This window comes from Microbacterium sp. ET2, from assembly GCF_030347395.1.
GTDB classification, from domain to species: Bacteria; Actinomycetota; Actinomycetes; order Actinomycetales; family Microbacteriaceae; genus Microbacterium; species Microbacterium albipurpureum.
Map to the genome: position 1 here is coordinate 227,026 of NZ_CP128170.1, position 53,656 is coordinate 280,681.

Annotated in this window: 63 protein-coding genes, 4 tRNA genes and 2 pseudogenes (2 of these 69 running past the window's edge); 49 read left to right on the top strand and 20 right to left on the bottom strand. The window is 68.0% G+C overall.

Translation table 11 applies throughout. From position 1 onward, the window contains the following. From QSU92_RS01110 to QSU92_RS01170, 13 genes are all read left to right on the top strand, one after another. Positions 1 to 396, top strand: partial view of a recombinase family protein gene (locus QSU92_RS01110; protein WP_289264325.1) — the end only. It extends 942 nt beyond the left edge of the window; 396 of the gene's 1,338 nt are visible here — the last part of the coding sequence; its start codon lies beyond the left edge, outside the window; its stop codon occupies positions 394 to 396. Positions 397 to 558: 162 nt separating this feature from the next. Beyond that, complete coding sequence (locus tag QSU92_RS01115) at positions 559 to 1,020, top strand: hypothetical protein (protein WP_289264327.1); 462 nt, start codon at positions 559 to 561, stop codon at positions 1,018 to 1,020. After that, positions 1,017 to 1,334, top strand: a complete 318-nt coding sequence (locus QSU92_RS01120) for a DUF6907 domain-containing protein (protein WP_289264329.1) — start codon at positions 1,017 to 1,019, stop codon at positions 1,332 to 1,334. Before QSU92_RS01115 ends, QSU92_RS01120 begins: the two co-directional genes overlap by 4 nt. A gap of 94 nt (positions 1,335 to 1,428) precedes the next feature. Beyond that, positions 1,429 to 1,500, top strand: a tRNA-Arg gene (locus QSU92_RS01125). A gap of 34 nt (positions 1,501 to 1,534) precedes the next feature. Continuing rightward, complete coding sequence (locus tag QSU92_RS01130; RefSeq protein ID WP_289264332.1) at positions 1,535 to 2,017, top strand: hypothetical protein; 483 nt, start codon at positions 1,535 to 1,537, stop codon at positions 2,015 to 2,017. A gap of 145 nt (positions 2,018 to 2,162) precedes the next feature. Beyond that, a complete protein-coding gene (locus QSU92_RS01135; protein ID WP_289264334.1) occupies positions 2,163 to 2,447 on the top strand; it encodes a hypothetical protein in 285 nt (94 codons plus the stop codon). Between the two features lie 116 nt (positions 2,448 to 2,563). Further along, positions 2,564 to 2,731, top strand: a complete 168-nt coding sequence (locus QSU92_RS01140) for a hypothetical protein (RefSeq protein WP_289264337.1) — start codon at positions 2,564 to 2,566, stop codon at positions 2,729 to 2,731. Further along, positions 2,728 to 4,683 carry an AAA family ATPase gene (locus QSU92_RS01145; RefSeq protein ID WP_289264339.1) on the top strand — a complete coding sequence of 652 codons (1,956 nt, stop codon included), beginning with the start codon at positions 2,728 to 2,730 and terminating at the stop codon, positions 4,681 to 4,683. Before QSU92_RS01140 ends, QSU92_RS01145 begins: the two co-directional genes overlap by 4 nt. Then, complete coding sequence (locus QSU92_RS01150) at positions 4,680 to 4,952, top strand: WhiB family transcriptional regulator (protein WP_289264341.1); 273 nt, start codon at positions 4,680 to 4,682, stop codon at positions 4,950 to 4,952. The genes QSU92_RS01145 and QSU92_RS01150 overlap by 4 nt, the downstream gene beginning before the upstream one ends. Then, complete coding sequence (locus QSU92_RS01155) at positions 4,949 to 5,248, top strand: hypothetical protein (protein ID WP_289264343.1); 300 nt, start codon at positions 4,949 to 4,951, stop codon at positions 5,246 to 5,248. Before QSU92_RS01150 ends, QSU92_RS01155 begins: the two co-directional genes overlap by 4 nt. 14 nt (positions 5,249 to 5,262) lie before the next feature. Then, complete coding sequence (locus QSU92_RS01160) at positions 5,263 to 5,478, top strand: hypothetical protein (RefSeq protein ID WP_289264346.1); 216 nt, start codon at positions 5,263 to 5,265, stop codon at positions 5,476 to 5,478. Positions 5,479 to 5,487: 9 nt separating this feature from the next. Further along, a complete protein-coding gene (locus QSU92_RS01165) occupies positions 5,488 to 6,315 on the top strand; it encodes a hypothetical protein (protein WP_289264348.1) in 828 nt (275 codons plus the stop codon). Between the two features lie 77 nt (positions 6,316 to 6,392). Then, entirely contained in the window at positions 6,393 to 6,542 is a 150-nt protein-coding gene (locus QSU92_RS01170; RefSeq protein ID WP_289264350.1) for a hypothetical protein, read from the top strand. A gap of 316 nt (positions 6,543 to 6,858) precedes the next feature. Here QSU92_RS01170 and QSU92_RS01175 read toward each other — a convergent pair whose 3' ends face one another. Then, entirely contained in the window at positions 6,859 to 7,077 is a 219-nt protein-coding gene (locus tag QSU92_RS01175; protein ID WP_289264351.1) for a hypothetical protein, read from the bottom strand. Positions 7,078 to 7,157: 80 nt separating this feature from the next. Between QSU92_RS01175 and QSU92_RS01180 the strand changes: the two genes are divergently transcribed. Both QSU92_RS01180 and QSU92_RS01185 read left to right on the top strand, forming a co-directional pair. Further along, positions 7,158 to 7,613: a hypothetical protein gene (locus tag QSU92_RS01180; RefSeq protein WP_289264352.1), complete on the top strand. Its 456-nt coding sequence runs from the start codon at positions 7,158 to 7,160 to the stop codon at positions 7,611 to 7,613. 61 nt (positions 7,614 to 7,674) lie between these two features. Continuing rightward, positions 7,675 to 8,409, top strand: coding sequence for a DUF5677 domain-containing protein (locus QSU92_RS01185; RefSeq protein WP_289264353.1), 735 nt, complete (start codon positions 7,675 to 7,677; stop codon positions 8,407 to 8,409). A 7-nt stretch (positions 8,410 to 8,416) separates the two neighbouring features. Here QSU92_RS01185 and QSU92_RS01190 read toward each other — a convergent pair whose 3' ends face one another. After that, positions 8,417 to 8,551, bottom strand: coding sequence for a hypothetical protein (locus QSU92_RS01190; protein ID WP_289264354.1), 135 nt, complete (start codon positions 8,549 to 8,551; stop codon positions 8,417 to 8,419). Between the two features lie 172 nt (positions 8,552 to 8,723). On the opposite strand from QSU92_RS01190, the gene QSU92_RS01195 reads away from it, so the two are divergent. From QSU92_RS01195 to QSU92_RS01270, 16 genes are all read left to right on the top strand, one after another. Continuing rightward, a complete protein-coding gene (locus QSU92_RS01195; protein ID WP_289264356.1) occupies positions 8,724 to 10,160 on the top strand; it encodes a recombinase family protein in 1,437 nt (478 codons plus the stop codon). A gap of 158 nt (positions 10,161 to 10,318) precedes the next feature. Further along, entirely contained in the window at positions 10,319 to 10,678 is a 360-nt protein-coding gene (locus tag QSU92_RS01200) for a hypothetical protein (RefSeq protein ID WP_289264359.1), read from the top strand. Then, entirely contained in the window at positions 10,675 to 11,265 is a 591-nt protein-coding gene (locus QSU92_RS01205) for a hypothetical protein (RefSeq protein WP_289264361.1), read from the top strand. Before QSU92_RS01200 ends, QSU92_RS01205 begins: the two co-directional genes overlap by 4 nt. A 43-nt stretch (positions 11,266 to 11,308) precedes the next feature. Further along, positions 11,309 to 11,380: transfer RNA gene (locus QSU92_RS01210), tRNA-Arg, on the top strand. A gap of 90 nt (positions 11,381 to 11,470) precedes the next feature. Further along, a complete protein-coding gene (locus tag QSU92_RS01215) occupies positions 11,471 to 11,740 on the top strand; it encodes a hypothetical protein (protein WP_289264363.1) in 270 nt (89 codons plus the stop codon). 489 nt (positions 11,741 to 12,229) lie between these two features. Further along, the gene (locus QSU92_RS01220) at positions 12,230 to 12,508 is read left to right on the top strand and encodes a hypothetical protein (RefSeq protein WP_289264365.1); all 279 of its coding nucleotides are present in this window, start codon (positions 12,230 to 12,232) and stop codon (positions 12,506 to 12,508) included. Between the two features lie 244 nt (positions 12,509 to 12,752). Next, positions 12,753 to 12,992: a hypothetical protein gene (locus QSU92_RS01225; RefSeq protein WP_289264367.1), complete on the top strand. Its 240-nt coding sequence runs from the start codon at positions 12,753 to 12,755 to the stop codon at positions 12,990 to 12,992. After that, positions 12,989 to 14,974: an AAA family ATPase gene (locus tag QSU92_RS01230; protein WP_289264369.1), complete on the top strand. Its 1,986-nt coding sequence runs from the start codon at positions 12,989 to 12,991 to the stop codon at positions 14,972 to 14,974. Before QSU92_RS01225 ends, QSU92_RS01230 begins: the two co-directional genes overlap by 4 nt. After that, positions 14,971 to 15,243 (top strand): WhiB family transcriptional regulator, encoded by a 273-nt coding sequence (locus QSU92_RS01235; protein WP_289264371.1) that lies wholly within the window; start codon positions 14,971 to 14,973, stop codon positions 15,241 to 15,243. Before QSU92_RS01230 ends, QSU92_RS01235 begins: the two co-directional genes overlap by 4 nt. Beyond that, positions 15,240 to 15,623: a hypothetical protein gene (locus tag QSU92_RS01240; protein WP_289264373.1), complete on the top strand. Its 384-nt coding sequence runs from the start codon at positions 15,240 to 15,242 to the stop codon at positions 15,621 to 15,623. The genes QSU92_RS01235 and QSU92_RS01240 overlap by 4 nt, the downstream gene beginning before the upstream one ends. A 14-nt stretch (positions 15,624 to 15,637) precedes the next feature. Continuing rightward, positions 15,638 to 16,180 carry a hypothetical protein gene (locus QSU92_RS01245; RefSeq protein ID WP_289264375.1) on the top strand — a complete coding sequence of 181 codons (543 nt, stop codon included), beginning with the start codon at positions 15,638 to 15,640 and terminating at the stop codon, positions 16,178 to 16,180. Between the two features lie 6 nt (positions 16,181 to 16,186). Then, a complete protein-coding gene (locus tag QSU92_RS01250) occupies positions 16,187 to 16,549 on the top strand; it encodes a hypothetical protein (RefSeq protein ID WP_289264377.1) in 363 nt (120 codons plus the stop codon). A 118-nt stretch (positions 16,550 to 16,667) separates the two neighbouring features. Next, on the top strand, positions 16,668 to 17,123 hold the full coding sequence (locus QSU92_RS01255) for a transposase (RefSeq protein ID WP_289265776.1): 456 nt from the start codon (positions 16,668 to 16,670) through the stop codon (positions 17,121 to 17,123). After that, positions 17,120 to 17,413, top strand: coding sequence for a hypothetical protein (locus QSU92_RS01260; protein WP_289264378.1), 294 nt, complete (start codon positions 17,120 to 17,122; stop codon positions 17,411 to 17,413). Before QSU92_RS01255 ends, QSU92_RS01260 begins: the two co-directional genes overlap by 4 nt. Next, on the top strand, positions 17,406 to 18,590 hold the full coding sequence (locus QSU92_RS01265; protein ID WP_289264380.1) for a hypothetical protein: 1,185 nt from the start codon (positions 17,406 to 17,408) through the stop codon (positions 18,588 to 18,590). Before QSU92_RS01260 ends, QSU92_RS01265 begins: the two co-directional genes overlap by 8 nt. Positions 18,591 to 18,601: 11 nt before the next feature. Further along, positions 18,602 to 18,925 carry a hypothetical protein gene (locus QSU92_RS01270; protein ID WP_289264382.1) on the top strand — a complete coding sequence of 108 codons (324 nt, stop codon included), beginning with the start codon at positions 18,602 to 18,604 and terminating at the stop codon, positions 18,923 to 18,925. 135 nt (positions 18,926 to 19,060) lie between these two features. Here the strand turns inward: QSU92_RS01270 and QSU92_RS01275 are convergent, their stop codons facing one another. Beyond that, complete coding sequence (locus QSU92_RS01275) at positions 19,061 to 19,630, bottom strand: hypothetical protein (protein ID WP_289264385.1); 570 nt, start codon at positions 19,628 to 19,630, stop codon at positions 19,061 to 19,063. A gap of 72 nt (positions 19,631 to 19,702) precedes the next feature. Between QSU92_RS01275 and QSU92_RS01280 the strand changes: the two genes are divergently transcribed. The 3 genes from QSU92_RS01280 (at position 19,703) to QSU92_RS01290 (ending at position 21,667) form a co-directional block, all read left to right on the top strand. Then, a complete protein-coding gene (locus QSU92_RS01280; RefSeq protein ID WP_289264387.1) occupies positions 19,703 to 19,858 on the top strand; it encodes a hypothetical protein in 156 nt (51 codons plus the stop codon). A 138-nt stretch (positions 19,859 to 19,996) separates the two neighbouring features. Further along, positions 19,997 to 20,608 carry a hypothetical protein gene (locus QSU92_RS01285; RefSeq protein ID WP_289264390.1) on the top strand — a complete coding sequence of 204 codons (612 nt, stop codon included), beginning with the start codon at positions 19,997 to 19,999 and terminating at the stop codon, positions 20,606 to 20,608. A 102-nt stretch (positions 20,609 to 20,710) separates the two neighbouring features. Next, positions 20,711 to 21,667, top strand: coding sequence for a hypothetical protein (locus tag QSU92_RS01290; RefSeq protein ID WP_289264391.1), 957 nt, complete (start codon positions 20,711 to 20,713; stop codon positions 21,665 to 21,667). Here the strand turns inward: QSU92_RS01290 and QSU92_RS01295 are convergent. The 3 genes from QSU92_RS01295 to QSU92_RS01305 are packed head-to-tail and all read right to left on the bottom strand — an operon-like array spanning position 21,661 to position 24,541. Next, entirely contained in the window at positions 21,661 to 22,527 is an 867-nt protein-coding gene (locus QSU92_RS01295) for a type II secretion system F family protein (RefSeq protein ID WP_289264393.1), read from the bottom strand. The two genes, QSU92_RS01290 and QSU92_RS01295, sit on opposite strands and share 7 nt — an antisense overlap. Continuing rightward, on the bottom strand, positions 22,524 to 23,387 hold the full coding sequence (locus tag QSU92_RS01300) for a type II secretion system F family protein (protein ID WP_289264395.1): 864 nt from the start codon (positions 23,385 to 23,387) through the stop codon (positions 22,524 to 22,526). Before QSU92_RS01300 ends, QSU92_RS01295 begins: the two co-directional genes overlap by 4 nt. Continuing rightward, a complete protein-coding gene (locus QSU92_RS01305; RefSeq protein ID WP_289264396.1) occupies positions 23,384 to 24,541 on the bottom strand; it encodes a TadA family conjugal transfer-associated ATPase in 1,158 nt (385 codons plus the stop codon). The genes QSU92_RS01300 and QSU92_RS01305 overlap by 4 nt, the downstream gene beginning before the upstream one ends. A 186-nt stretch (positions 24,542 to 24,727) precedes the next feature. Between QSU92_RS01305 and QSU92_RS01310 the strand changes: the two genes are divergently transcribed. The 4 genes from QSU92_RS01310 to QSU92_RS01325 all read left to right on the top strand — a co-directional run bounded on the left by QSU92_RS01310 (position 24,728) and on the right by QSU92_RS01325 (position 26,604). Beyond that, a complete protein-coding gene (locus tag QSU92_RS01310; RefSeq protein WP_289264398.1) occupies positions 24,728 to 24,949 on the top strand; it encodes a PLDc N-terminal domain-containing protein in 222 nt (73 codons plus the stop codon). A gap of 81 nt (positions 24,950 to 25,030) precedes the next feature. Continuing rightward, positions 25,031 to 25,112: transfer RNA gene (locus QSU92_RS01315), tRNA-Leu, on the top strand. A 66-nt stretch (positions 25,113 to 25,178) separates the two neighbouring features. Then, the gene (locus tag QSU92_RS01320) at positions 25,179 to 25,964 is read left to right on the top strand and encodes a DedA family protein (protein ID WP_289264400.1); all 786 of its coding nucleotides are present in this window, start codon (positions 25,179 to 25,181) and stop codon (positions 25,962 to 25,964) included. Between the two features lie 55 nt (positions 25,965 to 26,019). Further along, positions 26,020 to 26,604, top strand: a complete 585-nt coding sequence (locus tag QSU92_RS01325) for a carboxymuconolactone decarboxylase family protein (protein WP_289264401.1) — start codon at positions 26,020 to 26,022, stop codon at positions 26,602 to 26,604. 10 nt (positions 26,605 to 26,614) lie between these two features. Here QSU92_RS01325 and ku read toward each other — a convergent pair whose 3' ends face one another. Continuing rightward, a complete protein-coding gene (gene ku / locus QSU92_RS01330) occupies positions 26,615 to 27,514 on the bottom strand; it encodes a non-homologous end joining protein Ku (protein ID WP_289264403.1) in 900 nt (299 codons plus the stop codon). 46 nt (positions 27,515 to 27,560) lie between these two features. On the opposite strand from ku, the gene QSU92_RS01335 reads away from it, so the two are divergent. Then, positions 27,561 to 30,089: an ATP-dependent DNA ligase gene (locus QSU92_RS01335; RefSeq protein WP_289264405.1), complete on the top strand. Its 2,529-nt coding sequence runs from the start codon at positions 27,561 to 27,563 to the stop codon at positions 30,087 to 30,089. Here the strand turns inward: QSU92_RS01335 and QSU92_RS01340 are convergent, their stop codons facing one another. From QSU92_RS01340 to murI, 4 genes are all read right to left on the bottom strand, one after another. After that, a complete protein-coding gene (locus tag QSU92_RS01340) occupies positions 30,090 to 31,007 on the bottom strand; it encodes a cation diffusion facilitator family transporter (RefSeq protein WP_289264406.1) in 918 nt (305 codons plus the stop codon). A 97-nt stretch (positions 31,008 to 31,104) separates the two neighbouring features. Continuing rightward, positions 31,105 to 31,704 (bottom strand): RdgB/HAM1 family non-canonical purine NTP pyrophosphatase, encoded by a 600-nt coding sequence (rdgB, locus tag QSU92_RS01345; RefSeq protein WP_289264408.1) that lies wholly within the window; start codon positions 31,702 to 31,704, stop codon positions 31,105 to 31,107. A 2-nt stretch (positions 31,705 to 31,706) separates the two neighbouring features. Then, on the bottom strand, positions 31,707 to 32,450 hold the full coding sequence (gene rph / locus QSU92_RS01350; protein WP_289264410.1) for a ribonuclease PH: 744 nt from the start codon (positions 32,448 to 32,450) through the stop codon (positions 31,707 to 31,709). A 9-nt stretch (positions 32,451 to 32,459) separates the two neighbouring features. Next, on the bottom strand, positions 32,460 to 33,287 hold the full coding sequence (gene murI, locus QSU92_RS01355) for a glutamate racemase (RefSeq protein ID WP_289264412.1): 828 nt from the start codon (positions 33,285 to 33,287) through the stop codon (positions 32,460 to 32,462). A gap of 58 nt (positions 33,288 to 33,345) precedes the next feature. On the opposite strand from murI, the gene QSU92_RS01360 reads away from it, so the two are divergent. Further along, positions 33,346 to 34,683 carry a nicotinate phosphoribosyltransferase gene (locus QSU92_RS01360; RefSeq protein ID WP_289264414.1) on the top strand — a complete coding sequence of 446 codons (1,338 nt, stop codon included), beginning with the start codon at positions 33,346 to 33,348 and terminating at the stop codon, positions 34,681 to 34,683. A gap of 4 nt (positions 34,684 to 34,687) precedes the next feature. On the opposite strand, the gene QSU92_RS01365 is transcribed toward QSU92_RS01360, so the two are convergent. Genes QSU92_RS01365 through QSU92_RS01375 form a run of 3 tightly spaced genes read right to left on the bottom strand, consistent with a single transcriptional unit; the run spans position 34,688 to position 37,392 of the window. Further along, positions 34,688 to 34,951, bottom strand: coding sequence for a DUF3039 domain-containing protein (locus QSU92_RS01365; protein ID WP_124293512.1), 264 nt, complete (start codon positions 34,949 to 34,951; stop codon positions 34,688 to 34,690). A 48-nt stretch (positions 34,952 to 34,999) separates the two neighbouring features. Next, entirely contained in the window at positions 35,000 to 36,568 is a 1,569-nt protein-coding gene (locus QSU92_RS01370) for a hypothetical protein (protein ID WP_289264418.1), read from the bottom strand. After that, complete coding sequence (locus QSU92_RS01375) at positions 36,544 to 37,392, bottom strand: ABC transporter ATP-binding protein (protein WP_289265777.1); 849 nt, start codon at positions 37,390 to 37,392, stop codon at positions 36,544 to 36,546. Before QSU92_RS01375 ends, QSU92_RS01370 begins: the two co-directional genes overlap by 25 nt. Positions 37,393 to 38,257: 865 nt before the next feature. Here QSU92_RS01375 and QSU92_RS01380 point away from each other — a divergent pair. The 3 genes from QSU92_RS01380 (at position 38,258) to QSU92_RS01390 (ending at position 41,418) form a co-directional block, all read left to right on the top strand. After that, the gene (locus QSU92_RS01380; RefSeq protein WP_289264421.1) at positions 38,258 to 38,950 is read left to right on the top strand and encodes a phosphocholine cytidylyltransferase family protein; all 693 of its coding nucleotides are present in this window, start codon (positions 38,258 to 38,260) and stop codon (positions 38,948 to 38,950) included. 75 nt (positions 38,951 to 39,025) lie between these two features. Continuing rightward, a complete protein-coding gene (locus tag QSU92_RS01385; protein ID WP_289264423.1) occupies positions 39,026 to 39,970 on the top strand; it encodes a hypothetical protein in 945 nt (314 codons plus the stop codon). 77 nt (positions 39,971 to 40,047) lie between these two features. Further along, positions 40,048 to 41,418, top strand: coding sequence for an HNH endonuclease (locus QSU92_RS01390; RefSeq protein ID WP_289264424.1), 1,371 nt, complete (start codon positions 40,048 to 40,050; stop codon positions 41,416 to 41,418). A gap of 29 nt (positions 41,419 to 41,447) precedes the next feature. Here QSU92_RS01390 and QSU92_RS01395 read toward each other — a convergent pair whose 3' ends face one another. Beyond that, a complete protein-coding gene (locus QSU92_RS01395) occupies positions 41,448 to 42,740 on the bottom strand; it encodes a hypothetical protein (RefSeq protein WP_289264425.1) in 1,293 nt (430 codons plus the stop codon). 109 nt (positions 42,741 to 42,849) lie between these two features. Here QSU92_RS01395 and QSU92_RS01400 point away from each other — a divergent pair, with 109 nt between their 5' ends. Then, positions 42,850 to 43,875 carry a glycosyltransferase family 2 protein gene (locus QSU92_RS01400; protein WP_289265778.1) on the top strand — a complete coding sequence of 342 codons (1,026 nt, stop codon included), beginning with the start codon at positions 42,850 to 42,852 and terminating at the stop codon, positions 43,873 to 43,875. A 21-nt stretch (positions 43,876 to 43,896) separates the two neighbouring features. On the opposite strand, the gene QSU92_RS01405 is transcribed toward QSU92_RS01400, so the two are convergent. From QSU92_RS01405 to QSU92_RS01415, 3 genes and pseudogenes are all read right to left on the bottom strand, one after another. Next, a complete protein-coding gene (locus QSU92_RS01405) occupies positions 43,897 to 45,345 on the bottom strand; it encodes a CDP-glycerol glycerophosphotransferase family protein (protein WP_289264426.1) in 1,449 nt (482 codons plus the stop codon). Next, a complete protein-coding gene (locus tag QSU92_RS01410; RefSeq protein ID WP_289264427.1) occupies positions 45,342 to 46,613 on the bottom strand; it encodes a CDP-glycerol glycerophosphotransferase family protein in 1,272 nt (423 codons plus the stop codon). Before QSU92_RS01410 ends, QSU92_RS01405 begins: the two co-directional genes overlap by 4 nt. A 42-nt stretch (positions 46,614 to 46,655) precedes the next feature. Next, positions 46,656 to 48,130, bottom strand: a pseudogene (locus tag QSU92_RS01415) (S1C family serine protease). Between the two features lie 157 nt (positions 48,131 to 48,287). Here QSU92_RS01415 and QSU92_RS01420 point away from each other — a divergent pair. Further along, positions 48,288 to 49,520, top strand: coding sequence for an aminotransferase class I/II-fold pyridoxal phosphate-dependent enzyme (locus QSU92_RS01420; protein WP_289264428.1), 1,233 nt, complete (start codon positions 48,288 to 48,290; stop codon positions 49,518 to 49,520). Here QSU92_RS01420 and QSU92_RS01425 read toward each other — a convergent pair. After that, a pseudogene (locus tag QSU92_RS01425) lies at positions 49,517 to 50,327 on the bottom strand (carbon-nitrogen hydrolase family protein). The gene QSU92_RS01420 and the pseudogene QSU92_RS01425 overlap by 4 nt on opposite strands. After that, positions 50,324 to 50,857: a DUF6328 family protein gene (locus QSU92_RS01430; RefSeq protein ID WP_289264429.1), complete on the bottom strand. Its 534-nt coding sequence runs from the start codon at positions 50,855 to 50,857 to the stop codon at positions 50,324 to 50,326. The pseudogene QSU92_RS01425 and the gene QSU92_RS01430 overlap by 4 nt, the downstream one beginning before the upstream one ends. 94 nt (positions 50,858 to 50,951) lie before the next feature. On the opposite strand from QSU92_RS01430, the gene QSU92_RS01435 reads away from it, so the two are divergent. The 4 genes from QSU92_RS01435 to QSU92_RS01450 form a co-directional block, all read left to right on the top strand. Beyond that, a tRNA-Met gene (locus tag QSU92_RS01435) sits at positions 50,952 to 51,025 on the top strand. A 154-nt stretch (positions 51,026 to 51,179) separates the two neighbouring features. Continuing rightward, complete coding sequence (idi, locus tag QSU92_RS01440) at positions 51,180 to 51,731, top strand: isopentenyl-diphosphate Delta-isomerase (RefSeq protein ID WP_289264430.1); 552 nt, start codon at positions 51,180 to 51,182, stop codon at positions 51,729 to 51,731. Beyond that, positions 51,728 to 52,783, top strand: a complete 1,056-nt coding sequence (locus QSU92_RS01445; protein ID WP_289264431.1) for a polyprenyl synthetase family protein — start codon at positions 51,728 to 51,730, stop codon at positions 52,781 to 52,783. Before idi ends, QSU92_RS01445 begins: the two co-directional genes overlap by 4 nt. Beyond that, on the top strand, positions 52,780 to 53,656 hold the 5' portion of the coding sequence (locus QSU92_RS01450) for a phytoene/squalene synthase family protein (RefSeq protein WP_289264432.1). It continues 5 nt past the right edge of the window; the window shows 877 of its 882 coding nt (coding positions 1-877); its start codon is at positions 52,780 to 52,782; its stop codon lies beyond the right edge, outside the window. Before QSU92_RS01445 ends, QSU92_RS01450 begins: the two co-directional genes overlap by 4 nt.

Genomic DNA, 53,656 nt, shown 5'->3' on the forward strand with positions numbered 1-53,656 from the left:
CTGCAGGACCCGGAGATCGTCAGCCGCATCCGGCAGGCCCCGGATCTGGCGCCGCTCGAGGACGAGCTGGTGACGCTCCGTTCCCGCCGAGACGATCTCGCTGCGATGCTCGCTGAGGGCCTTCTGAGCCGTGAGGCGGTCAAGGATCAGGCGCAGGCGCTCACGACGAAGATTGACGCGCTCACGCGCCGCCTGGACGCCGCCCGCTCCCAATCGCCTGTGACCGACCTCGCGCTTGCCGCGTCGGTCCCCGACAGGTGGGCGCAGCTGACGCTCCCGACGAAGCGTCTGGTGATCCAGAGCCTGCTCAAGGTGCGGGTGCAGAAGACGAGACCCGGCCGCGTGCCGTTCGACCCGACCTCGGTTGAGATCGAGTGGGTGTCGGAGGGGCCGTAGAGACTTGCGCTGTCGTCATTCGGAGATTCCGATTCAGGACAGCGCTTGAGGAGGAGACACCTGTCTCCCCCTGAGGTGGTGAAACTAGCCACCTGACAGAAGATGCCCCCGCCGCGCGGCACACGCGACGAGGGCGACGATCACACAACCATGGAGGAAGAAATGATCACCAACCAGAGTACCGTCGCGACGATCGACGAATGGGCTGCAGCGGCGATCGCGGTCATCGAGGTGGAGAAGGAACGGCTGCTTGCTGACCCTGACTTCGCCCGCCGTGTCGACGCGCTGGAGGAGCCCTGGACGGTCGACGATCTGTTGGCGAAGACCATCACGGCGGATATCCCTGAACTGCCGCCGCTACCGGCTGCTGGCTGGGTGGTTGAGTCGGCGATCGCGGCGGTGAGCTACTGCGAACTGACCGTCCAGCAGGACGGGGTCGAGGTGACGCTCGATGGAGCGCAGCTGCAGAAGCAGATGACCGGGACGCTGGACGTTATCACCGGCAAGTTCCAGAGCCTCACTTGCGTGCGTATCGCTCGACCCGGCGAGGGTGGCGTCGACATCCCCCTCGATTCGATCCCCGCGGTCATCGATGGGCTGCTCTCGACGGGGGCGCAGTCATGAGCGCCTGCCCTGTCTGGTGCACGATCGAAGCCGAGCACGAAGCCGACAACCACCACAGCATGACCTTCTACGCCCAAGCACCGAAGAATGAGGTGTCCGTCAGCGTCGGACGGTGGGAGAACCCCGGTGAGGATGAGCGGGTCCTCAGCGTTCACATGGAGTCCTGGGAGATCGAGGCCGACACCGCGAATTTGCACGCCGAGATCCGACGTGAGGTGAGCGAGCTCCGCGCGATCATCGACGACCTCGAACGCAAAGCGCTGGAGTTCGCCGACATGGTCGCACCGAAGACGGAGGTGGCGTTGACGGCGTGATCCTGGGTGCAGCTGTCCAATCTGGACAGGTGGAAAGTCTTTCCACCCGGTGCGATTCACCACCTGTGTCAGATGACACACCTGCACCCCCTCCCCGCGAGAAGCTCAATGGATGAGTAGCCGCCTTCTAAGCGGATGGGTGCCGGTTCGAATCCGGCCTCGCGGACTCTCGATGTGACGAATTGTGAAGAGGTGAGGCGATGACCGAGTACCGACGAGTGGTGAGCCCCGGGACCGGCGTCAGCTACGCCCGCCTCGACGGTGATGTGTGGGTCGACATCACGGAGGAAGATGCGCGCGCTGCGGGTGTGTGGCGCGACCCGCGCGGCGACACGTTCGGCGTGAAAGATCCTCTGGCGACGAGGGAGCAACTGGGCGCGCGAGACAAAGGCGCCTACGATCCGCGTCCCGCTTCCGGCGAATTCATCAGGAATCTGGTTGTCGTGCGGTGCGGCGACTGCGGCGAGCGTATCGCCACGATCGAGAAATATGAGGGCCGCATCCTGCTGCACAACGCCGCGACCGGCCGGCGGTACTGGAGCGACCTGTTCCGGTGGTCGCTCTACCGGTGCGCTTCATGCGAACCAGGACTTCGGGACATTGTCCCGCGCAACACCTCGAAGATCGAGTCCGCGATCGAGCGCGCCGAGAGCGACTCGCGAACAGTCACGGTCAAGATTTGAACGCTCGCGACGCGCCGAACAGGTCTACCGCGCAACCCGCAACATGTGTTCTATGATCTGACTAAGCCTGCGAACCCGATGCGTCGGGGGAAGCTGAACTCTCTGAGGGGGCGCTCAGAACAACCGCTTTCTGCGGAGGTTCCGAGTGTCCCTTTCTGTTTCCCCCGTCCAATCCGCCAAGGGTCGCAAAGCGCGCGCGACCTACCTGCACGGCGCCGACTCCCCCCAGGCCATTGAAGCCGGCCGCGATCTCGCCGCTTCGCTGATCGAGCAGTACATCGAGAAGGTCGTCGCGAGCGCGCCGCCGCTCAGCGAGGAACAGCGCGACCGCTTGGCGAGCCTCCTGCGCACTGCGGGGCCGACGCCGAAAGTGTTGCGCCGGCCTCGCAGTATCGACGAGCGCATCGCCGCTGGTGGTGATGCGACTTGAGCGCAAACGAAACCCGCCGCGAGGACGGCGGGCTCGAGACTCAGGTGGGTGCCGGGTCTACGACAAATTCTACCGCCGCTCGGGACTCCGCCGTTTTCTTCCGCGACTCCTATGCGGTGCTCGTCCGGGGCAAGGCTGTGCGCCGACACCTGTACTTCTCGCTCCCCGCCGCAACCCGCACCGTCCAACGAGCCCGCGCTCGCGGTGATCACGCTGAGATCGTGCTCGTCAAGCTCGTGCCGGTCGACGCGCGCCACCTCGACGAGAGCGAGGCCAGCCGATGACCACCGCCTACGACCGACTACTCGACAAGTTCCGCGATCACGGGCTATCGGTGAGGACGACGGGTCCGAACACCTCGTCGGCGCAAGCGCCGGGGCATTCGGGCGCCGACCTCAGTGTCAGCATCCGGCAGATCGATGGGCAAGTGCTCGTGCACTCCCACTCCGACCCCACCGAAGACGTGCTCGCCGCGCTAGGCGTGACCCACGCCGACCTGTTCGACTCCCCCCGCGGGACTCGCTACGACTACCCGGACGGGCGGCAGGTTCACCGCTCCCCGGACAAGCGATTCCGGCAATCGGGGAACACAAAGGGGACCGCGCTGTACCGCGCAGACCGCCTCGTTGACGCGACCGACATCTGCGTCGTCGAAGGAGAGAAGGACGTGCACGCTCTCGAATCCCTCGGGGTCGTCGCGACCTGCACCGCGATGGGGGCCGGCAAGGCGCACAAGGCAGACTTGACGCCGCTGTACGGCAAGACGGTACGGATCATCCAGGATCGGGACGAGCCGGGCAGCAAGCACGCCGAACACCTACGTCAGCTTCTCGACGGTCACGCGACAGTGCTCGTCTACGAGCCCGCGGTCGGTAAGGACGCTGCAGACCACGTTGCCGCCGGCAAAGGCATCGCGGACTTCGCGGCGGTGCCGCTCCCCGCGATCACCAAGCCGTCGCTCACTGAACCTCGACCCGCCGAGCAGCGTCGACACCTTGTCGCGCCGGCCAGTGGCATCCGCACCGAAGCGCAGAAATGGTTCTGGGCTGACAGGATCCCGACGAACACGGTTGCGATCTTCGCCGGGCGCGGCGGGGAGGGCAAGACGACCTTCGCGTTTCACCTTGCGTCGGAGGTCACGCGCGGTGCCCTCCCCGGCTCTTTCCAGCGGTCACCCGCACCCGTGCTGATTTGGTCAGGCGAGGACCGATGGGAGAGCGTCATCATCCCGCGCCTGAAAGCAGCCGACGCCGATCTCGACCTCGTGTTCAAGCTCGGCATCGAGTCGACGATCGACGAGGTATCGCTAGAAGTCACGCCGAACCTTCCTGACGACCTTCCTCTCGTCCGCGCTGCCATCAACAGCGTCGGTGCACGGCTGGTGATTGTCGACCCGATCTCGTCGACGATGCGCGGAGACCTGAACAAGGAAGCCGACACCCGCCGCACCCTGGACGGTCTCGCTCGGATCGCCGAGCAGACGGGCGCAGTCATCCTCGCGATCCGGCACTTCAACAAGGGAACCGGCAACGCCAGCGACAAGGTATCTGGTTCGCACGCCTTCCGGGACGCCGCGCGCGCCGTGTTCCTCTTCGCTACCGACGAGGACACCGGCAACCGCATCGTCTCGCAGGACAAGGGCAACTACTCTCAGCACGGCGCCGGATCGGTCGCATTCCAGCTCGAGCCCGTCGAAATTGCCACCGACGACGGCGAGATGGCATCGGTGGCGAGGGTCGTGATCGTCGGCGAGTCCGAGGTGAGCGTGTCAGACATCATCAACCGCACACCACCGACCGGAGACGACCGCGAGGCGCACAACGCGGCCACATCGTTTCTGCTCGACTACCTCCGTTCCTGTGACGCCGAAGAGGCGAAAGCGGCAAGCGTCATCAAAGCAGCGCGAGAGGCCGGCTTCTCCGAGCACGAGATCAAGAACGCGAGGGCTCGCAGCAAGACCCCAAAAGTCGTGTCCCGCAAGGCCGCGTTCGGCGGCGGATGGGTGTGGGCGATCGACCACGGACACCTGACTCCCACCGAGGCCGAGCAGTTCGACAGCTTGGCCGCATCTTTCCAAGGTGTCACCGAAGGTGCCGAAGAAATCAACTTCCTGAAACATGAGACCTTCGACACCTTGGTGACACCTTCGACCGAACCCGACTACTGCCTCCACGGCGTGACATTCGGTGCCAGGTGCAGCAAGTGCGGCGGCACAGCGACGGAACCGACAGCATGAGCCGCGCCGACGTCGCCTACCGCGTCTTGCACGACGCGCTCGCCGAGATCGAGGCGCCTGCGTGCACGGGTGACGATCGCTTCCTCCTGGAAAGCCACGAGCTGGCGCCAGAGGAGCTACAGCACCTCGGTGCGACTGTCTGCCGCCCGTGCCCGGTCCGTGGCCTCTGCCGCGACTACGGCAACGCCGCCAGACCTCCCGCCGGCGTCTGGGCGGGACGCGTCTACCCGACCCCGAAACGCCGAACGGCGAAGGAGGACCAGCTATGACCCGACACACAGCGCGCGCTCGCCACGTCGACATCTACGACGACGACGAGGTGCTCGTCGAACGGCGCCGCGCCCGCCGATGGGAACGCCGCGCGAAACGGCGCCGGCAAGTCCTGCTCCGCGCGCGCGACGAGCTCGACCAGATCGCCAACACCCTCGAGGCGCTCATCACCGCCCAGGCATCGACACCGAGATCACTGCGCCGACTCCTCGACCGCATCGACGCTCTCGCCGACTCGATCGACGCTCACGCCACCGACGACACCTCACCCGCCTCCACCGACAACCACCGATGAAAGGAACACCGACCATGACCGACCCCCGCACCGAGATCGCCGAGCAAACCGGCATCCCGGCCTCAGCGCTCCGCGGCACCACCCGAGACGAGCTACAGGCTCACGCCGACCAGCTCGTCGCGCTCGGCTACAGCACCCAGCGTGACCTCAGCCCGGCCGAGATCGTCGACCGCGCCCTCGGGAAGACCAGCGACGTCGACGACATCGTGAACACCGCCCTCAACCGATAGGAGAACCCCATGTACCTGCAGAACGAAGACAAGCACCTCGACCTCGCCGAATGGCTCGACACCCTCGAGCAGCTCGGTATCGACATCACCACGGCGTTCCCCGCCGTAGCCGACGCGAACCAACGGGTCGACCGCCTCGAGAAGATCCGGTCCGAGCACATCAGCACGCACCGTGACATCACGACCATCGCCCGCCAGCTCGGTACCGCCGACAACCTCGACGACACCACCGCGGTCCTGACCGTCGCGGATCACTTCGCGTACAGCCAGAGCGACGAGCACCGGCAGCGGGTCACCGAGATACTCGAACAGGCGGCGGACTTCGCCAAGGGCGACGCGATCCGCCGATTCCGTCACGCCAACATCCTCGCCGCGATCCGCCCCAGGTTCGACGCGCTCGCCGCACGGATCACCGAAGCTGAGCACGCCCTCCCGGGCGGTGTCCTCAATCTCGATGATGCCGCCCGCCTCGCTCACGCGGACACGTGGATGCAGCTCGAACGCGACATCGCCACCTGGAACACTCTCGCGGGTCTCCTCAACGACCTCGTGACCGCGCGTGTGCTGCAGCATCCCGCGACCGGGGACCAGCCCGCCAGCGGCATCGACTTCCTCATCGAGGACTACGACGCGTTCGACGACACGCTCGCCGGCCGCGGAAGCGTCCGCGCCATGGCGGCCGCGATCACCGCCGGACGGCCCCGCCTCCTCACCCCGGACGAGATCACGCCCAGAAGCGCCGTGCAGCCACTCACACACGATCAGCAGGCTCGACGCACCTGGGAAGCCAACGAACGCGACAGGGCCGCACGCGCCGCCCTGCCGATCCCGGCCTGACCCTCGACCGGTCTGAGCGGCCAGCCCCACGCTCAGCGCCTTGACACCTCCACCACGGGGCACGAAGGAGAACCAAGATGAATCCGCACCTCGACGAAGCGATCCAGCGCATCCAGCAGGCACAGGACAACGGCGGCCAGGGCAGCGAAGCGAGCGCAACACTCTTATTCGCACTCGCCGTCGTCGCCGTCGCCACCGAGCTGAAGCTGTCTCGCGAAGCAGCCTGAACCAAAGGGGGGTGAGAGCACCGGAGGTCAGCGCTTCACGGGCCGACACGGTCGCATCCTCACCCCCTGCCCCCACCCCTCCCCCCGCCCCTCACGACCGCGGGGAGGAGCTGTGATCAACAGTTCCTACGGGTCTGGGGATTCCGACCCGTACATCTGATTGGAGACCTGACCGTGTGGCCTCGCGTTCTGTACACGAAGTGCGTCGGTTGCGGCGCTGCTCTTTCGCATCATCCGCGGCAGAGGAACCCGAAGAAGTGGTGCTCGGAGCGGTGCCGGGTCGCGACGTGGCGGGCGCGCCGCGCCGCAGACCCAACTACCGGATGATGAGCGCGAGCACGGCCGCGACGGTGGCGACCGCTGAGAGGATCGTGCTCGATACCGCGAGCCAGAATGAGCGGTTCGCAAGCCGGTTCGCTGCGTCGGTGGCCCTTTCCCGCGAGCGGCGGTCTAACTCGTCGACGTAGTAGCTGGTGCCGACCATGGTGTTCTGCGCCTCGCGGTCGTGGGCGGCGATCAGGTCCGCGTCGGTCATCTTCCGCAGCTGCTCGATTGATCGCGCCATTCCCATGGGCAGACGATAGCGCGAACTCCCCTCCCCGCTACCGTGGGCGAATGACCATCAGTGATGTGATTCAGCTCGCCGCGGTGCTCGTCGCCGTCGCCGCGTCCGTGATCGCGCTCGTGATTGCCACCGTTGACCGGAAGACACAGCTGCGGATCGCGGAGAAGGACCGCGCGCAGGCGCGCCTCGCCGTCGAGCTCGAGTACGCGGTCAGGTTGAGTGCGAATCGCAACATGGGCGGTAGTGCCGACCCGGCCGAGAGCAAACGGCTCGGCGCTGAGGCTCTCGCGCTCGCCGTCGTCGTCGGCAAGCGATGGGTTCCACGACAGTACGACCACGTGATGGACGGGCGGACGCCTGAGGAGATCGCCGCGATGTTCGACAACGACGAGAGCCCCCAGTGGGTCAAGTGGCGGAACGAGGCCGCCGTGGCCGTGCAGGCCATCGTGGACGAGATGTACGAGACCTCGCCACGTCACCGTCCCGCCGGCAACGGCGACGCGTGAGCGGGGCCTCATGAGTCGCCGCTACGTCACCGATCCGGCCGACAACCTCGACCCGCAGTTCGTGCGGCGCGTTCTCTCCGACCTCTGCGACCTGTGGGAGAAGTCGGCGGACGATGAGCGGCGCTTTCGAGCCGAGGTAGATCTCGCTCAAGCGACATCGATCCACACTCACGCGCACCACGCAGTGAGGTTGGGGCGCGCGATCCTGGCCCTCGACGAAGGGAGGTTCGGCGCCGAGATGGTCCCGCTCGTAAGGTTCCTCCTGGAGTGCGGGGTCACGGCGGCGTGGCTCCTTCTCACGCCCGGGTCGGGGCAAACGTTGATCCGTGACGGCGCCGACTCGCGCCGAAAGGCGTTGGTCGAGCTTGCCGAGCTGGGCGAGGAGGTGAATCCCGGCTACGACCAGGCGCTCGAAGCGCTAGCCCATCTCGAAGACGCATCGAAGGCGTATCAGGTCAAGCATCGGTGCGAATCGCTGATCGAAGGGAAGCGGCTGTATGTGCTCTACAGGGTGCTGTCGGCAGAGTCTCACGCCGGGATGGGCGTGGCGGACCTCTACACCGTCAGCATGGACGACAGCCCTATTGGAATCGCGTTCGACGACGCGCCCCGATTTAGCACGCGCGCGTCCACGCTCGGCATCGCCGCGTGCATGCTGTTGCTCGCGATCAACGCCGACGAACTCGCGCGGATCAAGCCGCGCCGCACCACCCAGATCGCCAAACTCGCAAAACGCCTTGGTGTCGGGACTCGCATTGTCCGCGCGGACGGAAGCGAACTTCCCCCGCGCACGTAAACACTATTCAAGTTACCGCTTGCAGCCCTGCGGTCATCAAAGTGATGAGCACCCAGCCGGGCACGTCGCCTCGGTCATCGGCGACCACCTCGCCGAACGCGCTCCGCGCGCGGATCCAGTTTCGGCTCACGAGCTCGCGCATGCCGTTCTCCTTTCGTCGGGGCCGCCCGGCCCAGTCGTGGCGGGTGCTGAGGCGGTTACGGTCATCCGATCCCCAACCGCAGCAGGAAGATGCCGGGGAACACGGCGAAGAGCACGCTCAGCGGCAGGATCAGGAAGACCAGGGGCACGAGCATGTGCTATAGATTCTCCTCATGACCTCGACGCAACCCCCGAGGGCGGTGATCTACTGCCGCATAAGCGACGACCCCACCGGCCGCGCAGCTGGCGTTGACCGTCAGCGCGATGAATGTGCTGCGCTTGCCGATACCAAGGGCGTCGAGGTCATTGACACGCTGGTCGACAACGACCTCAGCGCCACCACCGGGAAGCGTCGCCCCGGGTTCGAGCGGGTCCTCGAGATGATCCGCGCCGGGCGCATCGACACCATCGTCGTGTGGCACACCGACCGCCTCTACCGGCTCCCCCGTGACCTTGAGCCGATCATCGCTCTCGCCGAAGGGCGCCGCCTCCGATTCCTCACTGTGACGGCGTCAGAGATCGACCTGAATACACCGAGCGGTCGGATGGTAGCGAGGATGCTCGCGGCCGCCTCCGCCCAGGAGGTCGAGCACAAGGCAGACCGGCAGCGTTCCGCCGCAGATCAGCGAGCGGCGAAAGGTCTGCCCACAGCCCGGCCGGGCTATGGGTACCGGCGTGTTGACGGTCACGACGTGATCAATAAGGACGAAGCCGCGGTCATTACCGAGGCGGCACGACGGGTGTTGAACGGTGAATCCCTCCGCTCGATCGTCGCCGACTACAAGCTGCGTGCGATCCCCTCGCCCGCCGGCGCGCCGTGGCAGCCGGTCACCCTCCGACAGCTCATCCAACGCCCGAGCCTCACAGGCCTGCGCACACACCGCGGGAAGGTCGTCGGAGACTTCGACCCCAGCCTGCACCCCGCGATCCTCGACCGTGACACCCACGACCGCCTCGTCGCGTTCCTCACCGACCCGACACGCAAGACAGCAAACGTTGGGCACCCGCCCAAGCACCTGCTCTCAGGTATCGCGATGTGTGGCCTCTGCGGAGACACTCTCGGCGGGAAGATGAAGCGACTGCCCCCGTGGACGCCGAAGCTGGGACAGAAGTCGAAGCCGGTGAAAGCGGCGTACGCGTGCGACACCTGTCACAAGGTGCGGCGCCTGCAGGAACCCGTCGATGAATTCGTGACCGAGGTGCTGCTTCGCAGGCTCGAGCGGGACGACGCCGCCGAACTGTTTACCACCGGCGACGCTGACGCGGCGAGGGAAGCACGCGACGCGATCGCCGCTGTCAACGCCCGTCTCGCATCGGCCGCGGACCTGTTCGCTGACGGTGCGATCGACGCGGCACAGCTGGAGCGGATCACTGCGCGCGGACGCGCTGACCGGAAACAGCTCGAGAGAGAGCTCGCCGCTGCACTCCCTCCAGCGCTCCCTACCGAGGCTGTTGGGGAGCGAGCTCGCGAGGTGTGGGCGACGTTGGATCCGGAACGGCGAAGAGCGATCGTGTCCGCGCTGATGCGGGTGACGATCATGCCGGCCGGATCCGGCACAAGCTTCAACCCCGAACTTGTCCGCATCGAGTGGGTGTCGGACACCGGGTGAAGACTCGCGAGACCGGGCTCGGATGCCGACGAAGGTCTCGCTTGAGGAGGAGACACCTGTCTCCCCCTGAGGTCGGAAGGAGTTTCCGACCTGACAGAAGATGCCCCCGCCGAGCTGGCACTCGACGAGGGCGAAGTGATCAATCGAAAGGACCGATCATGAAAGACGCTACCTTGGATGCCCTCGTGGCCGCGATTGCGGAGAACGAGCGGGAGAAGAATCAGTCGTTCCTCGCCGCTCACCCCGCGATCGAGGCGAACAAGCCGCACTGGGCTCGCAAGATCGAGTTGCCGTTCGAACCGAACGGTGACGTGACCTGTGGGGTCTACGCGCTCGAGCACGGCATCGTGGGCCTCACCCAGGACTTCTCACTCCGCGACGGCGTGGTGACGCTCGTCGGCCCGCCCACCGTGACGCTCTACGCCGACCACGTCGAGGCCACCGTGGAGACGCTGCAGGAATTCGCGACCGACGTGATCACCGCGCGCCAGCGCTTCGAGAACGCGACCATCCGATGAGCGAGACGATCACGCCTGCCGACGTCGCCGCTGTCGCGGCCGACAAGCTGGCAACCATTAAGGCCGAGATCGCCGACCTGGTTCAACGCCGCGAGGCTCTTCTCTCAACGACAATCGCCGAACTCACTGCGCACGGGATCGAGGCACGCGTCGCGCGAAACGCGCAGAGAGATCTCATGCCGTACAAAGCCGGCGACATGGTGCACGTGGTGGAGACGCACGGCCCCGTTGCCGGGTTCCACTGGTCCATCATCGGTCCCCACGCCACCGAGAAGGCGCTGAGGTGGGGCCCTCGCGTAGGAGCGACCTGGGGTAACCACTGCGACGTGATCGTGAACCGAGGGCAACACGAAGTGCTTCTCGTAGACAGTCGCGACGTTCTCCTCGTGCGCACACGTGCAGAGACCGACCAGGAGTACCGCCGCGCGGTCGGGCGTTTACGCACGCAGGCACGACACGACGGCATCCGCGTCCACGTCCGAGACCGCGAGGTGGCGCTCGAGGATGGGATGGGCAACGTGCTGCACACCGGCGACGTCGAGACCGCGTTCTTCTGGCTGTTCAACATCGACCCGAACGAGAGGTAAGCCACCAGGGAGGGTCCGCCGGCCCGCGACTCTCCCTGGTCCCCCGCGAGAAGCTCAATGGATGAGCAACCGCCTTCTAAGCGGTCGGGTGCCGGTTCGAATCCGGCCTCGCGGACTTCGCAACACGCCGTAAGTGGTGTGCTGTACCAAAAGACTCACCACAACACTTAGAACTAGTCAGGACCACAACACTTAGGAGGGTGACATGTCGAGAGGACCAGGCATCTGGCAGCGACAGATCCTCGATCGCATCGAAGCGGGCAAGGTCGTCATCCTGACCGGACCCGAGCACACGCATGCGGAGCAGAACGCCATCCGGCGAGCCGCGAACACGCTCGAGGCGAAGGGCGCCCTCAAGATCATCGCCTCGCGCGTTGACGGAAGGTCACGCCTCGTCGCCTGCCCTGTCGACATGAAGACGCCGCCGTTCCGGGTCCTGACCGGGCTCGACGGCAAGCAATACAGGACGAAGTAGATGGCCAGCGGCGAGCCCGAACGGCGGCCCCCGTATTCCCTCGAGGAGGCACGCGAGATTTCCCGTCGCCGAGCGCGGGAACCCATCCGCACGAAGGGCGCGAAACCGCTCCTGAACCTCCGATGCGGTCGATGCTCCCGCGTCCGACGTGAGGTGTCTCGCGCGGACGAGCCCACGCCTGACAATGACGGCGCGCAGCTGCTGTGGGTTCCGCGGTGCCCGTGCGACCTGAGGACCCAGACACCCACGCGAGCGGTGCTGATCATGGTCCCTTGGAGCGCGCTGACACCAGTGCTCGAGAGGGCGGAGAAGTCCGGTCGCACATACAACGCAGCGTTCACCATGCGCGACGACGGTGTGTCGGACATCGACGAGATCAACGACGACCTAACCTAAACGTGTCGCTTACGTTAAGGTAGGCCGCAAGCAGTCCGCCGTCGGGTACGGGAAGAATCGCGCTTTCGGACACGCGAACCGAAAGGTTCGACCGTGCCCACCAAAGGCTCACGCCTCGCATTCACAGCATCCCAAGTCGCAGTCACCGCTCGTCGGCGGGACCACGCCGCTCATCTCGACGCCCGCCGGGAACACGCCGCCGCCAAGCTCGAGCAGTACATCGAGCAGGTGGTCGCATCCGCTCCACCCCTCACTGTCGAGCAGCGCGATCGCCTCGCCGCCCTCCTGCGCACCGCGGAGCCCGCAGCGAAGGTGCTACGCCGCCCCACAACTGTCACTGAGCAGATCGCGTCGGGCGGTGATTTCGAGTGATCGTCTGGATTTGGCTGACTTTCGCCCTAGCATCCGCGGGCATCGATTTATTTCTCGGGCAGGACACGGCCACTTTCACGATGGGTGCGATCGTGATGTCCGCCATCTACAGCCAGGGCATTGAGACTCGCCAGGTAATCGGAGGCGGTGACGTCGAGTGAGCCCAAATGAAAATCGCCCCGCGGCCAACGAGGCGATCTCCGAAAACAACAACCACCCTCAGGATACCGCCGCTCATGGCGCCGTGAAGGAACCTTCCGCGTGGCTCCGCGGACGCATCCACGACGCCGTCAGGGCATGGCAAGACGCGGGATCCCCTGCCCGCATCGTCGCCACCCTCGGCGACTCCCCCGACGACTGCTGCAGGTGCGGTGACCCCTCCCGGCGTCCCCTCCTCGTCACAGCATCGACACCCACGGGGCAGCTGCTGGTGTGCGGGATGCTCTGCCAGGCCTGTCACGACCTCGAGGCGGTGACCCTGTGAGCACCACCACCACCATCGACGCAACCACGCGAGTCGTCGACGCGCTCGCCGCCCGAGTGAAGATCAAACCCTTCGGACAGGACAGGTGGCGAGCGCAATGCCCCGCACACAACGGCCACGACCTCAACCTCTCCGTCGCGAAGGGCGACCAGGGTGTCCTGCTGAAGTGCTGGTCGCACAACTGCAGCGAGACCGCGATCGCGCAAGCGCTCGGCATGCAGCTGCGGGACCTTTTCGACCGTGACGGACGCGCCATCTACGACTACGGCGGGGACTACAAGATCCAGCGCACCCGCCTCGCGTCGGAGTTCGGCAGCGCGAAAGAGGTTCGCCCCGTACGCGCAGGCATCACGCCGGACCTGCGCCCCCTGTGGCAACCAGAAGGGTCCGCGACGATCGCGCAATCATCCACGGTGATGCTCTGCGAGGGCGAGAAGACCGCCGACGCGCTCGTCCGCCTCGGCGTACCCTGCGTCGCCACGTGGGCAGGAGGCACCGGAGGAGTCGAGAAGGCCGACTACAGCCCGCTCGCAGGCCGCAAGGTCGTAGTGGTCCCAGACAACGACGAGCCAGGCGCCAAAGCCGCAGCAGCGCTCCTACGGCTCCTCACACCCATCGCAGAGGACGTCCGCGTATGGCGAGTGCCCGGACACCTCAACGACGCCGCCGACCTGTGGCTCGAGGGAGGCACGATCGAGGACCTCACCGTCGACAACACCCCACCTGGTGCAGACGCACCACCTGTGTCAGAAGACACACCTGACGCGGACGACGACAGCGACCACTCGGCGCACGCGACCACGTGGGAAGAGGTCAGCATCGCAGACATCGTCGCCGGCATCGTCAACGGCACCATCGAACCCGTCCGCCCCCAACGCCTCACCCGAGACGACGGCGCCGCCCTGTTCTACGACGGGAAAGTCAACGGCATCCACGGCGAAAGCGGGTCCGGGAAATCATGGACCGCGTTGTACGCCTGCGCGCAAGAGATCGCCAACAACCACCACGTCATCTACGTCGACTTCGAAGACAGCCCCCGCGACGTCGTCGGCCGCCTCATCAACCTCGGCGCCGACCCCGCAGACATCACCGCCAGGTTCCACTACGTCCAACCCGAAGCCCCCTTCGTCGTCGGCGCCGACACCCTCCTCGAGCTCATCCACCAGCACGACGTCACCCTCGTCATCATCGACTCCACCGGTGAAGCCATGTCGATGGACGGGGCGCAGCAGAACGCCGACGAGGACGTCACCCGCTGGTTCCAGCAGGTCACCCGACGCATCGCCCGACAAGGTCCCGCGGTCGTCGTCCTCGACCACCTCCCCAAAGCCGGCGGCAGCGACCTCATGCCCATCGGGTCGCAACGGAAACGATCGGCGATCAACGGCGCCCAGTACCTACAGGAGACCCTCACCAGCTTCTCGAAGCAGAAGGCCGGCGCCGCCCGCCTGAAGGTCGCGAAGGACCGGAACGGGGACAACTCCACCGGTGACACCGTCGCCACCCTGCACGTCACCCCCATCGGCGGTGGGAACGTCCGAATCGCGTTCACCGCGCCCGACCCGGGCGAGCGTACGGAGGCAGGTGAGTTCCGCCCCACCACCCTCATGAGCCGTGTCAGCCGGGTCGTGCAGAACGCACCCGAACCGATGAGCTACCGCCGCATCCTCGACAACGTCACCGGCAAGAAGGACCACGTCAGGCAAGCGGTCAACGTCCTCATCCAAGAGGGATACATCGCGACCGCCGCAGGACCACGCGGAGCGATCCTCCACATCCACGTCAAACCGTTCGAAGGCGGGGGAACACTCAACCCTCAAATCAGTGAGTTTTCGACCGTGGACCGTTCCCTGTTCCTAGGAAAGGGAACAGGGGAACAGTCACCACCGTTCCCCGGGGAACAGTGGGGAACAGTCGGGGAACAGTCGTCAGAAGGGCAAACACAACCCTCGATCTCGCTCGCAGATGAGGACGCCTCGTGAACCACGGCGACCGCGCATACCGTGCCCTGCACCTCGCGCTCGCGGACGCTGACGCACCCGAGTGCAGCGGCGATGACCGGTTCATTCTCGAGCACCACGAGCTCGCCGCTGACGAGGTCAAACACCTCAGGCTCACAGTGTGCGGACCCTGCCCACTCCGGACCCTCTGCCGCGCGTACGGTGACGCCGCACGCCCACAGGCAGGGATCTGGGGCGGGAAGGTCTACCCACCACCGAAACCCCGCAAGCGGGCGGAGGTTGACCAGTGACCCGCCGTCTCGTCACGGGCCCGAGCATCCTCCTCACCCAGGAAGACGCCCGCATCCTCTACCGCGCCGCGAACCTCGGCGACCTCCGCACCCGCTACCGCGTCGGGAACAAGACGATCTACGACCTTCTCACCGACATCACCGTCCTCGCCCTCAGCACCCCGGATGCCGCACGCGGCAACGAACAGCGGCAACCCGCGGCATCGGAGGAACGTGAGTACTGGACAACTCAACAAGTCGCCACTGCGGCAAGGCAGGCAGAACGCACCGTCCGCCTCGCCTGCCAACGCCAGGAGATCCCCGCCGAGAAACCCGCCGGCACCTGGCTCATCCGCAACAGCGACGCCCGCACCTACATCAACACCCATCGACCCCGATGATCAAGGAGAATCACATGAGCCTCGACGCTCTCGAGAAGCAGCTCGACGAAATCCGCGACAGAGCGGAACGCGAGAAGAACAGCCACTGGGGCAGAATCAAGCAGATCGACGCCGACGCCGAACTCTCCGACGAAGGGAAGAAGGCGCAGCGGGACAGGTTCGCTGAGTCAGCCCGCGAGCGGCTGCGCGCCTTGCGCGCCGAGGAGGAAGCGCGCGTCGACGCGAAGATTAGCGAACTTGAACGCCGACTCGACGGCGCCACCGGAACCTCCTCCACCGACGTCATCGCGTTTCGGGACGCGCAGGACCGCGCCGAACGACTCGACGACGCCGACGACGCCAAGCGGATGCTGGACCGTGCACTCCGCAGCAACGACAAGTCCCTCGCGTTCGCGATCTTCCGCCGCGCGCTCGACGCGAACTGGCGTGGCCTCGTCGCGGACTTCACCACCGCGCAGCCCCAGGTCGCCGGGGTCGCACAGGACCTCGAAGTCCTCTACCGCCACCGCGCCAACACCATGGCGCGCACCCTCGTCTACGGCCTTCTGGGAAGCTGACCGACCATGAGCGACTCTGACCTGAGCGTTCCGACACCGCTTGACGTGCAGTCCGCACTGAACCTTTCACCCGCGCACCCGCAGCCGTGGCTACAGGACACCACCTGGCAGGAACGCCGCAACGAGATCGCCCAACGCCTCAGCCTCACCGACGACGCTCGCGATGAACTCCTCACCGCGCAGGACGACGTACTCCTCAACCTGCAGGCAGAACGCCTCGCCCTCTACGGATTCACCCAGGACGGCCACCCGCCGCTCACCGCCGGCAACACCGCACCACGAGAAGGACAACACACCGGGGAACCAAAGGGACCCGACAGTGAAGTCCGCGACTTCGTCCGCGACTTACTCGGCAAGGACCCATGGTGACCGCGCGCGCTACGGGTAGGGGGAACTCCCCCAAGGGTCCAGGCCTGACTACCTCCGGGCTTTGCCGGGATCTCTCCCCCCTTTGAACCACGTGACCATCAAAGGAGCCGATGTGACCATGCAGGGCAGGTTGCTGCACGCGGTGGAACCCACAGAGTCGTCAGAAACTCGCGGGAAGCCGCACTACTCGGACGTGTTCAAGGCGAACGCGGTGAGCCGGGTGAAGGGTGGTCAGGCGATCGCGCAGGTCGCGCGGGATCTGGGGGTCGCGCGGAACACGTTGAAGGCTTGGATTGGGGACCCGAACACGATGCCGGCGGCGCCGTCGTCGACGTCGGACGCGGTGCTGGAAGCCGCTCGCACGGGTTCGCGGAAGGCGGTGCTGATCGCGTTGAGGGATGAGATCGCGGGAAAGATCGCCGCCGGTGTGACCCCTCGTGATCTGCCCGTGAACGCGCGTCTTCTGCACGAGGTGATGAGGGAGATAGAAGCGATCGAGCACGGAGAGCGGCAGGAGCACGACCTCTCCGCGATCCCTGATGCACCATTCGACCCGCGGGAGTTGGGACTGTGACGGACGACATGACGATGGTGGAGCGGATCACGCGCTCTTTCGACCGGCTCGAGGTGCCCGATTCCGATCTGCGGAGGGCCGGTATCGCCCTGGCGCAGGTGTTCGACGGCGACGACCGTCCCGGTCACATGGCTCCTGCTTCCGCCGCGCTGCGCGCGTTGATGGTCGAGACGGAAGCGATCTACACGAAGACGACACCGCTCGAGGACGAGCGCGACCTGCTGCGGGCACGCCGCGAGGCGCGCGAGCTCGGCATCGACCTGACCGATGAAGGAGACACCAATGGCTGAACTATCCGTCGATATCGACGTCAACACCCAGCAGGCGGTGTCGAACGTCGGGAAGCTGGGTGAGTCGTTCGAGGATGCCGCTCGGCAGCTGCTCGAGATCGTTGACTCTGGGAAGCGTGCGGGGAAGTCCACGGAGGACATCGCCCGCGACATCGCCCGCCGCTACGACGTCGCGTTCGACGACGCGAAGAAGTCCGTGGAGACTCTGGAGCGCGCGCTGAAGGAAGTGGATAGGGCGGGCGGGCGCGTAGGTGACGACACGGCCGACTCCCTTGAGGATGTAGAGCGAGCCGCCCAGCGAGCCGAACGTGCGGTCGACGACGTTGGCGACAACGGGTCTCGCGGGCTCCGCCGGGTCAGCGACACGTCCCGTGAGGTGGGGCAGGAGATCCGGCAGAACCTCGGTGAGGGCATCGCGAACGCCGCCCGTGGTGACTTCGAAGGTCTCGCGGACACGATCGGTGACACACTCGGCGGCGCGGTCGCTGGGATCGGTGGGCTCGGCACGGCAGCGATCGGCGCGGCCGGCGCTCTCGGCCTCGGTGCCATCGTCGCCGTGTTCCAGGCGATCCAAGCTGAAGCCGAGAAGTCGGAGGAGCGCGTGCGGGCCATGTTCGCGGACTTTGCGGAGTCCGGGCAGACGTTCGTGTCGGACGACTTCCTCAGTCAGGCAATCAAGGACCTCGTCGCCGATACCAATCAATGGAATGACGCGTTGAAGCGGTCCGAGCAGACCGGTGTCGACATCGACACGATCCTGCGCGCCATGGCTGGCGACCAGAATGCTCTCGCCGAGACGCACGCCGCGTACGTCGCAAAGCGCGACGAGGAAGTGCAGAAGATCCGCAACGGCAACGATGTTCTGGCGGACCAGGTCAATCAGATCGAGATCGCCAACGCCGCGTTCTCAACGCAGTCCGGATGGATCGGCCAGATCCAACGAGACACAGGCACCGCCGCTGACAAGGCCGCGGCGTATCGCGCTGCGATGGGCGGCGCGGCCGACAACGCCGGGAAGGTGCGGGACATCGTCGGTCAGATCCAGGACCGCAACATCACGATCGGGATCACCGCCCGCGACGCTGGGTTCGAGTCCTACTGGAGGACTATCCAGAATCGGGCAGCGCAAGGCATCGTTGTCAACGCTCGGCCCGGTCAGGGTCGCTTCTGGGAATGAGAGGAACACCCGTGACGAACGACCCCACCGACGTCCCACAGCTGCAACTCGCGTTCCTCGGGGTCGCATCCGTCTTTGCGCGGCGCGACCCGACTGCAACCCGGTGGGGCACGGACGTCGCTCTGCCGAGGCACCCTGACGGCACCCCCGACCTCAAGAACCTGTTCATCGCTGCGGGGACGCTGATCGGGTACCTCGCTGGCGAACTCGCCGAAGAACGCGGAACCACGGCCGAGGAGATCCTGTCCGACATCACCGCCAGGATTGGTCAGGAGGAGGACGTCGTGCGCGAATTCCGCCGCGAAATCGACGATCTCAGGGATGACTCCGCGTAGAAGCCAATTGAAAACGGCAGCTAGTCGAACCTCGCGCGAGTCGCTCAGTCTCGCGCATGGCTCGCAGGTAAACGGCTTCGGATACTCCGAGCCCGGTAGCCAACTGGGTCATTACGATGAAGTCGCGGCCGGTGCTCACCGCCCGAACATGGCCTGCAGGCGCGTGAAAGCGTCGGGATCGAGCGCGACCTGCATATACAGCTGTTCCCTCTGAAGCTCGGCGAGCTGAATTTCTTCGCTTCGACGAACCCTGGACGCGATCGCGCTCGAGGCAAGCTCTGTCAGCGGCTCGCCGATCGCGCGCCGGAAGTTGAACCCCAATAGCTGCAAGACCTGAACCATCTCGGCCGAGAGGATGGGCTTGACCGCGGAGATGCCCTTCTTGAAGGTCTCGCCCTGGTCACCACCCTGCGCGTCCGCGAGCTGCTCTAGGAGAGGGACGACGGTGTCCGCGATGTACCGCACATCGCCGGGAGTCAGGCGTTGTGAGACGAGCTCGCTTTGGTATGACTGCGCGATCCGAGTTATCTCTGCCTTGTCATCGATGAGTTCGCTGATGATCTCTTCGAGGCCCGCTATGGTGTCCTCAGCCTTCCTGCCCGCGCGGAGAGAGCGGACCTTATCGGTGATGGCCTGGGCGGAGTTGCGGGCGACAGCGGCGCCCAGATCTAAGGCTAGCTTCTGCACCTCGGGAGGAATGTCCATCGAACGAGCGTGCCATGGCGACTGTGGACAAGGCGAGAGGAAAGTGACTCCGGGTCAGCTACTGTGACCAACGTGCTTGATGATCTCTTGGTGTTCGCCACGCAGCCTGCCTGCCGCGGCTGCACGTCGGTGCTGCGGGATGACCCGCGCGGGTTCGAGTGCGTCACCTGCGGGATGGTCTACCAGCGCGACGGTAGGACCCTGCAGCGCGTCGTCGACGCCGGCTGATTCTGTTGGCCGATCAGACGGCCACGCTGTCCCCCGGTGAAATGTGATCGTTTCGTGCCCGAGGCTCGGGTCGTCGGCTCGGTACGCTGACGGGGCGCGGTGGGGACCGCGCTTTCCGTCACCTCCGGGGGAATCACGATGCGTAACACCACAATCAAGACCGTCACCCTTCTCTGTGCAGTCGCTCTGACTGGCGCCCTGAGCGCCTGCACATCCACGCCGCAGCCCGAGCCGATGGCAACCCAGACGGCTGAGCCGTCGCAGTCAGCATCAGCAGAACCGACACCGACCGAGACCGAAGCGGCGCCCCCGGCCGCAGCGGGAACGCGACAGAATCCCGTCCCAATCGGGCAGGTGCTGCCCTTCAGTGAGGATTCCGCCTTCAAGGTCGGCGCATCCGCACCTACTCAGGTGTTCCCCGACTACGCCGTGCTGCCCCTCGTGATTCAGATCGATTGGGCGAACTTCAACCAGCAGGCGACGGAACAAGGGGTCCCGACGGGCGGGCCCTATACGCCTGCTGCAGGCATCGGCATCTCGTTCGTCACTGCCGCCGGGGTGTCGTATGCCACGACGGACCGGTACATCGAGATTGAGAACGACTTCCTAATGGTCGGCGACGTCTATGAGCCGAACGGCGTCATTAACGCGAACTACGCCGTGAGCGTCCCCGAGGGCGAGATTCCGGGCGGCGTGTGGGCAATCGAAAATTACGGTTCGGGTGCACAGGTGTTCGTCGCCGCACAGTGAACCTCTCGAAGTCACCGCCGCTCCGTGCCGGATCGGGTGGCTACAAAGAATTCGGAGGTGCTTGGACAGGTGGTCCCGTTGGACTCGGCGTCACTTCCCTCAGTGAACAACGAGGGAGCGCAGATCGCCGTCAATTGGCTTGGCGACGTCGTCATGCCCGTCGGCGTGCTGCTGATCTCTCTGGCCGTGTCAATCGGAATAGCGGTTGCAAGCGCCACGGCAGCGCGTCGAGCGGTCATCTTTCAATATGACATCCGCTATTCCGACGAGTTCCTTGCCGTCCTTGAGGTCGAACAGGCCTATCGCATGTTCGATCCTGACCAGGGCGAGGCGTACAGCCGAGCCTCCCGAGTCAATCAAGCCCGGGTGCGATTCTCCTCTCGCGCCTCTGGCAACGCCGATCTCTTCTTGGCTGCATACCTAAGCAAACAGGAGCAAATCGTTTGGGCAGCACAAAGGCGTTACTTCGACGAGCTCAGGCTGCTCCGTTCTGGCGGGATGCCTCCAGTAAGCGCGGCCCTCGCCGCCCTAGACGAAGAAGATCGCGCTGAGACCGGACGCGCTCTCGCTCGCATGCAACGCATCGCTAGAGACTGGCCTTTCGAAGATCGAAGGCGGACGATCCTCGAGAGGATCGCGCGATCCCACATGCTGGATTGGCACAAACCTCCTGAGGATCCCCAGCTCGCGATCCGAAGGCAGATGTTGCACGCGCGACCGAGTCGGATTTTCCTCGTCCAGTGGGCCCGCGAATTCACTGTCTGGGTGCAGGGTTGGCGAGAGACGGTCCGCTTTGGGCGAACCCGCAGTCGAGTCCGCGACTGGCTCCGCGGACGTGTGGAGACGTCGCTGAGCAGGGCAGACATGCGGCGTCAGTATGTGGCGGCCAAGGCGGCGCGGCGCGAAACGATCGAACTTCGAAGATTGCAGGAACTCGCGGGCGAGTACTACTCGCAGATGCGACAGGAGGTGCCGTTCAGATTCGTCGAAGTACCACCGATGCCGAGGCGGAGTGCGCGTCCACGGCGCCGACCGCATTGGAATGAGGATCTCTATTGAGGGTTGCGTGGCACGAGCATGGCGATCTCATTTCGCCCCGCTCGTTCGATGAGAGAGCGCTTGGCGTCCTCTCGGGCGTCGAGCGCCTGCGCGTGCAGCACCTGCGCCAGCGGCGCACCGCGGTCGATGGCGGCCACGAGGTGATCGACAGCGCGTGAGACGGCGGGGGAATCCACGCGCGCCGCCATATCTGCGAGGGCGTCCGAAAGCGACGATCCGGTTCCCACGGCGACGACCGCGCCGCGCAGCTCGATCGTCAGGTCGCCGCCCGGAAGGTCGCCCACGCGGCGCAACGCGTCGAGGATGCCCTCGCCTGCAGAAAGGCACAGCGCGAGGAACTCCAGCACGGTGGGGAGTTCTTCCTCGGTGCGGGCACGCCGGTGCCGAGCCGCCCGCGACAGCTGCAGGTCGCACGCGGCAGCCCCCGCCGTCGCGAACAGCGGGGGAAGAAGCCCCACTGCGGGTGATCCGCGGCCGGTCAGCATGAGCACGACGACGACCACCGCGCCGACGGTGAGCCCGGCCAGGGCGAAGCCCAGCTGGCGCCCGCGGAAGCTGGCGACGTCGCTCGTCGACCCTGCTTGGCGGAGGCGTCGCTCCACCGACACGGACCCAGCCAGTCGCGCGGCGAGCGTCTCCAGCACCCGTTGCCGGATCGCCGCCAGATCGTCGCCGAAGCCCGCCGTGAGAGGCGTGGCGCCGATCGGATCGGTGATGTCGCGGATGTACGGGGCGATCCGCTGGCTGAGCGAGGCCGATCGCCAGCGCGGAGCGCGCGAGAGAAGGAGCAGCACGCCTGCCCCGAGGGCGACGCCGAGCACCACCGCAAGCGACGCGTCGGTCAGGGCGAGGGTGGTCATCGCGCCCACCTCCGGGCCTCGGGGAGACGGCCGATGCGCAGCATGATGCGGAACGCGATCACCGACACGACCGCACCGCCGACGATCAGGATCATCCCCTCCGCCGTGGCGTACGCGGCAGCCCCCTCGGGGCGCAGCGCCAGAAGGGACAGGATGACCCAGGGAGCGGCGGCACCGAGGACCGCGGCTCCGCGGATCCACGACTGCCGCGCGTCGACCTCGGCGCGAATTGCCGCGTCGGAGCGAACCGACGCCGACAGGGCGCGCAGAACGGTGGTCAGCTCCGTGCCACCGACCTGACGGGCCATCCTCAGCGTTTCGATGACCCGATCCGCCACGGGGTCGGCGAGGCTGTCCTTGAGCGCGAGCATCGCCGAGTCGAAGTGCCCTGATGCCGCCAGATCCCGTGCGAAGCCGCGGAAGTTCGGACGGAGGGCGAGCGGAGCCGACTCGGCCAGGCTCGCCACCGCATCGGGGAGCGACATGCCCGCCCGCACTGAGGCGACGAGGAGGTCGCACACATCGGGCCAGAGCGACCGTCGGGTCTTCCTCAACCGGTCGCGCCGGGCCCGCACCCACCAGTACGGGGCGATCGCCGTCCCGGCGAAGGCCGCGAGCGCGAGCGGCAGCACGGTCGTGACGAGGAATGCCGATGCGGCGACCACGACGGCGAGCAGCACCGCGACAACGGCGAGCGCGAGCGGAGTCCCGCGCGCGAACCCGGCCTCCCTCAAGAGCTGGGTCGTCCGGCCGCCCTCCGCCGTGGAGGCCGGTCTCTTCTCGTCGGTGGCAGGCCAGAGCCAGGGCGACAGCGCGAGCAGGATCCCGGCGGCCAGCACGCCACCCCAGAGGAGCGTCATCGCTCCCCCGCTCGGTAGAGGACGCGTGATTCGACCACACCGTCGCGGACACCGGTGGGCTCCACGATCTCTCCCACGCGACGGCGTCCGTCCACCGCCCGCTCGCAGTGGACGACCAGGTCGACGCCCTGGGCGACGGCGGGCACGACGAAGGCCGCGTCGATGTTGCGGCCCGCGAGAAGCGGCAGCATCGAGAGCTTCACCAACGCCTCCGGTGCGGAGTTCGCGTGGATGGTCGCTGCCCCCGGCACACCGGTGTTGAGTGCGAGGAGCAGGTCGAGCGCCTCGGCGTCGCGCACCTCGCCCACGACGATGCGATCGGGCCGCATCCGCAGGGCCTCCTTGACGAGTCTGCGAAGCGTCACTTCGCCCGTTCCCTCCAGGCTGGGCTGTCGGCCCTGCATCGCCACGAGGTCGGGCGCCGTCACCGCCAGCTCGAACGTCTCCTCCACGGTGACGATGCGGTGGGCACGGGGGCTCGCGGCGACCAGCGCACCGAGCAGCGTCGTCTTGCCGGCGTGGGTCGCTCCCGACACCAGGACGCTGCGCCCCTCCCCCATCGCTCGCCGGAGCAGCTCCGCCGCGTAGGGCGCGAGGGAACCGACCTCCACCAGTGCGTCCAGATCGCGATAGGCCGGGAGGAACTTCCGGATGTTCACAGCCCAGTGCCGCCGCGTGATGTCGGGGATGACCACGTGCAGGCGACTGCCGTCGGGAAGCGACGCGTCGACGAATGGCTGGCTGAGGTCGACCCTGCGGCCGGTCGCGTGCAGCATCCGTTCCACCAGATCTCGGACCGCCGTGTCGGTGAGGTGGAGGGGAACCCGCTCAGGCACCCCTCCGCGCGCCACGTACACCCGGTCAGGAGCATTGATCCACAGCTCTTCGACGCCGGGATCGTCGAGATAGGCCTGCAGGGGACCGTAGCCGGTGACCTGTGCGACGACGTCGCGGACGGCACCCGACTCGTCGTCGATGGTGGCGAGCCCCCGGGCGAGGGCGTAGTCGTTGTGGCGGCGGACCTCGTCGGCGGCGATCCGCGCCGCCGCATCCGGGTCCTTCGTCGGATCTGCGCTCAGCGCACGCAGCCGGTCGCGAACGCGGGCCACGACGACAGTGGTCGGAGCCTCGTCGAGACGTGCGGCGGAAGTCACCGGAGCATCCTTGCAAAGGGCCGAAGAGAGGTGCGGATGTTATCCACAGCCACGTCGAATGCGGTAGACGGGTGCGCGAACGACCGGGAAGCGGCAGGATATCCATCAGCGACCATCGCCGGAGGGACCACCATGACGCATGCGGCCGACGCGAGGACAACCTCGGGCTCTCTGAAGGATTCACCCGTGGCGCAGGCCGCGAAGACAGCGGTGGCAGCGGCGCCCGCGGCGCGCGCGGCGCTGGGACTCCTCGGTATCGTGCAGGCCGCATTCGCGTTCCTGGCATTCTGGGACCTCGCGCATCGAGACAGCCGGCAGGTCACCGGACCGAAACCCATATGGATACCCGTCATCCTGGTCAACTGGATCGGGCCGGCTGCCTACTTCCTCTTCGGAATCAAGCGCTGACCCGAGGGTCACCAGAGCGCGGGGGCTCTCGGGTTTTCCCCATGCTCGCGCGGGAATCGCTCGCCTAGACTGATGCCACCCGCGGGAGTGGTGAAACTGGCAGACACGCAGGATTTAGGTTCCTGTGCCTCCGGGCGTGTGGGTTCAAGTCCCACCTTCCGCACGCGCATCCCGTTTTCCACGGCGAGATGCGCCACCCCTGCCGCCGCGACCACCCGACGGGACTCACGTGTACACCGTTCCCACCGCTCTCATCCCCTGGCTCGATCCCGCAGCGATCATCGCCGCGGCTGGGCCCTGGGCCCTCGCCGTGGTCTGCTTCATCGTGTTCGCCGAGACCGGCCTCCTGGTGGGGTTCCTGCTCCCCGGGGACACACTGTTGATCATGGCGGGGCTTTTGTCCCACCCCTCCGACGTGGCACCCAACGGCGTCTTCGGCATCAGCGCGTGGTGGGTGGCGCTCCTGATCGGACTCGCCGCATTCGTCGGTGGTGAAGTCGGATATCTCATCGGACACAAGGGCGGTCCGGCGGTGTTCGAACGGAAGGAATCCGGCGTCTTCAGCCGACGCAACGTCGAGCGGACCAACGCCTTCTTCGAGCGGTGGGGCGGGCTCACGATCATCCTGGCCCGCTTCGTGCCGATCGTCCGCACGTTCGCGCCCGTCGCGGCCGGCGTCGGCCACATGGCGTGGCACCGCTACACGCTCTACAACTTCATCGGCGCGGTGATCTGGGGCTTCGGGCTGACGATGATCGGCTACGGCATCGGCTTCATCCCGGGCGTCGGACAGTTCGTGACCGACTACATCGACGTCATCCTGCTGGTGGCGGTCGGCGGAACGGTCATCTTCATCGTCTGGCACTACCTGTCCGAACGCCGCAAGGCCAAGAAGGCCGCGGCGGCGGGCGAGGACACCGACACCGACCCCGTCGAGGCGCGTCAGCTCGTCCTCGACCCCGATGTCTTCCAGCGCGGTCCCGAGCACCGCTCGGGTACCACCCCCGACGCCTGAGCGACGTCGACCAGCCGCCCTTCCGCGTGCAGGGCGTCGGGCGTACCCTCGGCGCATGACCGTCATACGGACACCCGCCGAAGGCGAGGTCCAAGGTGCAGCCGCCAGGCTGTATGCCGATGACATCGAGAGCCTCGGCTACGTCGCGAGCCACACCAGGGTCACCGCCCTGAATCCCGACGCCCTCGCCGCGTTCGAGAGTCTCATTCGCGCCGTCGTGCCGAGCCTGGGGATGCGCCGGTACGAACTGGTGACGCTCGCGGCCGCCGGCGCGCTCGGCTCGACCGCCTGCCGCGCCCATCACGGCGTGAAAGCCTTGGGCTACATCGACGCAGACGAGCTCGAACGCATCGCCCGCGACTATCGCAACGCCGGGCTCGCCCCTGACGAGGTCGCGATGATGGCGTTCGCCGAGAGACTGAGCGGGGATTCGGCGTCGATGACCGAGCAGGATGCCGCGGAGCTGCAGCGGGTCGGATTCAGCGATCGCGAGATCGTCGACATCGCCTTCGCTGCCGCAGCGCGCAACTTCTACAGCCGGTCGCTGCATGCCCTCGGCATCGAACCCGACATCCCCCCCTCCCTCCCGGCGTCGCTGCGCGACGCGCTTCTCGACGGGATGCGCACGCGCGAAGCGTGACGACGGGGTCCTACGAGGCCTTCGCGGTCTTCTTGCGGGGCGTCTTCTTCTTCGCGGAGCCGCCCGATTTCGCCGAACCACTCGTCGTGCCCGACTCGGTGTCGTCCTTCTTGCCCGACCGAGCCGCGCGCGAGCGCTCCACGCTCGCGCGCAGCGCCTCCATCAGGTCGATGACCTCACCGCCACCCTCGCCCTCATCGTCGGTGGCGAAGGTCTCGGCCGTGTCGATGGCGTCGCCCTGCTCGATCTTGGCCTTGATGAGGGTCCGAAGCTCCTCCTGGTAGTCGTCGGTGAACTCGGTCGGGTCGAAGTCGCTGGCGAAGCTGTCCACGAGCGCGGCCGACAGCTCGAGCTCTTTGCCCGAGATCTTCACGTCCTCCTCCAGCGACGGGAACGCCGCCTCGCGCACCTCGTCGGACCACAGCAGCGTCTGCAGCACGAGCACGTCACCGCGCACCCGCAGCGCGGCCAGCCGGGTCTTCTGCCGCAGCGAGAACCGCACGATCGCGGTGCGATCGGTCTGCTCCAGCGTCCGACGCAGCAGCACGTACGCCTTCGGCGAGGCGGAGTCGGGCTCGAGATAGTACGCCTTGTCGAACAGCAGCGGGTCGACCTGCTCGCTCGGGACGAACTCCACCACGTCGATCTCGCGGCTCTTCTCCGCCGGGAGCGCGTCGAAGTCGTCCTTGGTGAGGATCACGGTCTGCGCTCCGTCGTCGTACGCACGATCGATGTCGCTGTAGGGCACGACCTCACCGTCGATCTCGCACACGCGCTGATATCGGATGCGCCCGCCGTCCTTGTTGTGCACCTGATGGAGCGACACGTCGTGGTCTTCGGTCGCCGAGTACACCTTGACCGGCACGTTGACCAGCCCGAACGTCAGCGCGCCCTTCCAGATCGACCTCATCTCACCAGTGAACACCTGTCACACCGCTCACGGCTACCCTTGCCCCATGCCCGGCGATGAGCAACTGGTCCGCATCGGCGGCCGCCGGCTGCGTCTGACGAACCTCGACAAGGTGCTCTACCCCGGGACGGGGACGACCAAGGGCGAGGTCATCGCGTACTACAGCCGCATCGCACCCGTGCTGCTCCCACATGTGGCCGGAAGGCCGGTGACCCGCAAACGCTGGCCGGAGGGCGTGGGAACCGACGCGCACCCGGAGATGTCGTTCTTCGCCAAGGACCTCGAGCCGGGCGCCCCCGACTGGGTGCCGAGAGTGCCGATCCCGCACTCCAGCGGCACGAAGGAGTACCCGCTGGTCGAGGACCTCCCGACCCTGGTCTACCTCGCACAGGTCGCCAGCCTCGAGCTGCACGTGCCGCAGTGGCGCTTCACGGCCGACGGCGAACGCGGCGACGCGGACCGTCTGGTCCTCGACCTCGACCCCGGCCCCGGTGTCGGCCTCGCCGAGTGCGCGGAGGTGGCGCGATGGGCTCGCGACATCCTCGCCCCCATGGGACTCGAACCGTACCCGGTGACCAGCGGCAGCAAGGGTCTGCAGCTCTACAGCGCCCTCCCGCCCGGCCAGACGAGCGAGGGTGCGTCGCGCCTCGCGCACGAACTCGCCCGGTCGATCGAGGCCGACCACCCCGACCTCGTCGTCAGCAGCATGAAGAAGGCCGTCCGCGACGGGCGGGTGCTGATCGACTGGAGCCAGAACAACGGCTCGAAGACCACCATCGCTCCGTACTCGCTGCGCGGTCGGACACATCCGACCGTGGCGACGCCACGCACGTGGAGGGAGCTGGACGACCCGGGGCTGCGACATCTTCGGTTCGACGAGGTTCTCGATCGGGTCGAGGAGATGGGCGACCCGCTCGCGGCGCTCGATCGCGACGCCCCGCCCGCCTCCCGCCAGGACGGCGGTGCGCCACTCACCGCCTACATCGCCAAACGCACAGCCGGCGCCACGCCGGAGCCCGTGCCCTCGGTGCCGGCCCCCCACGCGACGCCGGCCGACGGGCTGCCGTCGTTCGTGATCCAGGAGCATCACGCCTCGCGTCTGCACTGGGATCTGCGCCTCGAACGCGATGGCGTGCTGGTCAGCTGGGCGGTGCCCCGCGGCATCCCGCACTCCACAGCCCGCAACACCCTTGCCGTGATGACCGAAGACCACCCCATGGAGTACGCCACCTTCGAGGGCACCATCCCCGCCGGGCAGTACGGAGCCGGAACCATGACGATCTGGGACACCGGCCACTACGAGCCCGAGAAGTGGCGCGATGACGAGATCATCTTCACTGCCGAAGGCCGCCCGGGCGGACCGCTCGGGCGGGTGCGGCTCGCGCTGATCCGCACCGGAGGTCAGGGCGAGAAGTCCAGTTGGCTCGTGCACCGCATGAAGACGGATGCCGCGGGCAGGCCGCAGGCGGATGCGCAGCCGGTCACGCCGTCGCCTCCTCCGTCTCGCTCCCTTCCCGCCGAGTCGCAGCAGATGCCCGCAGCGAGTGAGCACGACCTCGATGCTCTCCTCGGTGCCGCGCCGGATGCGTCGTGGCCGCCGCACGCACGAGACCTCGCCCCCATGCTGTCGACATCCGCCGGCCCGGACCGCGCACGCTCGGACGCCGCGCGATGGGGGTCTCCAGCGTGGGCCGAGGCGAAGTGGGACGGCATCCGTGCCGTCGGCGTCTGGGACGGTCGCCGTCTGAGGCTCTGGGCCCGCAGCGGCAATGAACTGACGGCGCGCTATCCCGAGATCAGCGGCGTGGACGCCGGGCTCGGCGAGAGTCCGGCGATCGTCGACGGTGAACTCGTCGCCCTCGACCACGGCCGCCCGAGCTTCCCTCTCCTCCAGACCCGCATGAATCTCGCGCGCGAGGGCGACATCGCGCGCGAGGCGGGACGCACCCCCGTGCACTACTACCTCTTCGACGTGCTCGTCGCAGAGGGGAAGGATGTCACCGGGCTGCCGTTGCGGCAGCGGCGAGCGATCCTGGAGCGCCTCGCTGCGTCATCCGTTCCCGCCATTGTGACGCCACCGGTGTTCGAGGACGTCGACATCGCCCTCGAGACCAGCCGGCGGCTGCGACTGGAGGGCGTCGTGGTCAAGGACCCGGGGTCGACCTACCGGCGGGCGGCACGGTCGGAGTCGTGGCTGAAGGTCAAGCTGACCCGCACCCAGGAAGTCGTCATCGCGGGGATCCGGCCGGGTCAGGGCGGCCGGGCCGGCACCTTCGGCTCCCTCCTGCTCGGCATCCAGGGCGAGGATGGGCTGCGGTACGCGGGACGTGTCGGAACGGGCTTCAGCGACCGCGAGCTCCTCGCGCTCCAGGAGCGTCTCACCCCCCTGGTCACGGATCAGAACCCCCTCGTGGGCGTGCCCGCCGCCGATACCCGCGGGGTGCGGTGGGTTCGCCCCGAGCTGGTGGCCGAGGTCGAGTTCGGCGAGTTCACCCCGACGGGCATCCTGCGTCACTCGCGGTGGCGGGGACTTCGTCCCGACAAGCATGCCGAAGCGGTCGTCCGCGAGGACTGATCAGGCGTGGGCGTCGTGCTCGACGTGCCCGGCGCCCTCGACCTGGAACGTCGAATGGGCGACGTCGAAATGCTCGGAAAGGCAGCCCTGCAGATCGCGCAGCACAGCGTCGGACCGGCCGTCCGCAATGACGTCCGGTGTGACGACCACATGCGCGCTGAAGACCGGCGCACCGCGCGTCAGCTGCCAGACGTGGACGTCGTGCACGTCGACGACCCCCGGTGTGCCGAGGATGTGGGCGCGGATGTCGCGGACCTCCATGCCCCGCGGGGCGGCTTCACTCAGAACGGAGGCGACTTCCCGGAGGAGGGCGACCGCCCGCGGCACGATCATCGCCGCGATCGCGAGGGAGGCGATCGCATCGGCCGGCGCCCATCCGGTCAGGAGGATCACGACCGCGGCGATGATCACCGCGATCGAGCCGAGCAGATCGCCGAGGACTTCGAGGTAGGCACCGCGGACGTTGAGGTTCGTCTTCTGAGCCGCACTCAGCAGCCACATGGCCGCACCGTTGGCGATGAGACCGATCACCGCGACGACGAGCATCACACCGCCTGCGACGTCGACCTCGGCGGGGTTCAGCAGCCGGGAGACGGCCTCGATGCCGACCCAGACCGCGAGGATGATGAGGATGACGCCGTTCGCGAGGGCTCCGAAGACCTCGGCTCGCTGATAGCCGTAGGTACGACGGTCGGTGGCGGGGCGTGCCGCGACGACCGCGGCGAGGAGAGCGATGACGAGCCCCGCCGCGTCGGTGAACATGTGCGCCGCGTCGGCGATAAGTGCGAGGGATCCGGAGAGGATCGCCCCGACCACCTGGACCACCATGACGGTGGCGGTGATCCCGAGTGAGACGGCCAGGAGCCGGCGGCTCGAGGCGCTGCGCCAGCCGCCGGCGGGCTCGGGATGGTCGTGCACCCCTCCAGGCTAGATCCGCGGAAGGTTCGCGGTGAGCCGGGCGCGCCTGTCGGGAATGAGAGTCCTTTTCAGCCGATGCCGACCCCGTCGCGCGGGTTCAGAGGACCGACAGCAGCGGCGCCAGGCGTTCGAATGCACGGGCTCGATGCGACTGCGCGTTCTTCTCCCGCGCTTCCCACTCGCCGACTGTCCGTTCCGAGCCGGTCGGCTGCGCGTCGGGGATGAAGATCGGATCGTAGCCGAAGCCGCCTGTCCCCCGTTCAGCGGTCGCCAGGCGTCCCGGCCAGATGCCCTCCACGGTCTCCTCCTGCCCGCCCGGTACGACGAGGGCGATCACCGAGACGAACTGCGCCGCACGGTGGGGGTCGCGGATATCGGAGAGCTGATCGAGCAGCAGCGTCCGGTTGGCGGCATCGTCTTTGCGATGCCCCGCCCAGTAGGCCGAGAACACCCCCGGCGCTCCTCCGAGCACATCGACGCGGATGCCGGAGTCATCGGCGAGAGCGGGAAGACCGGTGTGGCCGGCGGCAGCTCGCGCCTTGATCAGCGCATTCTCCGCGAAGGTCACTCCGTCCTCGACGGGCTCGGGACCGTCGTACCCCGATACCACGAGGTCGGGACGCACTCGCGCGACGATCGCCTGGAACTCGGCGACCTTGTGGGCGTTGTGGGTGGCGAGGACGATCGGCCGCGGCATGCTCAGTCCTCGCCTGCGCCCAGCGCTGTCGACTGGATCTCGCGGAGGTCGGCGCAGCCGGCGAGGGCGAGCTCGAGCAGGGCGTCGAGCTCGCGCTTGTCGAAGGGCGCGCCCTCGGCCGTCCCCTGCACCTCGACGAAGAGCCCGCGGCCGGTGACGACGACGTTCATGTCGGTCTCGGCACGCACGTCTTCGACGTAGGCCAGGTCGAGCAGCGGCTCGCCGTCGACGATGCCGACCGAGACCGCCGAGACGGAGTCGTGCAGCACCTCCGCGCGCTGACCGATGAATTTCCGCTCGCGACCCCAGGAGATGGCGTCAGCGAGGGCGACGTAGGCGCCGGTGATGGCGGCCGTGCGCGTACCGCCATCGGCCTGCAGCACGTCGCAGTCGATCACGATGGTGTTCTCACCGAGCGCCTTGGTGTCCACGACCGCACGCAGCGCACGGCCGATCAGGCGGGAGATCTCGTGGGTGCGGCCCCCGATCCGGCCCTTGACGCTCTCCCGGTCGTTGCGATCGTTGGTTGCGCGCGGGAGCATCGCATATTCGGCGGTCACCCACCCCTTGCCCTTGCCGGTGAGCCAGCGGGGTACGCCGTTGGTGAAGGACGCGGTGCACAGCACCCGGGTTCCGCCGAACGAGATCAGAGCCGACCCCTCAGCCTGGGTGCTCCACCCCCGCTCGATCGTGATGGGGCGGAGGTCGTGGGGGCGGCGACCGTCGGTGCGGGTGATCTCGGACATGTGTCTCCTTCAGGCCCGGGGTGCGGGCAGGTCGATGGCGCCGGTCTGGACGAGCCGCACGTCGCGCACCTCGCGTCCCATCAGGCGGTGGGCGAGGCGCACGAAGTCGTCGGCCGAGGCGCCCGTGGCCTCGTACACGTGACGCGCGACCGCGTCGGGGCCGGCGAGCAGGTCGCGGCTGACCAGCTGACGGTAGACGTCCTTCGCGGTCTCGGTATCGCTGGAGACGAGGCTCACGCCCTGTCCCATGACGTAGCTGATCGCTCCCTCGAGGAAGGGATAGTGCGTGCACCCGAGCACGAGGGTGTCGACGCCGGCATGGCGGAGCGGAGCGAGATACTCCTCGGCGGTCGCCAGGACCCGAGGGGTGTCGGTCTCGCCCGCTTCGACGAAGTCGACGAACGCGGGGCAGGCCTGGGCGAACACCTCCAGCCGCGCGTTGACCTCGAGCATGTCCTGGTAGGCGCCCGAACCGATCGTCCCGTCGGTGCCGATGACCCCGATCCGACCGTTGCGTGTCGTCGACATCGCCGTGCGGACAGCGGGTCCGATCACCTCGACGACCGGCACGTCGTAGCGTTCGCGGGCGTCGCGCAGCATCGCGGCCGACGCGGTGTTGCACGCGATGACGAGCATCTTCACGCCCTCGTCGACGAGCGTGTCGAGGATCTCCAGGGCGTAGCGACGCACGTCGGCGATGGGCTTGGGCCCATAGGGCGAGCGCGCGGTGTCGCCGATGTAGAGGATCGACTCGCGCGGCAGCTGCGCCGAGACAGCGCGGGCGACGGTGAGACCGCCGACCCCCGAGTCGAAGATTCCGATCGGCGCATCGTTCACGATCATCCAGCCTACGCCGCGGCGCCCCGGCCTCGAGCCCGTCGATAGAGTGACCGCCATGAGCCCTTCTGTCGTGCCGTCCAGCGCGCTGCTGACCGATCGATACGAGCTGACCATGCTCGACGCGGCCCTCCGGGACGGGACCGCCGAGCGACGTTGCGTGTTCGAGCTGTTCGGCCGGCGCCTTCCCGGCGCGCGCCGTTTCGGCGTGGTCGCCGGTACCGGCCGGTTCCTGCAGCTCCTCGCCGACTACCGCTTCGGTGACGACGAACTGCGGTTCCTCCGCGACCACCGGGTGGTGGATGCCGCGACCCTCCGCTTCCTCGAGCAGTACCGATTCACCGGCACGATCCACGGTTACCGCGAGGGCGAGGCCTACTTCCCCGGCTCGCCGATCCTCGTGGTCGAAGGCACCTTCGCTGAGGCTGTGGTTCTGGAAACCCTGGCGTTGAGCGTGATGAACCACGACTCCGCGGTGGCCACCGCGGCCGCCCGCATGAGCGTCGCCGCCGGGGACCGACCGCTCGCCGAGATGGGGTCGCGGCGGGCGCAGGAGCGCTCGGCGGTCGCTGCGGCGCGGGCGGCGTACATCGCGGGTTTCTCCGCGACCAGCAACCTCGAGGCCGGCCGGGAGTGGGGCGTCCCGACGATGGGGACGGCCGCGCACTCCTGGACCCTGCTGCACGACACCGAGGAGGACGCCTTCCGGTCACAGGTCGACGCCCTCGGCGTCGAGACGACGCTGCTCGTGGACACGTACGACATCCAAGCGGGGGTGGAGACCGCGGTTCGCGTCGCGGGGCCCGAGCTCGGCGGGGTGCGGATCGACTCGGGCGACCTCCCCGCCGTCGCCGCCGCGGTGCGCGCGCAGCTCGACCGTCTCGGTGCCACGCGAACGAAGATCACCGTGACCAGCGACCTCGACGAGTTCGCGATCGCCGCCCTCGCGGCCTCACCCGTGGACTCTTACGGGGTCGGAACCTCCGTGGTGACCGGGTCGGGATCCCCGACCGCCGGCATGGTCTACAAGTTGGTCGCACGACAGGATGCCGCGGGCGGCTGGGTGCCCGTCGCGAAGGCCTCGACCGACAAGGCCTCCCGTGGCGGCCGGAAGGCGGCCTTCCGCACCTTGGAGTCGGGCACCGCGACATCCGAGCTCATCGCGGTCTCCGACGGATTCGAACAGATGGCGACCGACATCGATCACCCGGATGCCCGGCCGCTGCAGGTGGTGCTGCTCGAGGCCGGTGACACTGATCCGTCGGCGTTGGGATCCGACGGGGTCGCCCGTGCCCGCGCGCATCACGCCCGCGTCCGCGAGGAACTCCCCGTCACGGCGCTCGCACTCAGTCGCTCGGATCCGGCGTTGCCGACGGTCTTCGTCGACGTCGCGTGAGCGCTCAGACCATCGATTCGTAGATCTCTTTGCAGGTCGGGCACACCGGGAACTTCTCGGGGTCACGGCCCGGCGTCCACTTCTTCCCGCACAGCGCGCGGACGGGCTTGCCCGTCATCGCCGACTCGAGGATCTTGTCCTTCTTGACGTAGTGCGAGAACCGCTCGTGGTCTCCCGGCTCGAGGCTCTCTTCCCGGATGAGCTCTTCGAGTTCGCGGTCGAGGGTGGCCAGGCCGCCCTGGTCAGGGCTGTCGAGGGGCGTGCTCATGAGGGAAAAGTGTACCCTCGCGGCCGGACGCCCGGCAGGATCGAGCGCTCACGACGACTCGGCGAACTCCATGATGCGGCTCCCCCGCCGCTCGAAGACGGCGGAGCCCACCGCGATGCCGACGATCGCCGTGAACCCACCGATCGCAAGGCCGCCCCAGAGCGCGAGGGTCGTCGCCTCCTCGTCGCCTCCGAGAGACAGCCACCCCCACCACGCGACGGGGGCGCTCAGCAGCATCGCGCCGATCATGACGAACGCCTGTGCGAGTGCTCCCCCCGATCCGGTGCGCTGCGGCTGCTGGAAGGGACTGTCTCCGGGACGGGTCACCGGGTAGGGCCAGGTCGCCGACGTGATACTCGACAGCCCGAGGCCGCACAGGAACAGCGCGGCGCAGAGCCCGGTCATCGCCGGCAGCGCCGACCACCGGCCGTGGAGCGAGATGCTGATGGGAACCGCGACCGCCAGGAGAACGACGCCGATGAGGATGATCGGGACAAGGCGCCCGATGCGGTCCGATGCGCCGCGGACCCCGCTGCCGATGTGCATCCAGACAGCCGTGGAGTCGTACGCGAGGTCGTTGTGCGGCAACCAGCCGAAGAAGAGTGCGGCCACAGGCACCGGTACCAGCACCGCGATCTCGAGTGGGACACCCGCCACCAGGAGGGGCACCACGGTGAGCGCGGCGGCCACCGGGATGACCAGCACGTTGACCAGGTAGCGCCTGTCGGTGAGCCAGTAGAGCAGGCTTCGTGCGGCGATGGCGCCGCCCGGAGTGCCCGGGGCGACCGCGAACCAGCCGAGACCACCGCGCTCCCGTCCAGTCAGCGGACGCTCGGACGTGGTGAGCAGGGCCCGAACCAGCCAGAACCACAGCGCGGCGAGTGCAGCGACAGTGAGGAACGCGACCAGGAATGACAGCGGCGCGGCCTCGGCCCCGGTCACGACCAGTCCGGGGAAGGCCCACGCCGCACCGAGGGGTGTGAGGGCGAGGATCTCGACCGCTTCGGACAGCTGAGACGGAACGGTTCCGCGCCACTCCAGCGAGGCGAGGAACACGCCGACGGGCACGACGACCACGAGTACGGCGAGGATGAACAGTCCGGTGAGTTCGCGAGAGCGACGCTCGCGCAGGAGATGGGAGGTGACCGCCATGCCGACGCGCGCGAGCAGGGCGCAGGTGATGACGGCGAGCATGATGCCGAGCCCGATCGCCCACCACGGCGCGCCGAGCTCGCCCCAGGTGACGCCCGCGGCGACCGCGAGAGCGATCAGCGCCGCGATCGGGACGCTCACCAGTCCGGCAACCGCGAGCGTCGCGGCAAGCGGTGTCGGCGCGAGCCCGAGAACGGCGAATCGGCGGGGATCGAGAGGATCCGAGACCGAGGCCACAACCGGCGCGAGCGCGAACCCGAGAGTGACTCCCGAACCCCCGAGAACGGTCACAGCGAGCACGACTCCGGCGCGCGCGTCGGCGAGTGTCAGCAATGCCCAGCAGCCGGCCACAACCGCCGCGACGAGCACGATCGATCCGAGGATCATCCGGGTGAGGTGGCGTCGATCGCCGCGCAGGGCGCCGATGACGAGAGCGATCCTCAGTCGGAGAACGTGTGCAACCACTCCAGGCCTTCCACATCGCTCAGGCCTCCGGCCAGTTCGATGAAGCGCTGCTCGAGCGTCAGTTCGCCGCGCACCTCGTCGATGGTGCCCTCCGCCAGCACCTGACCTGCCACGATGACCGCGACCCGCGAGCAGACCCGCTCGACGAACTCCATCCCGTGACTGGACAGGATGACCGTCCCGCCGTGCGAGACGTAGGCGGACAGGATGTCGAGGATCACCGCGCTGGAGACCGGGTCAACGGACTCGAACGGCTCGTCCAGCACCAGGAGCCGCGGCGAGTGGATCAGCGCGCCGGCGAGCATGATCTTCTTCACCATCCCGGCCGAGTAGTCCGACACCACGCGGTGCAGAGCGTCGGTGAGGTCGAATGCGCGAGCAAGGTCGGCGGTTCGCGCCTCGACCACCGACGAGGGAAGCCCCCGGAGCACGCCGTAGTAATAGAGGAGCTGACGTCCCGTGAGTCGGTCGAACGTGCGCAGCCGGTCGGGCAGCACCCCCATGACCTTCTTGGCCTGCAGGGGCTTGGCTCCGGCGTCGACGTCGCCGATGCGGATGGTGCCCCGATCGGGGCGCAGCAGACCGGCGATCATCGACAGAGTTGTCGTCTTGCCCGCACCGTTCGGGCCCACCAGACCGTAGAAGGTGCCGGCGGGGATCGTGAGGTCGATCCCATCGACGGCGCGCGTTCCCCCGAACGACTTCGACACACCGCGCACCGTGAGGGCCGCGTGATCGACGTCGGGCTCGGGGAGGTCCAGGCTGTCCGCGAGTGAGAGCGGCGCGCTGTCCCTGAGACGAGAGGACGCGGTCTCCTCCGACATCTCATCGGACTCGGGCTCGGGCTCGGCGACGGTCGGCTCGGGGCTCGAGGACTGTTCGACCGGAGTGTCGACAGCCAGCACTTCCTCGGCGCGGCCTTCCTCGACCGGGGACTCTTCTGCGGGGGTCTCCTCGACCGAGACCGTCGCGGGAATCACGGGAAGGGGTGGGCGGGGCGGGATGATGATCGCGTCATCCCGCACCGCCGGCAGAGGCGGCACCGGAGGAACGACGAGGGCGGCGGGAGGTGACGCGTCCGGCCCCGCCTCTGGCGCGGCGACGACATCCGGCGCGTCGGCGCCCGAGCTGTGCGGAGCGCGAGGTGCGGTCGCGTTCTTCACCGCGGTGTTCTCGGCCGCACTGTCCTCCGTGGCAGGAGCCTTCTGCGCAGGCGTCTTCCGTGCGGGAGTCTTCCGCGCGGGGGTCTTCCGCGGCGCGCTCTTCCGCGGCGCCCGAGGTGTTCGCGGCGAGCTCTGAGCGCTCTGCGCCTTCGCCGGTCCCGACGCGGCAGGTGCGGTCACTTCCGGGGCGGGTGGCTCCGCGTCATCCTCGGGATCGGATGCCGCCAGGGGCGGAACAAGCTTGATCTCGACCTCGCGCGCCACAACGCCGTGGTCGTCACTGTCGGCGCGAGCCGTGTCAGCGTCGTCGGGCATCGGGAGTGAGGGAGTCACTGCATCACGCTATCAAGCGCATCCGATTCGGCGAACGGGTTGTGAGGGAACCGTCATTGTTCGATATATCACAAACCTGCAACGACGGGAAGGTATTATGCCTGCTCACAGGGGATATGGCTACCATCAGATGGGCACAACGGAGTGTCCAGTCGGTTAACCGACAGTGAACCACACACTCCAGGAGCAGATCTTGACCGTTCAGACCGTAATTCTCGCCGCGGGCATGGGCTCGCGACTCGGCCGCAGCCTGCCCAAGCCGCTGACGGAGCTGAACGACGGCCGCAGCATCATGCAGCAGCAGCACGACAACATCCGTGCCGCATTCGGTGATGATGCGCGCATCACCACGGTGGTCGGCTACCGGGCCGAGGCCATCGTCGATGCCTTCCCGAACGTGGACTACGTCTACAACGACCGGTACGACCAGACCAACACGTCGAAGTCGTTGCTTCGCGCTCTGGGCGCGACCGGTAGGGGCGGCGTGCTCTGGATGAACGGCGATGTCGTATTCGACCCGCGCGTGCTCGGCCGGGCGATCGACCTCATCGAGAACGACCGTTCCTTCGTCACCGTCAACACCGCGAAGGTCTCCGACGAAGAGGTCAAGTACACCCTCGGCGAGGACGGCTTCGTCAAGGAGCTCTCCAAGACCGTTTCCGGCGGAATCGGCGAGGCTGTCGGCATCAACTACATCTCCAGCCGTGACAAGCGCGCGTTCATCCGCCAGCTGAACCGCGTCGCCGACCAGGATTACTTCGAGCGCGCGCTCGAACTGGCGATCCTCGAGGACGGACTGCAGCTGCGGGTCATGGACATCTCGGATCTGTACGCGGTCGAAGTCGACTTCGCCGAAGACCTCGAGCGGGCGAATCTCTACGTCTGACCCCCCCGCCTGAGGCCCAGCTGCCCGAAGTCAACACCCAGGGGGCTGACGAGACCGGCTCGTAGGATCGCCGTCATGGCTGAGAAGGTGCACCGCATCCACTCGATGACCGATGACGCCCCGTGGCACGGGGGCCTCCCACCCGCGGGGTCGGACGAGCACCCGCACGTCGTCCGTCTTCTGGATCGGGTCATCGCCATCCAGCGTCCCGTGGTGCTCGCGCACCTTCGCAGCATTCGACTTCGCCACCCGGATGCGACGCCGGCGCAGATCATCCGCATCCTCGAACGCCGCTACCTCGCCGCCGTCACCACAGGCGGGGCGGCGGTCGGAGCGACCGCTGTCGTACCGGGCGTCGGCACTGGTGTCACCCTCGCCCTGAGCGGAGTGGAGACGGTGGGTATCCTCGAAGCGACGACGCTCTTCGCACAGTCGATCGCCGAGGTGCACGGGATCGCCGTTGCCGACCCCGACAGGGCGCGAGCGCTCGTCCTGACCCTGATGCTCGGCACCGAAGGTGTAGACCTCCTGCGCCAGCTCGCTCAGCAGGCGAGCGGCAAGGGTCCGGGCCGCGACTCGTACTGGGGCGAGATCATCACGAAGTCCCTTCCTCGCGCGGCGGTCGGGCCTCTGGCCGACCGCTTGAAGTCGACCTTCGTCCGGCAGTTCGCCGCCCGCGGGGGTGCGAGCTGGTTGGGAAAGGCGCTCCCCTTCGGCATCGGCGCCGTCGTGGGAGGCGCGGGCAACCACATCCTCGGTCGACGCGTGCTCGTCGGTTCCCGACGCGCCTTCGGGCTGCCGCCGGACATCCTGCCGGCCGACGTGGAGCCGCGGCCCGGGGCACGGCGGGTGGAGTCTGCGGCTGTGGGTGGCTTGAGACGCGCGGGGGTGTTGGTCGCCGGAGCGACCGGGACGATGGCGCGCGCAATCAGTCCGGGACGCCAGAGGCGCGGGACGGAGCAGCCGGTCGACGCGACTCCCCCGCAGGACGGTGAGGAGGAGGGAACAAACGAAATCTGACTCGGACCGACATTCCGTTCAACCTGGGGTTGAGAGTTTCGGGTTCGGATGTCGGAGGTCGATGCCATGCTTCATACATGCGTTCGAACCCGCGGCTCACCCTCCTCAGTGACGAGGACCGGAGTGAGCTGACCGGCGTTCTCACGCGGGTGGAAGCCGCTCAAGAGGCGCTCGCGGCCGCGGAAGCCGAGCAGACCCGCGCGCTCGCCGAGGCGGGGGCGTTCGCGGCACGGCTGGCGGAGGGGTCGTCGGTGGTGGTGCGGGACAGGGATATGGCGTTGCGGGGTGTCGCGGCCGAGATCGCCGCAGCGGTCCGACTGTCGGACCGGTCGGTGCAGCGCCAGATCGATAGTGCGTTCGCGTTGGTGAACGACTACCCCGCGACGGTGCACTGCCTCGAGAAGGGGCTGATCACCCGCGCGCATGTCGCGGTGGTCGAGGATGTCGGGCGGCGGCTGCCGATCGAGCTGAAGGGCGAGTTCGATCAACTCGCTGCCGAGATCTGTCTGGACGAGACCCCCGGGCGGGCTCGTGCGGATTTGGAGATCATCGCCGAGCGGATGCACCCCAGGTCGCTCACCGAACGGCATGGGGAGGCGTTCCGGCAGCGGAAGATCGTCCGGTACTCGATCGGGGAGGGGATGTCGGAGTTGCGGTCTGTGCATTCCACGGTGCTGATCGAGGGGATCTTCCAGCGGGTCACCGACCAGGCGAATGAGGTCATCGCCGCCCGGGAACCGGGATCGGGCGACACCCGGTCCCTGGACGAGGTCCGGGCCGACCTGTTCACCGACATGCTCCTCACCTCCACTCCCGCGATCGACCCCACCGGCGACCAGCCGGGAGGGCTCGGAGCGATCACGGCGAAGGTGCAGGTCGTGATCCCCGTCATGGCCCTCATGGGACAAAGCGACGTCCCCTGCGACCTCGCCGGGGTCGGACCCATCGACGCGAAGACAGCCCGGCTGCTCGCAGGCAACAGTCACGGGACGTGGGAGCGGCTGCTGACCCACCCCATCACCGGGTTGACGATGGCGGTGGACACCTACCAGCGCACCAAACCGATGGACCGATTCCTCAAAGGCAGGGACAAACACTGCCGGTGGCCCGGATGCCGCATGCCCGCCCGCAAATGCGAAGTCGACCACAACCATGACGCCGCCCTGGGTGGGAAAACCGAGATCTGCAACCTCTGCTGCCTGTGCCAAAGACACCACAGCATGAAACAGTTCACCGCCTGGAAAGTCCGACAACTCCCCGGTGGAGTGATGGAGTGGACCTCACCCACCGGGCGGATCCACATCGACAACCCACCCGGTCACGGGGTGCACTTCACCCCGGAAGAGGATCTCCCGGATGATCTGTGGGCGAAGTGGACGAATCCCGGCCTGGAGTTCCGGATCACCGACGAACCCGCCGACAACCCCCACGAACCCGCACCCTTCTGAACGCGTAGACGCGCGGCGCGACGGCGCCGTCAGTCGAGCTCCTCTTCCCCCTCGCGGTCTCCGGAGTCCTGGACATCGTCCTCGCCGTCGTCCGACCCGGCGCTGCGCAGATGCCAGTCCTCCCATGAAGCCATCAGATCTGCCACGGCGGCATGGAACCTTTCCGTGGCAGCCCCGGGCGTGGTGTCACCGAAGTAGTGGCGCACCCAGTGCTGCAGCCGCGACACGGCCTCGGGATCCTGCAGCACACGATCGGTTTCGACGACCACGTCTGACGCGCGGTCGGCATCGAGCCACTCGCAGGCCGACAGGTAGCCGTGCGCGTCGATGGCGGCGGCGGGGTCTGCGGGCCGTGTGATGAGAAGAGGCTTGCCCGCCGCGAGACGGTCGTAGACCATGGCGGAGATGTCGACGATGGCGATGTCGGCCGCGGCGAGCTGCCACCCGAGCTCGGGCTTTTCGTCGAAGACGTGGTGCGCCGACGGGTCTGCCACGTTGGCCTCGGCGAGCGCGGCGATGATGCGCCGATTGGCCGAGCCGTACTCGGGATCCACCACACCGGACCGAGGATGGGGACGGTACACGACGCGATGTCGACCGGTGGCGAGGAGCGCCGCCACCAGGGCCTCCCCGTGGGTGCGGATGGAGCCGTAATGCGCCGAGGGCCGATCTCCCTCCCAGGTGGGCGCGTAGAGCACCACGGTGCGCTCATCGATCGGATAGGGCACCGAGCCGGAGTAGTGATCGGCCTGCGGTCTGCCGATCTGCCGGGTCCGACGTTCGAGATCGTAGTCCCACAGCACTCTGGACAGCCGGTCGCGAGCGGCCTCGCCCGCGACGAAGGCGACGTCGTAGGCCTTGTACTGATTGGTGGTCATGTACATCTTGTCGGACTCGCCGTGGTTGATGAACACGTGCCAACGCCGCCCGTAGCGGAACATCTGGAAGTTCCGCGTGTTCTGGTTGACGTAGAAGACGATCCGGATGTCCTCTGCGACGAGGAACTGCTCGAGGTCGCGCACCGTCGGCACGAACGCCACGGGCAGCGCATCGTCCTCCATGAGGGCGCGCGCACCCGTCACCGCCCGGCTGAGCACGACGACCGGCCAGGTGCGGGCCAGCTCCTGCAGAGGGCGGTACCACTGCCGCATCTGATACATGTTGACCGCGCCGTCGGCGAAGTACACCGCGATCCTGTAGTGATCCTTCGGGAGGGGTGGTGCGGCCGACTGACGTCGACGGACATCGGCCACGGCTGCCCGATTGTCCAGAGCCCGCCTCACCAGGGCGAGAGCCTTCCCCGCGTCGGACACCCATCTCACCCGTCCAGACTAGCCAGCGGGCGCGTGACATGATCGACGGGTGCAGGCAGACGACCGGAAGCGACGGGATGCGCCCGCCGTCCCTGACGACGCGGGAGTGTCGTTCGTCATGCCGGTGCTGAACGAGCGCGACTACCTGGCCCGCGCGGTCGAAACCGTGCTGATGCAGGACCTCGACGCCCCGCTCGAGCTGATCCTGGCGCTCGCGCCCTCCACCGACGGGACAACGGAGCTCGCTTCCTCCCTCGCCGCTCGCGACTCCCGCATCGTCCTCGTCGACAATCCCGCCGCCGACATCCCCGTCGGGCTGAACATCGCGATCCGTGCAAGCAGGTACCCCACGATCGTACGAGTGGATGCGCACTCCGAACTCGAGCCCGGGTACACCCGCCGCGCACTCGACACCCTGTCGCGCGTCGGCGCCGCCAACGTCGGAGGGGTGATGCGGGCCGACGGCCGCACGCCCTTCCAGCGCGCGGTGGCGCGGGCCTACAACTCTCGAATCGGCCTGGGCGGGGGCGCGTACCACGGAGGGGCCGCCGAAGGCGATGCGGAATCGGCGTACCTCGGCGTCATGCGCCGGGCGGTCCTCGACGAGGTGGGGCTCTTCGACGAGTCGATCCGCCGCGGCGAGGACTGGGAACTGAACCTCCGTATCCGCCGCGCCGGTTACCGGGTGTGGTTCGATCCGACGCTGTCGGTGACGTACTGGCCGCGCGAGAGCTGGACCCGCCTCGCACGGCAGTTCTTCGCCACGGGACGCTGGCGCGGCGAGCTCGTGCGCCGCTACGGCCTGGTCAACTCGATGCGCTTCTTCGCGCCGCCCGCGCTCGTGGTCACCGCTGCGGCATCCGTCGTCGTGGCCGTCCTCCAGATCTCGGGGGTCCTCAGCGGCATCCCCTCACTCCTCGCCTCCCTCGTCCACCTCCCGGTGCTCGCATACCTCGTGCTCCTCCTCGTCGTCGCCGCGGGTCCCGGCGGCGGGAGGGGGTGGCGCGACAAGACATGGACTCTCGCGGTGCTCCCGACGATGCACCTCTCATGGGGCACGGGATTCCTCATCGGCCTCATCCGCGGCGCCGACGACACCGTCGACACCTCGCGCATCGGGGATCGCAACACGCCACTGCCCTGACCGGACAGCGGTGCTGCCGCCTCATTCGCGCCCGATCAGCCCCTGGTCGAGGATGCGGCTGACAACGCGTTCCGCCGCCCGCCCGTCGTCGCGCCCGTTGAACGCCCGCCGCCAGGCGTCGTACTTCTCCGCGTAGGGCTCGGACTCCTCCGCCGTCAGCGCAGCGACGAGCTCCTGCTGCGTCCGCACCACGGGCCCCGGAGCACGAGCGGCGAGGTCGAAGTAGAAGCCGCGCAGCGTGCCCCGGTAGTGATCCATGTCGGGCACCAGGAAGTACATGGGCTTGCCGGTGACGCTGAAGTCGAACATCACCGACGAGTAGTCCGTGACCAGCGCGTCCGCGGCCAGGAGGAGAGCCGACGTATCCGGGTAGCCCGTGACGTCGATCACCCGCGGACCGGCCAGGTCGTGACCGGGCTGGAGCGTGCGTGAGTGGCCGCGGACGAGCACGACCGAGTCCGTCTCGGCGGCAAGGCTCGCCGGATCGATGAAGTCGACGATCTGGTCGCGGTCGTCCCGCCAGGTGGGGGCGTAGAGGATGACCCGCTCCGCGGCCCCGATTCCCAGCGCCGCGCGCGTCATCGCGCCGTCACCGGTGACCAGCACGTCGTTGCGCGGGTAGCCCTCGACCCACAGCGGCCGCCGCAGGAACGCGTAGGCCTTCCGCAGCACCGACGCGGCGTAGGGGTTCTGCGCCAGCAGGATGTCCCACCGGAACGACTCGCGGATGACCGCCGCCGCACGTCGCGGGTCGAAACCCGGCCGGTGAAGGGCCAGCCGCTTCAGCGGCGTGCCGTGCCAGGTCTGGAGGACGACCTGCCCGCCCCGGCGCGAGAAGCGACGGCGAAGCCAGTCATTGACGACGAGGAGGCGTGCGACGCCTCGTGCCCTCCACCAGTCGGGGCTCCCCTCGACCACGGCCACGGCTCCGTCCGGCACCACCACGGAGAGATCGGCGACGCTCCAGTAGCGGGTCACCCCAGGGGCGCGCCGGGCGAGCTCGCGATCGATGGCGAGCGGGTTGCAGCTCGCGTTGCGTCCGTAGAAGCTCTCGAAGAACACCGCGTTCTCCAGCTCCCCCGGCCTCGTCGCGTAACGACGCTCAAGCGCGGCCTGACCCTCCCCGGAGTCGTACACCGGATCGATCGGCGGGCCGATCACGACCGCCCCGCCCCGCAGCTCGGCGCGGAGCGTGCCGAGGAGACTCGTCGCGACATCCGGCACCTCGACGTCATCGATCCCCGGGCCGCTCACGCGCAGCGCGTACGAGCCGCGAGGAAGCGGGAGATCCGGTCCACCCCAGCGCGCGACGTGCAGCGGCAGATCCACCCGCCAGCCATCCTCACCGGCGACGACGTCCGCCGACACATGCGCTCGCGGCCCCTCGAGGCTCGCACGCTGGGGCGCCGGGCCGGTGCCCGACAGCAGAAGGGCGGGCTCGGGTTCGGCGTGGAAGCGGGCGTCTGTCATCTGCGTCCTCTCGTGCGGCCGTCGGCGGTGGCGGCGCCCGTGGCGTTCAGGATGGCACGGTAGACCCGTGCGGTGTTGCCTCCGTCGCGGAAGGCGTGGACATCGGCGCTGCGCGCGGCGGAACGATCGGACATGCGCGCACGCTCCGGGCCGTCGGTGATCGCCGCGCCGAGCCGACGGATGATCTCCGTCCAGTCCGACGCGAGGTCGCCACCCGCCCCCTCCTCGAACGAGCCGTAGAATCCGCGCCGGGCCGCGTACTGCTCGATGTCGGGCGCGAGGAAGAGAACGGGCGTGCGGTTCAGCCCCGCATCGAAGACCAATGACGAGTAGTCGGTGATGAGGAGATCGATGCCGGGAAGAGCCGGCGTGACATCGCGGAGCAGGTCGCTGCCGAGCATCCGGATACGCCCCGACGGAACGGGCGGCACGTACTCCCCCGCGCCGAGCGGGTGGGAACGGACGAGCAGGATCGCGTTCTCGGCTTCGAGGACGTTCCCGAGCGCCGACCAGTCCGCGGCTGTCGGCACGGCCGGATCCGGCGCGCCGTCTCGCCACGTCGGCGCATACAGGACGACCCGCGCCGCGTCCTCGATCGATCCCACTGTCCTCGACAGCAGGTCGCGCGCCCGACGTCGCCGCTCCTCGGCCGAGCCCTGAGACAGCACGTCGACCCGCGGCTCACCGGTCACGGCGACCCGCTCGTCGGTGAGCGAGAAGGCGGACTCCAGACGGCCACGCACGAGGTGCGACGCAGCGGGGATGAGCCCGATGCGCCGGGTCGCGCCGCGGTACATGGCGCGGATGAGCGCGCGCATCGCACGCGATCGGGGCAGGATGCTGCTGCGCAGCGTCTCCGGGGAATCCAGGCCGATGCGCTTGAGCGGAATGCCGTGCCACAGCTGCACCACGAAAGCGCCCCCGGTGGCGTACCGGTTGACGTCGCCGAACCCGTGGGTGACCACGAGGACGCCGGCCCGGGCGGTGAGCCAGAAGCCGCGAAGCGTGGATTTCCTCACCGTCGGGATGCCCCGAGCCGCCGCATCCCGATCCTCATCTTCGGACGCGGTCAACCAGACCGAACGCCGTCCGTGTGCAGCCGCTTCCTCCCACAGCGCGAGAGCCCCGTCAGCGATGCCGACCGCGCAGCCGAACACCCACACATCGGGCCGACGCGGTGCAAAAAGCGTCACGACACGACCGAGCGCATACAGCGGAATGCTCGCGACTTTGCGTGCATTCCCCGCGCCGAACGAGAAGGACGCCATCCCGCGAGCCTATCGCGGGATGGCGTCCTGACCGAGAAGACCCTACTGCTGGAGCTCGCCCAGGGTCACCTCGGCGGTGGCGTTCTGTCCGTCGCGAACGTAGGTCAGCGAGACCTCGCTCCCGGCGGCGAGCGCACGCACCTGCGCGGTGAGATCGACCGAATCGGTGATCGGAACGCCGTTGAACTCGGTGACGATGTCGCCTGCGCGCAGTCCCGCGGCCTCCGCCGCTCCGCCGGCGGTGACCTCGGCGACGTAGGCGCCGGTGATGTCCGCATCCTCGACGTACGCCGCGGACTGCACGTTGGCGCCGAGCAGGCCATGGGTCGCCGAGCCGTTCTCGATCAGCTCGTCCGTCACGCGCTGGACGATGTCGGACGGGATGGCGAACCCGACGCCGATGTTCCCCTGCGTGGACGAGGCTCCCCGGCGGAGGCGATGGCGACGTTGACGCCGATGAGACGCCCCTGCGAATCGACCAGCGCACCGCCGGAGTTCCCGGGGTTGATGGCGGCATCGGTCTGGATGACGGCGATCTTGATGGACTCCGCCGGCTGACCCGACTGCTGACCCTGGCCGAAGTCGAAGGAGAACGGCGGAGCCTCGCCCTGGTCCTCATCGGCATCGCCCTCGTCGGGTGCGGCGGAGGACGCGATCTCGATGGACCTGTTGAGCGCGCTGACGATACCCGTGGTGACGGTGTTGGACAGGCCCAGGGGGGCTCCGACGGCGGTCGTCTCATCACCGACGTTGAGGTCGGAGGCGTCGGCGAACTCGATCGGGGTGAGTCCTTCGGCATCCTGGAGCTTGATCACCGCGAGGTCGTAGAGCGGATCGGTGCCGACGATCTCGGCGTCGAACACCCGCCCGTCCGATGTGGTCACCCGGATCGCGGCGTCACCGGTCGCCCCGTCGAGGGTCACCACGTGGGTGTTGGTCACGACGTACCCGTCGCTGGAGAGGATGACGCCCGATCCTGTGCCGCTTCCCGCGCCACCCGCGGCTTCGATCGTGACAACGCTCGGCACCACCTTGGCGGCGATCGCCGTGGTCTGGTTGACGTCGTCGGTGTCGTTGACCGTCACGCTGGTCGGCCCCGTCGCGGTGGTCGCAGCCGGGGTGGGCTGGAAGAGGGAGACTCCGGCGTACGCGCCGCCGAGACCTGCGGCTCCACCGACGACGGCGGCGGCCACGAGGAGACCCGCGACACGGGCGGCGCCGGACTTCCGCTTGGTCGGCGTCGCGCCCGCCTGGGTTGTGACGGGCGCGGCGCCGTACGCCTGACCGCCCTCACCCAGCGGAAGCGTCGGCTGCGTCGGGTGGGTGGGTGGGCCGAACGAGGCTCCGGCACCGACCGGATACGGCGCCCCCGCGGCGGCGGTCGGCGGCGCGGGGCGCGGCGGAACGTGCCATCCGGCGGGCGGAAAGTGCTGGGCAGCCGCCGCAGCGGGCGTCTCCGGGACGGGGGGCGTGGCCGGAACGTCCTCCGGCTGACGGTCGCTGGTGTTCTCGCTCATCTTCGTTCCTCCTCGGGCCGAAGGCCCATCGAAACCTTCGATCGCGTGTCTGTTCGATCTGCTGCCCAGCGTGGTCGCCCAGCCTGTGGGTTTCTTATGATCCGCCCGCGATGCGCCTATGCAATGCTGAGGAACCCGTGCAGGAGGGATGCCCACGATGCCCCGAACCATTCCCGGAGCCTGGCGGCGAACGGCCGAAGGCGCCGGACTGCTGTCCTCGGACGGGAGCACCCGCCCCACCATCTTCGCCGATATGTCGGCACTCGCGGCGCGAACCGGCGCGATCAATCTCGGCCAGGGATTCCCCGACGAGGACGGTCCGGCGGTCGTTCTGGAGACGGCACGCGCGGCCATCACCCACGGCGTCAACCAGTACCCGCCCGGTCGGGGCGTCGCCGAGCTGCGGGAGGCGGTCGCGGCCCACCAGCAGCGTTTCTACGGGATGCGCCTCGACCCCGAACGACACGTGCTCGTCACCGCGGGCGCGACCGAGGCGCTGGCCGCCGCGCTCCTGGCGCTCGTCGACGGTCCGGATGATGAGGTCGTGGTCTTCGAGCCCTTCTACGACGCATATGCGGCACTCGTCGCACTATCCGGTGCGCGCCTGGTCACCGTGCCGCTGCGGTTCCCGGACTTCCAACCCGACCCGGACGACCTGCGCGACGCCGTGAGCGCCCGGACCCGCGTCATCCTCGTCAATGATCCACACAACCCCACCGGGGCGGTGTTCTCCCACGAGCTCCGCTCCGAGGTGGTGCGGCTTGCTCACGAGCACGACGCCTGGATCGTCACGGACGAGGTCTACGAGCACCTGGTATTCAGCGATCGGCACGAGCCGATGGCCGCGATGCCGGGGGCGTGGGACCGCACCGTGTCCATCTCGTCAGGGGGCAAGACCTTCTCCACCACCGGGTGGAAGATCGGCTGGGCCACCGGGCCTGCAGATCTCATCGACGCGCTCATCGCCGTCAAGCAGTACCTCACCTACACCGGTGGCGCACCCTTCCAGCCCGCGATCGCTGCGGGACTGCAGCTGCCCGACGACTGGTTCGCCGACCTCGGCGAAACGCTCCGACGCAAGCGCGATCTGCTCGGCGACGGTCTGCGCGCGGCCGGCTTCGACGTGTCGGTGCCCGCGGCCTCCTACTTCACCGTCGTAGATGCCCGCGCCCTCGGCGTCGACGACGCCGACGCATTCTGTCGGGAGATGGCCGAGCGGATCGGGGTCGTCGGCGTACCCGTGACCGCCTTCGTCCGCCCCGAGGCGCGCCCCGCCGTGGCGAGTCTCATCCGCTTCGCCGCGTGCAAGCAGGTGGCCGTCCTCGATGAGGCGGTGCGCCGTCTGTCGAGCTTGCGGGACGGCCGAGCTGACGCCGGCGGGGCAGGCTAGGAGTCGACGGCCACGCGGAATCGGCGAAGCCGCAGCGCCGGGTTCTGTCGCCGAACGCGATCGACGAGAGCGGGATCCAGGTGTGCGATCGCCACGTCCGTCCCCGACCCGATACCCGCCACGACAACCCCCTGGGGGTCGACCACCCCCGACAGCCCGACGCCGAGGGGAGGCGGGTGGTCGGCAGCGACCACGTACGCGGTGTTCTCGATGGCACGGGCTTGCAGGAGAATCTGCCAGTGATGCTCCTTGAGCGGGCCGCGCACCCACTCCGCAGGGACGAGGAAGGCGGTGGCGCCGGCATCCGCCAGGAGCCGGCCCATCTCGGGGAATCTCAGGTCGTAGCAGGTCATCAACCCGAACCGGATGCCGTCGACGCTGAAGGTCTCGGGAGCGGCGGGCTCGCCCGGTTGGATCCAGTCGGACTCGCGCTGCCCGAAGGCGTCGTAGAGATGGATCTTGCGGTAGACCGCGACCACGCCGCCGTCAGCGACGGCGACGACGGTGTTGCGGACGCGACCCTCGTCGCCGCGCTCCAGCAGTCCCGCGACGATGTGGGTGCGCGTCTGGCCGGCGAGCTGTTGCAGTTCCGCGACGAACGGCCCGTCCAGAGTCTCGGCGTGCGTCGCCAGCGAATGGTCGAAGGGATCGATGAAGTAGTTCGAGTACTCGGGAAGGACGATCACGCTCGCCCCCCGGTCGGCGGCCGTGCGCACGAGCCTCACCGACGGTGTGTCGATTCGCCTCGGCGTCGGGCGCCGGCGCGAATTGCACCACCGCGGTCGCGACCGAGGCGCGGGGCGTCATGGCGTCCTCCCGTCCGGTGGCGGGTCGACGGCAGCGCGATGGCGGAGTCGGATGACCGCAGGGACGACGACCCACAGCACGATGACCAGCAGCACGAGGCCCGCCGCGGCGACCGCGGCCCACGCGGTGCCGAGGACGACGTCGAACACGAATGCGACGACACCGGAGAGAAGGAGCGCGACGATGGTGAGGGCGGTCAGCAGCGCGCCGTGACCGAACCGCACGACCGTGGCTTTCAGACCCTGCGCGAAGAGCACGCGATGCAGGGCCACGGGAGCCAGCGCGATGATGGCGCTCAGCGCGGAGAGGACCACGAGCAGAAGGTAGAACCCCCGTTGTGGCCCACTGAGGTCGGCGAAAGACGGCTGGAACGCCAGGGCGAGGAGGAAGCCGGTGAGGATCTGGGTGCCGGTCTGCAGCACGCGCAGCTCCTGCAGCGCCTCGTTCCAGTTCCGATCGGCACGCTGCGTCGGGGACTCGTCGCGTCCGTCGACTCTGTCGTCGACGACGTCCTCGGGCGCAGCAGGCATGAAGCCACCCTGCCCGCCGCCGGAGGCGTTCGGCAACAGCCACGCGGCTCGGTTCGACGACTCCGATCCCCCGTGCTAAGCTTTTCTCTTGTGCCGCGGGGTGGAGCAGTTCGGTAGCTCGCTGGGCTCATAACCCAGAGGTCGTAGGTTCAAATCCTGCCCCCGCAACAAAAGGAAGGCGTCCCGGAAGGGGCGCCTTCCGCATTTTCCAGGGCATCATGGAACGGGGAAGCAGGGTGCCGTGTAGACACCCCCACAGCCTCCTTGTATCATCGACCAACCGATATCGCTAGGAAAACTAGCGAAATAATCAGGAGGTGCCATGACGGAGATCGACCACGTCGTCCTTCTCGACGAGGCCGGCCGCGCCATCGGCACCGCGCCCAAATCGAGCGTTCACGGCAGTGACACCGCACTTCATCTGGCCTTCTCGTGCCACGTCGTCAACGACGCCGGCGAGGTTCTGATCACCCGCCGTGCCCTGTCGAAGAAGACGTGGCCGGGCGTGTGGACCAACTCGTTCTGCGGCCACCCCCGCCCGGCGGAGCCGGTGCTCTCGGCTGTGCGGCGCCACGCCGAATCCGAGCTCGGGCTCATCCTCAGCGACATCCAGCTCGCCCTCCCCCTGTTCCGGTACCGCGCCACCGATGCAAGCGGCGTCGTGGAGTATGAGGTGTGCCCGGTCTACACCGCTCGCGCCGCGCACGAGCCCGTCCTCAACCCCGCGGAAGTGATGGATGCCCGCTGGGTCGACCCCGCCGATCTCGCGGCGTCGCTGGTGACCACGCCGTGGGCTTTCAGCCCGTGGCTCGTCCTCCAGGCGCAGCAGCTCCACCTGTTCGACGCACCAGAATCCCGACGACGGGCCTCATGATCCCCACTGCCACCAGTGCCGAGATCGATCTCGCCATCGACTCGGCGGTGCAGCGCATCAGCGACCGTGCCGCGCGCCTGGGCGACGGCTTCTGCGTGCTCGGCGAGGCCATCACCCGGGCGGCGTCCGGGGGCAAGCGCCTTCGTCCCGCTCTCGTCGTCGCGTCATTCCGTGCCTTCGACGGCGACGAGGAACAGCTGCCGATCGTCTACCGGGTCGCGGCGGCGTTCGAGCTTCTTCACACCGCATTCGTCGTCCACGACGATGTGATCGACCACGATCTGATCCGACGTGGCATCCCGAACGTGGGCGGCGAGTTCCGCCTTCGTGCGCTCACCGCGGGCGCGAGCCCCGGCGGCGCGGCCACCCTCGGAGACGCGGCCGGGATCCTCGCAGGCGACCTGCTGCTGCACGAGGCCGGGCGACTCATCGCGACCTCCGACACCACCTCGCGCGCACGCGAGGCGCTTTTCGGACTTCTCGACGACGCCGTCTTCGTCTCCGCGGCCGGAGAACTCGCCGACGTCGAGAACGCCGTCGTTCCCGATCTCGCCGAGGACGCCGCCCTGATCGCCGCCGCCCGCGACAAGACCGCCGTCTACTCCTTCAGCGCACCTCTGCAGGCCGGTGCCGTCCTCGCCGGCGCCGACGAGGCATCGATCGCGGCGCTGGGCGACGCCGGTGCGCGCATCGGCCTGGCCTTCCAGCTCGTGGACGACCTCATCGGTGCATTCGGAACGGCCGACCAGGCGGGGAAGGAAGAGGGCGGCGACCTCCGCGAAGCCAAGCGCACCCCGCTCATCGCCTTCGCCCGGCAGACGGCGGCGTGGTCACGCGTCAACGATGCCCTCGCGGTCGCCCACACCGGCCCGATCGCCATCCGCGAAGCGCAGGAAGCCCTCGAGGCGAGCGGCGCCCGAACCCGTCTGCGAGAACTCATCGATGACACCCTCGCCGGAGCGGGAAAGCACTCTGCCGCCCCAGAGCTTCCCGCCGCTGCGAGAATGCTCTTGCAGGACCTCTGCGTCCGCATTCAGGAGAGTATTCCGTGACCGCATCCGGCGATCGTCCCACCGGGCTCGCGCAGTACGACCGCACCGCTGAGGACGCGTCCGCCGCCGTCATCGCCGCGTACTCGACCTCGTTCGGTCTCGCGACCCGGCTGCTGGGTACGCGGCCCCGCCCGCATGTGCGCAACGTCTACGCGCTGGTCCGGGTGGCCGACGAGATCGTCGACGGTCCCGCGCACGAGGCGGGCTTGGATCCCGACGCCGAACGAGCGGTCCTGGACGATCTCGAGAGCGAGACGATGGCGGCGATCGCGCGCGGGTTCAGCTCCAATCTCGTGGTGCACGCCTTCGCCCGCACAGCGCGCGAGTGCCTCATCGCATCTGATCTGATCGCCCCCTTCTTCCAGTCCATGCGCACGGACCTCACCGTCGCCAACCACGATGACGCATCGCACGACTCCTACGTCTACGGGTCGGCGGAGGTGGTGGGGTTGATGTGCCTCCACGTGTTCGTCAACGCCGACAACCCGCATCCCGCCCTCCCCGACCCGGCGCTGGTAGACGGCGCCCGGCGGCTGGGCGCGGCGTTCCAGGACGTCAACTTCCTCCGAGACCTCTACCACGACGAGGGGGCTCTCGGCCGCGACTACCTCGGTGTCACCACCGGGCGCCGCAGCCGGACCGAGGTCCTCGACCGCATCGACTCCGATCTCGCCGCGGCCGCCGCGACCATCCCCTCGCTTCCTGCGGACTGCAGACGGGCGGTGACGGTGGCCCACGACCTCTTCGCCGAGCTCTCCCGACGGCTCCGGCGCGAGGGTGAGGACGGCAGTACCCGGGTCCGCGTACCCGACACCGTCAAGGCCGCTCTCGCCGCGCGTGCGATGCTGGGCCTGCACCCGAGAGGAGCCCGCG

Excerpts from the sequence above, each read along its gene's own strand:
- QSU92_RS01175 (WP_289264351.1), bottom strand. The coding sequence starts at position 7,077 with ATGACCGACGCGGACCTGATCGCCGCCCACGACCGCGAGGCGCAGAAC.
- QSU92_RS01180 (WP_289264352.1), top strand. The coding sequence starts at position 7,158 with ATGACCATCAGTGATGTGATTCAGCTCGCCGCGGTGCTCGTCGCCGTC.
- QSU92_RS01195 (WP_289264356.1), top strand. The coding sequence starts at position 8,724 with ATGACCTCGACGCAACCCCCGAGGGCGGTGATCTACTGCCGCATAAGC.
- QSU92_RS01375 (WP_289265777.1), bottom strand. The coding sequence starts at position 37,392 with ATGTCGGAGGAGACCGCGTCCTCTCGTCTCAGGGACAGCGCGCCGCTC.
- QSU92_RS01405 (WP_289264426.1), bottom strand. The coding sequence starts at position 45,345 with ATGACAGACGCCCGCTTCCACGCCGAACCCGAGCCCGCCCTTCTGCTG.
- QSU92_RS01295 (WP_289264393.1), bottom strand. The coding sequence starts at position 22,527 with ATGACCACCCTCGCCCTGACCGACGCGTCGCTTGCGGTGGTGCTCGGC.
- rdgB (WP_289264408.1), bottom strand. The coding sequence starts at position 31,704 with ATGCCGCGGCCGATCGTCCTCGCCACCCACAACGCCCACAAGGTCGCC.
- QSU92_RS01335 (WP_289264405.1), top strand. The coding sequence starts at position 27,561 with ATGCCCGGCGATGAGCAACTGGTCCGCATCGGCGGCCGCCGGCTGCGT.
- QSU92_RS01160 (WP_289264346.1), top strand. The coding sequence starts at position 5,263 with ATGACCGACCCCCGCACCGAGATCGCCGAGCAAACCGGCATCCCGGCC.
- QSU92_RS01115 (WP_289264327.1), top strand. The coding sequence starts at position 559 with ATGATCACCAACCAGAGTACCGTCGCGACGATCGACGAATGGGCTGCA.
- QSU92_RS01390 (WP_289264424.1), top strand. The coding sequence starts at position 40,048 with ATGCGTTCGAACCCGCGGCTCACCCTCCTCAGTGACGAGGACCGGAGT.
- QSU92_RS01170 (WP_289264350.1), top strand. The coding sequence starts at position 6,393 with ATGAATCCGCACCTCGACGAAGCGATCCAGCGCATCCAGCAGGCACAG.
- QSU92_RS01255 (WP_289265776.1), top strand. The coding sequence starts at position 16,668 with ATGCAGGGCAGGTTGCTGCACGCGGTGGAACCCACAGAGTCGTCAGAA.
- QSU92_RS01400 (WP_289265778.1), top strand. The coding sequence starts at position 42,850 with ATGCCGGTGCTGAACGAGCGCGACTACCTGGCCCGCGCGGTCGAAACC.
- QSU92_RS01215 (WP_289264363.1), top strand. The coding sequence starts at position 11,471 with ATGTCGAGAGGACCAGGCATCTGGCAGCGACAGATCCTCGATCGCATC.
- QSU92_RS01250 (WP_289264377.1), top strand. The coding sequence starts at position 16,187 with ATGAGCGACTCTGACCTGAGCGTTCCGACACCGCTTGACGTGCAGTCC.
- QSU92_RS01365 (WP_124293512.1), bottom strand. The coding sequence starts at position 34,951 with ATGAGCACGCCCCTCGACAGCCCTGACCAGGGCGGCCTGGCCACCCTC.
- QSU92_RS01420 (WP_289264428.1), top strand. The coding sequence starts at position 48,288 with ATGCCCCGAACCATTCCCGGAGCCTGGCGGCGAACGGCCGAAGGCGCC.
- QSU92_RS01430 (WP_289264429.1), bottom strand. The coding sequence starts at position 50,857 with ATGCCTGCTGCGCCCGAGGACGTCGTCGACGACAGAGTCGACGGACGC.
- ku (WP_289264403.1), bottom strand. The coding sequence starts at position 27,514 with ATGAGGTCGATCTGGAAGGGCGCGCTGACGTTCGGGCTGGTCAACGTG.
- QSU92_RS01265 (WP_289264380.1), top strand. The coding sequence starts at position 17,406 with ATGGCTGAACTATCCGTCGATATCGACGTCAACACCCAGCAGGCGGTG.
- QSU92_RS01445 (WP_289264431.1), top strand. The coding sequence starts at position 51,728 with ATGATCCCCACTGCCACCAGTGCCGAGATCGATCTCGCCATCGACTCG.
- QSU92_RS01325 (WP_289264401.1), top strand. The coding sequence starts at position 26,020 with ATGACCGTCATACGGACACCCGCCGAAGGCGAGGTCCAAGGTGCAGCC.
- QSU92_RS01275 (WP_289264385.1), bottom strand. The coding sequence starts at position 19,630 with ATGGACATTCCTCCCGAGGTGCAGAAGCTAGCCTTAGATCTGGGCGCC.
- QSU92_RS01285 (WP_289264390.1), top strand. The coding sequence starts at position 19,997 with ATGCGTAACACCACAATCAAGACCGTCACCCTTCTCTGTGCAGTCGCT.
- QSU92_RS01200 (WP_289264359.1), top strand. The coding sequence starts at position 10,319 with ATGAAAGACGCTACCTTGGATGCCCTCGTGGCCGCGATTGCGGAGAAC.
- idi (WP_289264430.1), top strand. The coding sequence starts at position 51,180 with ATGACGGAGATCGACCACGTCGTCCTTCTCGACGAGGCCGGCCGCGCC.
- QSU92_RS01300 (WP_289264395.1), bottom strand. The coding sequence starts at position 23,387 with ATGACGCTCCTCTGGGGTGGCGTGCTGGCCGCCGGGATCCTGCTCGCG.
- QSU92_RS01120 (WP_289264329.1), top strand. The coding sequence starts at position 1,017 with ATGAGCGCCTGCCCTGTCTGGTGCACGATCGAAGCCGAGCACGAAGCC.
- QSU92_RS01360 (WP_289264414.1), top strand. The coding sequence starts at position 33,346 with ATGAGCCCTTCTGTCGTGCCGTCCAGCGCGCTGCTGACCGATCGATAC.
- QSU92_RS01145 (WP_289264339.1), top strand. The coding sequence starts at position 2,728 with ATGACCACCGCCTACGACCGACTACTCGACAAGTTCCGCGATCACGGG.
- QSU92_RS01245 (WP_289264375.1), top strand. The coding sequence starts at position 15,638 with ATGAGCCTCGACGCTCTCGAGAAGCAGCTCGACGAAATCCGCGACAGA.
- QSU92_RS01150 (WP_289264341.1), top strand. The coding sequence starts at position 4,680 with ATGAGCCGCGCCGACGTCGCCTACCGCGTCTTGCACGACGCGCTCGCC.
- QSU92_RS01130 (WP_289264332.1), top strand. The coding sequence starts at position 1,535 with ATGACCGAGTACCGACGAGTGGTGAGCCCCGGGACCGGCGTCAGCTAC.
- QSU92_RS01165 (WP_289264348.1), top strand. The coding sequence starts at position 5,488 with ATGTACCTGCAGAACGAAGACAAGCACCTCGACCTCGCCGAATGGCTC.
- rph (WP_289264410.1), bottom strand. The coding sequence starts at position 32,450 with ATGTCCGAGATCACCCGCACCGACGGTCGCCGCCCCCACGACCTCCGC.
- QSU92_RS01385 (WP_289264423.1), top strand. The coding sequence starts at position 39,026 with ATGGCTGAGAAGGTGCACCGCATCCACTCGATGACCGATGACGCCCCG.
- QSU92_RS01190 (WP_289264354.1), bottom strand. The coding sequence starts at position 8,551 with ATGCGCGAGCTCGTGAGCCGAAACTGGATCCGCGCGCGGAGCGCGTTC.
- QSU92_RS01410 (WP_289264427.1), bottom strand. The coding sequence starts at position 46,613 with ATGGCGTCCTTCTCGTTCGGCGCGGGGAATGCACGCAAAGTCGCGAGC.
- QSU92_RS01205 (WP_289264361.1), top strand. The coding sequence starts at position 10,675 with ATGAGCGAGACGATCACGCCTGCCGACGTCGCCGCTGTCGCGGCCGAC.
- QSU92_RS01155 (WP_289264343.1), top strand. The coding sequence starts at position 4,949 with ATGACCCGACACACAGCGCGCGCTCGCCACGTCGACATCTACGACGAC.